The organism is Curtobacterium sp. MCLR17_040 (genome assembly GCF_003234735.1).
Taxonomy (GTDB): domain Bacteria; phylum Actinomycetota; class Actinomycetes; order Actinomycetales; family Microbacteriaceae; genus Curtobacterium; species Curtobacterium flaccumfaciens.
In genome coordinates this window covers 226,333-282,330 of sequence record NZ_QKTE01000001.1, presented here as the reverse complement: position 1 = coordinate 282,330, position 55,998 = coordinate 226,333, and the positions used below count along the sequence as shown (strand labels likewise).

The following is a 55,998-nucleotide window of genomic DNA, read 5'->3' as shown; positions in this document are numbered from 1 at the left end:
GGCTTCACCTCGACCCCGCGTCCGCTCGACGGTGTCCCGCCGTTCGTCTGGCACGGCTCGATCCGCACGCCGGAGATCGCCGAGCAGGCCGCGTACTACGGTGACGGCTTCTTCCACAACAACATCTTCTGGCCGATCCAGCACACCGAGCAGATGGTCGGCCTGTACCGCCAGCGCTTCGAGCACTACGGGCACGGCCGTGCCGACCAGGCGATCGTCGGGCTCGGTGGGCAGTTCTTCGCGCGGAAGAACTCGCAGGACGCGATCAACGAGTTCCGGCCCTACTTCGACAACGCCCCGGTCTACGGCCACGGCCCCTCGATGGAGGACTTCACCGCCCAGACCCCGCTCACCGTCGGTTCGCCGCAGCAGGTCATCGACCGGTACGCCGCGATGAAGGACCACGTCGGCCACTACCAGCGCCAGCTGTTCCTCATCGACCACGCCGGTCTGCCGCTCAAGACGGTGCTCGAGCAGATCGACATCCTGGCCACGGACATCGTGCCGGAGCTGCGCAAGCTGAACGACGAGGGTCGCCCCGCCGACGTCCCGTCGGACCCGCCGTCGCACGCCGCGCGTGCTGCTGCCGCGATGGCGGCCGGCACGGTCGGCAGCGACCACGTCGCCGCCGAGGACGAGTGGACGGGCGCGTCCGTCTGACGCGTGCCGTGAGCGCCACCACGAGCGGACGGGAGGCCCGGTGCCAGCTGGCACCGGGCCTCCCGTCCGTCTCGGCGCGCGTTCTCGGACCGCACTCGCCTCACGGGGTCAGCGACACCTCACGGGATCGCTGGTGCGTGAGCTGTCGCTCAGCGCGTGAGGTCGGCGACGGGGCGGGCCGGCACGAGCTTGAGGCCCACGACGCACCCGACGATGCCGGCGATGAACAGCAGGCGCAGGACGGTGACGGGCTCCGCGCCGGTGGCCATGCCCCAGAGCACGGTGAGGGCGGCGCCGGTCCCGGTCCACACCGCGTACGCCGTGCTGATCGGGATGTGCTTCAAGACGTAGCCGAAGGCGACCAGGCTGATCACGATCGTGACGGCGAACACGACCGTCGGGCGGAGCTCGGTGAAACCGTCGCTCTCGCCGAGTGCGGTCGCCCAGACGGTCTCGAGCGCGGCGCTGACGAACAGGACGATCCAGGCCACGTCAGCTCACCACCTTGAGGCCGATGACGCACGCCACCAGGCCGAAGACCAGGGCGAGGCGGGCGAAGGACGCGGCCTCCTGCCGACGGAGGATCGCGACGACCACGGTCAGGGACGCCCCGATGCCGACCCAGACGGCGTAGGCCGTGCCGACCGGGATGCTCTTCATCGCGAACGCCAGCCCCACCATGCTCAGCGCCATCCCGGCGACGAACACGATCGTGGGGACGACCTTCTTGAAGCCGTTCGAGGCGCTGAGGGCGGTGGCCCAGACGGCCTCGAGCACGCCGCTGAGCACGAGGATTGCCCATGCCATGACGATGTCCTTTCCTGCGGGAGTCGTTCGTTCTCGTTGTCGTACGACTGTGCGACAACGACCTCGACGGTAGCACGAGTTGGTACGACTGTGCGAGTATGGCGTCGTGGCCAGGAGCATGGACGTCGACGAACGGCGCCGCACCGTGTCCGAGGCGGCGTGCCGGGTCCTCGTGCGCGACGGGCTCGGAGCGTTGAGCGTGCGGAACGTCGCCGCCGAGGCCGGACTGCCGCCGAGCACGGTCCGCTACACGTTCCCGACCCAGGCGAGCGTCCGCGAGCACACCATCACGCTCGTGTTCGACCGGATCCGCGAGCGCATCGACGCCATCCCCGACGACCTCACGCCGGCCCGACGCGCACGCCGGATCGTGCTCGAGCTGCTGCCCCTCGACGAGGAGCGGGTCGTCGAGCTCGAGGTCTACCTGGCACTCGGCAACGCCGCGCTCACCGACGTCGGGCTCCGGCCGACGCTCGACCGGACCGTCGCGGCGATGCGGACGTGGTGCGAGGAGGTCCTCGGGTTGCTCGGGGTACCGGCGGACGACCGGGAGTACGAGGCCTGCCGGCTCCACGCGCTCCTGGACGGACTCGCGATGCAGGTCGTCCGGCTGGCTCCGGGGGAGTCCGGCGACTGGGCGATCGACGTGCTCGACCGGCACCTCGACGGCGTCACCGCGGGTTGAGCCGCCCCGTGCGCAGCCCCGGGCAGGAGGCGTCACCTATCCTGTCCCGGTGACGACGACCACGCGGCCGCCGCAGCGCACCCGGAGCCTCACCGGCCCCGGCCTGGTGCTGCTCGCCGTCGTCGTCCTGCTGGGCATCCGGCTGTTCTCCCCGAGCATCGGGTCGACCGGGCTGCCGGACGTCGTGCAGGACTTCCTCACGCTGGCGATCAGCGTCGTCGTCGAGTCCCTGCCGTTCGTGGTGCTCGGCATCGTGCTGTCGATCGTCGTCGAGGTCTGGGTGCCGGTCGGCGCGCTCGAGAAGGTCCTGCCGCAGAACGCCTTCGGCCGTCGGGCCGTGATCTCCCTGATCGGCATGCTGTTCCCGGTGTGCGAGTGCGGCAACGTCCCGCTCGCCCGTGGCCTGATGATGCGCGGGTTCACACCGGCCGAGGCCGTCACGTTCCTGGTCGCGGCCCCGATCCTCAACCCGCTCGTCATCATCAGCACCGCGCAGGCGTTCGGCTGGTCCGGGTGGATCCTGCCGGTGCGCATCGTCGGCGGGTTCGTCATCGCGAACCTCGTCGGCTGGATCGTCGCCGCGCACCGCCGTCCGGCCGACCTGCTGCTCCCCGCCTTCGAGGCCCGGTGCCGTGCGGCCGTCGGAGCGCCCCGCGGCCTGCACCGCTGGCGGCAGAGCGCCGCGCAGTTCGGCGGCGAGACGGCGACGATGATGCCGGCACTGTTCGTCGGTGCCGGCCTGGCCGCGGCGATCCAGGTCGCCGTGCCCCGATCGACCCTGGTGGCCGTCGGCTCGAACCCGGTGCTGTCCGTCGCGGCGATGATGCTGCTGGCGATGACGGTGTCGCTCTGCTCGAACGTCGACGCCTTCTTCGCGCTGTCCTTCGCGTCGACGTTCCTGCCCGGGTCGATCACGGCCTTCCTGATCATCGGGCCGATCATCGACGTCAAGATGATCGCCCTGCTGCGCACGACGTTCCGGGTCCGCTTCCTGGTGCTGCTGTCCGTCGTGTGCGTCCTGTTCGCCGGAGCCGTCGGGTTGGTGATGAATGTCCTCGTCTGATGCACGCAGCAACGCGGCCGCGTACCTGGGTCTCGGGTCGGTGCTGGCCGCCGCCCTCTGCACGCTGTGGCTCGCGCTGGTCGGGCACCTCGACCTGTACATCAACCCGCGCTACTCGGTGTTCACGGTCGTGCTCGCCGCCGTCGGGGTGCCCGCGTCGATCGCCGGACTGGTGGCCACCGCCCGCGGGTACGGCCACACGCACGGCGACGACGAGGACGACCTCGATCTGCACCAGCAGCAGCGGACGGGAGGCCGCCGTCGCGCCGTCCGCCTCGCCCTCGGCGGAGCCGCCGCCGTCGTCACGATCGGTGTCACCGTCGCGATGCTCGTCCTGCCGCCGACGACGCTGTCCGCCCGCACCGCCCAGCAGCGGAGCGTGGACTCCGCGACCCTGTCCAACGCCACCGGCTCGGAGTCCGCGGTGCAGCTGCTCGGCAGCGAGGGCGTCGACACCTCGGAGTACGGCGTCAAGGACTGGGCCGCGCTGATCCGGCAGACCACGGACACCACGGCCCTGGTCGGCAAGCAGGTCGAACTGACCGGCTTCGTGGTCCCCGGGGACGACGGGTCCTTCACCCTCACCCGCTTCGTGATCAGCTGCTGCGCCGTGGACGCACAACCGGTCGGCCTCGATGTCGTGACCGGCGACGGCGACGGCACCGGGACCGTCCCCGACGAGGGCCAGTGGGTCACCGTCCGCGGAGCCCTGGCCGCCAACCCGGACCAGTCCGCCCACGCCCGCATCGTCGTCAAGGCCGCGAAGATCACCGACATCGCCCAGCCCGAGGACCCGTATGAGTTCTGAGCGCCGCGGAGACCAGCACCACGGAGACCAGCGCCGCGAGCGCCGCCCCGTCGCACACCGCTTCCACCGCCGGTACGTCGCCGTCGTGGTGGTCCTCGCCGTGGTCGCCGCGCTCGCCGCGGTCGTCGGCTCGCAGCAGGGCCCGCGGCTCCGCGACGTTTCCTACGACGCGACCGGTCTCGTCACCCGGCCGGCCCAGCGGGTGATCCTCACGGCGAACCAGGCGCTGCAGAAGGTCGCCGCCGCCGACGTCCGGGTCAGCCCGGCTGCGGCGCACACCGTGACCTCGAGCGGCAACACCATCGCCGTCGAGTTCGCCGGACCCCTGGCCTACGACCGCGAGTACACCGTGACGGTCGCGGGCGTGCGGGCACCCGGGCAGCGTGCCACGTCCGACCTGACGGCGGCGATCCGCACCGGCAGCACCGACGTGCTCGCGCTCGTGCCCGGGCAGGCCGGGGCGAAGGACCGCATCGTCCGGCGATCCCTCGACGCGGGCGGCGCCACCACCGTCTACGAGGGCACCGCGATCTCCGAGTACGCCCGGCTCGGCCGCTCCCTGGTGGTCGTGAGCGGCACGGACGCCAGCTCGTCCGTGGACATCGTGGCGCTGAGCGGTGGCGTGCAGGACGCCGACGCCCCCGTCGAACACCTCACCCTGCCGACCGCCGAGGGTCGCGTCACGGCGCTCCACGTCGCCGACGACGGTGCCTCGTTCGGGTTCGAGTACGCCGACACCTCGACCGGGCAGTCCCGGAACACCGGCCTGTACGTGGTCGACATGACGGGCACCCACATGCCCACGGCGATCGCGGCGAACGGCAAGCCGAAGACGGGCGCCGTGCCGATGACGGTCGGGCAGTGGGCCTACGTGCCGCGGACCGAGAGCGCGCTGGTCCGGACGGGCAGCGACGACCTGGTGCTCGTCGACATGAGCGGGCGTGCCGACCCGGTCCGGCTCGGCAGCGCCACCTACCTGCACGGCTTCGTCGGTACCGGCACCACGGCCGTCGTCGAGACGGGCACCGGCATCGAGCGGCTGGACCTGACCGACGGGTCGAAGTCGGCGCTGCAGGCGCCCGCCGCGAGCACCGATGCGGCCGTCCTCGGCCGCATCGCCCAGCTGTCCGACGACACGTACCTGCGGGTGCTGGGGGACGTGCGGTCCGACGGCACCATCGCGGCACGGATCGTGCGGGTGGACGGGGGACGGGCCTCCCGGCTGCCGGTGACGATCCCCGACGACGCGAGCGTCACCGCGGTCTGCCCGTCCCCGAACAGCCAGTTCGTCGCGGTCGCGACGAAGTCGGCGACCGGCGAGCTCGTGAGCATCGTCGACGCTGCCTCTGGTGCGCTCGAGGCGAGCATCGACGCGGGCTCCGTCGACTGGTGCGGCGCGCTGCCGTCCGGTGACGAGGTCGGCTGACGGCACCGAGACGACAGACTGGAGGCCCGGTACCAGCTGGTACCGGGCCTCCAGTCGTTCAGGTGGTGGCGACTACGCCAGCGTGGCCGCGTCGATCACGAAGCGGTAGCGGACGTCCGAGGACAGCACGCGCTCGTAGGCCTCGTTGATCTGGTCGGCGCTGATGAGCTCGGTCTCCGGGAGGATCCCGTGCTCGGCGCAGAAGTCGAGCATCTCCTGGGTCTCCTGGATGCCGCCGATGGCGGAACCCGCCCAGCTGAGCCGACGCGGGATGAGCGCGAAGGCCGGCACCTCGAGCGGCTCGGACGGAGCGCCCACGTTGACGAGCGTGCCGTCGACCTTGAGCAGGCCCAGGTAGGCGCCCATCGGGATCTTCGCCGAGACGGTGTTGATGATCAGCTCGAAGGAGTTCGCGAGCTTCTCGAACGTCTCCGGGTCCTTCGTCGCGTAGTGGGCCTTCGCGCCGTAGCGGAGCGAGTCCTCCTGCTTCGAGGTGGTCTGCGACAGGACGGTGACCTCGGCGCCGAGCGCCACGGCGATCTTGACGGCCATGTGGCCGAGCCCGCCCATGCCGACGACGGCGACCTTGGTGCCGGGACCGGCGTTCCAGTGGTGCAGCGGCGAGTAGGTGGTGATGCCGGCGCAGAGCAGCGGCGCGACCTTCTCGATGTCGAGCGACTCGGGGACACGGAGGACGAAGTCCTCGTTCACCACGACGGCCTGCGAGTAGCCGCCCTGGGTGATCGAGCCGTCGGCCGGGTCGACGCTGGCGTAGGTGCCGATGTTGCCCTTGAGGCAGTACTGCTCCTGGCCGGCGACGCAGTTCTCGCACTCGCCGCACGAGTTCACCATGCAGCCGACGCCGACGCGGTCGCCGACCTTGTGCTTGGTGACGTTCTCGCCGACCTCGGTGACGTGGCCGACGATCTCGTGGCCGACGACCTGCGGGTACTGGATGGGGCCCCACTCACCGCGGACGGTGTGGATGTCCGAGTGGCAGATGCCGGCGTAGGCGATGTCGATCGCGACGTCGTCCGGGCCGACGTCCCGACGGGTGATGGTGGTCTTGACGAGCGGCTCGGTCGCTGACGGTGCCGCGTACGCGTTGACGGTGCGCAATGATCTCCTCGTGGGGGTGGTGCGTTGCAGGCCGGTTCCGGCCCGGAACCAGTGTGCGCGCAGCCGCGGCCGGGTGGGAGGTACAACCAGGACACCCCTGTGCCTGCGGACGGGCGCGTCGCGTCGTTCTGCTCGCTCAGGCGAGCCGGGCCAGCCGCTGCCCGGCGATCGTGGCGAAGCGCAGCGGGTCGGCGAGGGCGTCGTCGGGTTCGCCGGTGGTCTGCGTCGCGAGCACGGTGAGTGACGCCGCGGCCCCGTAGTCGTCGAGCGGGGCCTCGATCGCGCCGGCGACGAGCATCGAGCGGGCTCCGGGAGCATGCGCCGCGGTCAGGTCGCGGACCACCGAGGGCACCTTGCCGACGGCGCTCTGCCCGTCGAAGCGCCCTTCGCCGCTGATCACGACGTCGGCCCCGTTCGCTCCACCGGCCCCGTTCACGTCGGACCCCTCGAGCAGCCCCGGCAGCCCGAGGACCTCGGCGACGGCCGCGGCCCCACCGGCGAGCGTGGCGCCCCACACCAGCAGGCCGAACCCGACACCGCCAGCGGCTCCGGCGCCCGGGGTGTCCGGGTCGACGTCGGGGAACCGCGCGGCCCAGGTGGCGAGCCGGTCGTCGAAGGACGCCACACGGTCGGGCGTGATGCCCTTCTGCGGGCCGAAGACGGCGGCGGCACCGGTCGGACCGAGCAGCGGAGAGGTCACGTCGGTGAGCACGGTGACGCCGAGCGGAGGGAGTGCTCGGAGGCCGTCGGTGGCGGCTCCTTCGCTGTCGAGTCCGAGCGCCTCGAGCACCGGACGCCCGCCGTCGGTGGACGCGCTGCCCCCGATGCCGAGCACGAGCCCCGTGGCACCGGCGTCGAGCGCGGCGGCGATCGCCTCGCCGAACCCGCGGCTCGTCGCCGTCTCCGGCATCGGTGCGTCGAGCAGGGGGAGGCCGCTCGTCGCCGCGAGCTCCACCACTGCGCGGCCGTCGGGCAGCCGCAACCAGTGGGTGTCGACCGGCGTGCCGGCCGGCCCGGTGACGGTGACGGGGACCCGGACTGATGCGGGGACGGCGGTCTCGAAGGCGTCGAGCGTGCCCTCGCCGCCGTCGGCCATCGGGACGAGCACCACGTCGTCGTCGGGGCGCTCGGTCAGCCAGCCGGCACGAACGGCCGTAGCGATCGACGCCGCCGTCGCGGTGCCCTTGAACGAGTCCGGAGCCACGATGATGCGCACGGTTCCCACCGTAGCGGCCGGTTGCGAGACGCCGGCGTGTGCAGAACACGCCGGCGTGTGCGCGGGAGTGAGACGCCGATGTGTGCGCAGGACGCCGCGTCGTCCGCGAGACGCCTCCGGATTCGGCGGCGTCTCGACGACATGGCGGCGTCGAACGAACACGCCGGCGTCTCGCGAATGACCGCGCGCTCGCGTCAGGGCGCGGGCACCGGCTCCGGCAGGGAAAAGCGCGGGAGCGGCACGCCGCCCGTCGCGAGGTCCGCGAGCATCTCGCCGAGCAGCGGCGCGAACTTGAAGCCGTGCCCGGAGAACCCCGTCGCCACGGTCAGCGGCCCGACCCGGTCGATGACGAAGTCCTCGTCGGGGGAGTTGTCGTAAAGGCAGCTGATGAACGTCGGCTTCGTCCCGTCGACCCCCGGCACGTACCGCGCGACGTACGCCTGCAGTCGCTCGGCCTCGGCCGGCACGGGAGTGAAGTCCCGGTGGTCCGGGTCGACGACGGGCCCGGTGCCGTGGGACCCGACCTTGACGCCCTCGCCCGGCGTCAGCAGCCCGTACACGTCGTCGCCGTCGGCCCAGTGCACGAAGCTCGGCCAGGCCGCGTCCGGCAGATGGCTGGGGAAGTGGGCCGGCTGCTCCTGGGTCACGCGGATGGCCGGGAGGCCCGCCCCGCGTCCGGCGAGCAGCTCGCCGACCAGCGTGGGGGCCCACGAGCCCACCGCGGCCACCACGGACGCGGTGCGGACCGCGCTGCCGTCGGACAGCGTCACGGTGACGTCGTCACCGTGGTCCTCGAGCCCGGTGACCCGGGTGTCGAACCGCAGGTCGGCGAGACCGGTCGCTTCGGCCAGCGTGAGGAACACCTCGATCGTCCGGTCGGAGCGGATGCGCCCGGCCGACGGATGGGTCAGCACGTGCCCCTCGAACGCGATGCCGGGCCAACGTGCTGCCGCCTGGTCCGGCGTGAGCGACTCGTGCGGGATGTCCGCGTCGGCGAGGGCCGCGGCGATCGCGTCGACGACCTCGGGCCGGCCGTGGTCGACGGCACCCGTGCGGACGATGAGCTCTTCGCCGGCGGCGGCCTCGAGCGCTCCCCACAGTTCGAGCGCCCGGGTGGTCAGCGCGACGTACTCCGGGTCGGCGTAGCCCTGCCGGAAGATCCGGGTCGCACCGTGCGAGGACCCGAGGTGGTGGCCGCGGGCGTGCTGTTCCACGAGCAGGACGCGCTCGCCGCGGGCGGTGAGTGCGTACGCGGTCGCGGCGCCGACGACCCCGGCACCGATGACGACCACGGGGGCGGTGTGTTCGGGGGAACCGGGGGAGGAGGACATGCGGCGAGCGTACGTCCGACGGAGCGAGTGACGGGAATCGAACCCGCGCTACCAGCTTGGGAAGCTGGAGTTCTACCATTGAACTACACTCGCGCGCCCCGCAGAACGGGACTCGGCAAGCCTAGCGGATTCTCGCCTGGAAGCCAGCCGACCGCGCACCGTACGCCGTCTCGCGGGCGCGTGTCGCGCCTCCCGAGTCTCCGCTGTGAGGGTGGGCGCCTGACGGACAGGTGTCGCCCCCGTGTGTACCGTCCAGGGAGTTCCAGCCCCGAACCGAGGAGGACCCGGATGGTCAGGCATCCCCTCATCGACGACGTGGTCGGCTCGGCGATCGTGGTCGAGTCCGCCTCGCCCGTCGTGTGGCTGACGGACGCGCTCGCCTCGCTGCTCCGTCGGTCGGCGGACGCCGGACGGACGGTCGTGCTCCGCACCGGCCGGGCCGCGGCGATCACCCCGGCACTCCGGCACGCGCTCGGCGCGTACGGCGCCGCGTGGGCGGTGTCCGACTTCGACGGCACGCTGCGTGACGGCCGGACCGGCGTCGCCGCCTCCGACATCGAGGACTTCGTGCACCGCGGCCCCGAACTCGTGGGCACCCCGTCGCCAGAGCACCCCGTCTCGGCCGACTCGGTGCGACAGATCAGCATCGACCTGACCCTGCGCCACCACCCCGGCCGTGCGGTCGACATGGGCTCCGCGATCGAGGCGCTGTGCCACACGGTCGGCACCTGCCCGACCCGGTGGGGCACCGCCGAACCGCTCACCGTGCCGTGGGACCGCTGGGTCGTCACGCAGTACGCGAAGCACGAGGCACCCGGCATCTCGACCTCGTACGCCGTCGGCGAGGGGTTCTCCGCGACGATGACCGCGCACCTGGTCGGCGGGGTCGTCGTCGAGACGATGTCCGCCGTGCTCACCGTGCCCGAGGAGAACACCGACCCGGGCCTGGCGAACCGGATGTTCGACGCCGTGCAGCGGGTCGCCGACCAGGTCGTCCCCGTGTTCGGCGTGGTCATGCAGCGCCGCGGCGACGCGGACCACCTGGTCCGGGCCGTCTCGCACGGCGAGCCGTCGCCGCTCGCCGTCGTCGTGGGCCCCGAGGCCGCCGGCTTCCTGGACCGCGACGGCGTCTGGCCGCCACCGCGGACCACCACCGCAACCTTCGCAGCAGGCTCAGGCTCGGCCGCCCGTCCGGATGCCGACGCGGCTGACGACGGGGGCATGATCGTCCGCTTCGAGGACGGCTGGGAAGCGCTCGAGTCGTTCCTCGACCGCATCGACGAGGACCGCTTCCTGCAGCTGGTCGGTGGCGCACCGCTCGACCCCGCGCACGACGAGGGCACGCTCGACGGACACGTCCGCGACGACCGGATGGTGGGCGGTCAGGGTGCCGCGTGACGTCACCATCCTCTGCCGCCAGCCGGTGGAGACGCGCGAGGTGGCGGAGGCGCTCCTGCTGCACGACGAGACCTGGGGTGTCCGGGCGCTCGACGACGGCCCGATGATGCAGGTCTGCCGGGACGCCACGCACCCGGTGATCACCGTGCTCGGCGTGCGTCGGGTGGACTCCTTCGACGAGGTCGAGCGGATCCTGCCGGACGCCCCGACCCTGGCGACGCCGCTGTGGTGGGTCGACACCGTGACGCCCGCCGGCCCCGACGGGGAATCGGGGATCTCCGCCGCGCTCGAGGCCGCGATGGACCTCGACGCGGTCTGCATCGTCCACGGGGACTGACCGGAACCGCGCCCGCCGCGTGACCGGTGCTGCGGGTCAGTCCCGCTTGCTCATCGCCGCCAGGCGCTCGTTGTAGGCCTTCAGGTCGGCGTCACCGTCGCGGTCGGCCTTGCGGTCGAGGCGCTTCGCGTCGCGCTTGTCCGAGCGCATCCAGTTCCGGACGACGAGCAGGGCCACGAACACCATCGGGAGCTCCGAAGCGCCCCAGGCGATGCCGCCGCCGGTGTGCTGGTCGTCGAGCAGTGCGGCGTCGTTGGTCTGGCCCAGCGCGTGGAACCAGTCGATCGCGAACACCGACTGCGACGTCATGACCGCGACGCCGAAGAACGCGTGGAACGCCAGGGTGGCCAGCAGGGTGATGATGAGCATCGGGTACGGCGGGCGCTGGGGGCCCGGGTCGACGCCGACGAAGACCCAGAAGAACAGGTAGCCGCTCAGGACGAAGTGGATGATCATCGCGACGTGCCACTCGTGCGACTGCATCGCGGCCTGGTACGCCGGCGTGAAGTAGAACACCACGAGCGACCCGGCGAAGATGATCCCCGCGACGGCGGGCTTGCCGAGGAACTGCATCCAGCGGGAGTGCACGAAGAGCATGAGCCACTCGCGGGCGCCGCGTGAGCCGTCGTTCCGGACCGGCAGGGTGCGGAGCGCGAGCAGCACCGGACCGCCGAGCACGAGCGGCAGCGGGACGAACATCATCAGCAGCATGTGCTGGAGCATGTGCGACGAGAAGTGGATCATGCCGTAGACGGCAGGGCCGGCCGACGTGGTCCAGATGAACAGGGCGCAGCCGATCAGCCAGGCGATGGTGCGCCCGACGGGCCAGGCGTCGCCGCGCTTCCGGAGCTTGCGCACCGCCAGCAGGTACCAGACGGCCCCGACGACGGCCAGGCCGAGCCACACCCAGTCGAGGTGCCACTGGGTCAGGTAGGTCTGCGTGGTCTGTGCCGGCGGGAACGGGAACCCGATCAGGCCGGAGCGGGTGTCCTCGCCCGTCGCCGGGGTCTGCGGGATCGGCGGCTGCGAGCGGGACACGGCGACCGAGACACCGATGGCCACGGCCATGAACACGATCTCGGCCAGGGCGAACCGTGTGAACAGGCGGCGGTCGAGCGGCGCGCGGAGGAGCCCGGGCACGAGCTTCCGGCGCTGCACGATCCCCGCGACGCCGAGCAGTACGAGGATGAGCGCCTTGACGGTGATGAGCCAGCCGTACGTCGTCGTGAACAGGTCGAGCGGGCCGGTCAGGCGCAGCGACGCGTTGACGATGCCGGAGAACGCCACGGCCCCGAACGACCAGCCGGCGAGCGTCGAGTACCGGGCGATCACGCGTCCGGTCGCGCCCTTGGTGCGGGTGCGGAGCAGGACCACGGCGACCAGGCCACCGGCCCACACGCACACCCCGACCAGGTGGATCGCGAGCGAGTTCACCGCGTTCGCGTGCTCGAGCGACCCCGCGGCGTGGCCGGACAGGGCCAGGGGGAGCAGGGCGAACAGGCCGATCACGGTGGCGAACGCCAGGGTCGTCACCCGGGTGGCGAAGGCGGCGACCACCGTGGCGACGAGGATCGCGGCAGCCGACACCACGAGCGCCTGGCCGATCTCGACCTGGAACGCGAAGAGCATGAAGTTGCGGGCGAACACCGGGCTGGTGAGCGGGACACCGAGGGTGTTCGCGCCGGTCAGGACGATGCTCACCGCGGCGGCCAGGAACCAGACGGCGCCGGTCGCAGCAGCCCACCGGGTGGCACGGTGCTGCACGCTGGACAGGGCGCCGTGGTCCTTCTTCTGCGCGGGCAGCGCGAACGCCGCGACGATGAGGAGCCCGATGGTCAGTGCCGCCATCGTGTCGTGCACGACGCGGGCGATCGGCAGGCCGTACTCGACGACCTCGCCGGCGGACACCAGCTGCTGACTCGCGCTGAAGGCACCGGTGATCGTCAGCCCGAGGATCGAGCACGCGACGGCCAGCGGGATCGCGATGACGAGGACCGTCGCGACGGTGGACGAGCGCCCGGTGGTGGGGGCGGCGTCCGGCGCTGACCCCGTGGGCTGGGTTTCGGGTGACGTGACGGTCATGACCGTCCAATCGTAGGCGTGTCGGCTGGACGGCGGCCCCTCGGATGCGCGCTCAGACCCGCCGTTCCCAGATGCCCTCGCAGCCGACGCCGACGAACCCGACGGCCTCGTTCACGTCGAGCATGTGGCGGTTCTCCTCCGCGTTGAACGTGATGACCGAGGGACGCCCCGGGAACCGCCGCTCGAGCTCCTGGATCCCGACGACCTTGAGCAGCCAGCCGAGCCGGTGGCCGCGGTGCTCGCGGAGCACCAGGGTGTCCCACTGCTGTGCCGGCCGTGCGGGGTCGTCCGGCACGGACAGCTGCGTGAAACCGGCCAGGGTGGTCGTCGGCACGTGCTCGACGGACACGGTGAGCAGGGTGCGCGGTGCCCGGGCGAGCTCGTCCTCGTGCTCCCGGAGCCGTTCGGCGGTCCAGACGTCCTCGGGCTCCTCCATGTCCCCGGCGGGCGCGTCGGTGCTCATCCGGGTCTCGAGCAGGGCGATGCCGTCGAGCCACTGCTCCGGCGTGCGACCGGTCCAGGCGTGCACGCGGTACTCCGGCCCGGCGGCAGCAGACGCCCGCTCGTGCAGTCCGCGCACCACGGATGCGTCGGCGGGCAGCGGGAGCCGGCTGATCCGGTTCACCTGGCCGAAGTGCCAGCCGCGGGCGGTCAGGAACCGCACCCCCGCCTCGTCCTCCGGGACGGCGCCGAACCCCGTCGGGGCCTGCACGTACCCGGGACCGGACGCGGGCCCGACCTGCCGTGAGACGGCGTACGTCTTCCACTGCGTGCGGCCGTCGGCGCGGGCCATCGACTCCAGGTGGTCGGCGAGCAGCGTCCCGACACCGCGGCGCTGGTGCTCGGGGACGACGCCGACCGACAGCCAGCAGTTGGTGGTGCCGGGCTCCTGCTTCGTGTCGTACGAGCCCGCACCGACCACGGTGCCGCGGTCGTCGCGGGCGACGACGAGCCGGCTCGGGGCACCCGGCTCTCGGCACAGCGGCAGGTACTCCTCCGGCGTCCAGGCCAACTCGTGCAGCCCGTGCACGGCGGCTTCGGCGCCGTCGGACACCGCGAGCCACTCGGCGAAGGTCGCGACGGTCGCCGGGTCGTCGTCCATGGCGGCGGGCACCGTGATCTCGTCGACGGTGTACATGGTCATCACTGCTCCGAACGCCGCCCGCCCGGGTGGTGGGCAGCCTGGCAGCATACCGGCGCGACGCGCGCTGCCGCTAGGCTTCGTCCGTGCTGCTCTCCGACCGCGACATCACCGCCCAGCTCGCTGCAGGCCGGATCGGCCTCGACCCGTACGATGCCTCGCTCGTGCAGCCGTCGAGCATCGACGTCCGGCTCGACAAGTTCTTCCGGCTGTTCGACAACCACAAGTACCCGCACATCGACCCCGCGGTGGACCAGCCCGACCTGACCCGCCTGGTCGAGACCGACCCGGACGAGGCGTTCGTGCTGCACCCGGGCGAGTTCGTCCTCGGTTCCACGTTCGAGGTCGTGACGCTGCCCGACGACATCGCCGCTCGGCTCGAGGGCAAGAGCTCGCTCGGCCGCCTCGGCCTCCTGACCCACTCGACCGCGGGCTTCATCGACCCCGGGTTCTCCGGGCACGTGACGCTCGAGCTGTCGAACGTCGCGACGCTGCCCATCAAGCTGTGGCCGGGGATGAAGATCGGACAGCTGTGCTTCTTCCAGCTGTCGAGCCCGGCCGAGAAGCCCTACGGTTCCGCCGAGTACCAGTCCCGCTACCAGGGTCAGCGTGGCCCGACCGCGTCGCGCTCGGCGCAGAACTTCCACCGGGCGGACGTCTCCGACCCGCGCTGAGCGAGTGCCGCTCCGGCGGCGGACGAAATGTTGGATGCTGTGTATCGTTGCAGCATGTCCGCTGTCCCCCCACGGTCCGCCCCGCCACTGTCGGCCGCGGTGCTCATCCGCGACGCCCGTGAACGCGCCGAACTGACCCAGGTCCAGCTCGCCCAGCGCGCCGGCGTCACGCAGAGCGTCATCAGCACGTACGAGAACGGTCGGCGCGAACCGTCGCTCGCAGCCCTGCAGCGGATGCTCCGCGCGGCGGGCTTCACGACGACGATCGACCTGCAGCCGGTCGAGGAACCCCCGCCGCTCCTCGAGCGCGTGGTCGCGGCCCGGCAGGACCTCCTCGAGATCGTGCAGCGGTTCGGCGGGCGGAACCCCCGGATCTTCGGCAGTGTCGCCCGGGGTGAGGACGGCCCGGACAGTGACGTCGACCTGATGGTCGACGTCGACGCGGGGCTCGGCATCTTCGCGCTGATGCGCATCCAGGACGCCGCCGAACGGCTGCTCGGGGTCCGGGTCGACGTCGTCGACGCCGCGGGTATGCGCCCCGGGGTCGTCCGGACCGCGGTGCCGCTGTGAGTGGGCAGCCCGGCATCCGCCGTGCTGTGGCCGACCGCCTCGACGACGTCATCCGGGCATGCGAGGCGATCCGGCGCTACATCGACGACGAGCGGGTGCCCGAAGACCTGGTGCACGACGCGGTCCGGATGCGCCTGGTCGAGATCGGTGAGGCGGTCCGGGTGCTCCCCGCCGGGGTCACCGCGAGCGAGCCCGGCATCCCGTGGTCGCGCGTGTCCGACCTGGGGGAGCGGCTGACCCGGCGGTACTTCGACACGACGCGTGCGCTGGTGTTCGGCACCGCCCGCACCGACGTCCCGCACCTCGCCGACGCCGCGCGCCGGTTGCGCGCTGCCCACCCCTGACGGACGCGGGCACGGACCGGGCGCGGCCACGTGCCCTGGGCGGACCACACGGCGGACTGGAGGCACGGATCACGACGTGCACCGAGCCTCCCGTCCGCCGTGTGGCCGGCCCCCGGACGACGCAGGACGGCCCCGTCTCGCCGAGGCGAGACGGGGCCGTCCGTGGTGCTGGGGAGATCAGCCCTTCTTGGCGAGCTCCTCGAGGGTGTCGTTGCCCTTGTAGGCCTCGACGGCGTTGTCCTTGGTGACCAGGACCGGCGTGAGCTCGATCGCGGGGACCGTCTTCTTGCCGTTGTAGTTGTTCGTCTTGTCCATCTTCGTGTCGGGCTTGTCGCCCTTCGACAGCGTGGAGACGAGGTCGACGGCCGCCTGGGCCTCCTTCGACGTGTCCTTGAAGATCGTCGAGTACTGCGTGCCCTGCATGATGAGCGGGATGGACGCGGTCTCCGAGTCCTGGCCCGTCACGACGGGGTTGTCCTTGCCGGCGGCCTTGGTCGCGGTGAGGATCGCACGGGCGAGGGTGTCGTTCGGCGACAGGACGCCGTCGAGCTCGGTGTCACCCGTGTAGTACTGCGAGAGCAGGTCGGTCATGCGCGACTGGGCCTTCTGCGCGAGCCAGCCCTGCGTGACGACCTTCTGGAACGTGGTCTGACCGGAGACGACCTTGATCGTGCCGTCGTCGATCTTCGGCTGCAGGACGTCCATCGCACCGTTGAAGAACACGGTCGCGTTGGCGTCGTCCGGCGAACCGGCGAAGAGCTCGACGTTGTACGGCTTGTCGCCCTTCTTCTCCTCGAGGCCCTTGAGCAGCGCCTCGGCCTGGAGCTGGCCGACCTTGAAGTTGTTGAACGCCACGTAGTAGTCGACGTTCTTCGTGTTCAGGATGTTGCGGTCCCAGGCGATGACGACGGCGCCACGGTCCTTGGCGGACTTGACCTGCGCGGTCAGCTGCGAACCGTCGGCGGCACCGATGATGACGGCCTTGGCGCCCTTGGTGATCATGCCCGAGATCTGCGACTGCTGGTCGGGGACCGGGTTGCCGGCGTTGGCGTACTGGATGTCGGCCTTGAAGCCGGCGTCCTCGATCGACTTCTTGAACGCGGCGCCCGCGAGGACCCAGTTCTGCGAGGTCTTGGCCGGCAGGGCGACGCCGATGAGGTCGCCCTTCTTGATGGTGCTGGTGCTGCCGGCGTCGTCGGACGAGCCGCGTGCCGAGCAACCGCTGAGGGCGAGGCCCGCGATGAGCGCCAGGCTGAGGCCGGCGACGATCTTCTTGCGCATGTGATTGCTTTCTCTTCGTTGAGGAGGTGTGGGGCCGAGGCCCCGGTGTGGGGAGTTGGGACTAGGGGAGGGTGATCTTGTCCGGCTGGTCCTCGATGGACCGCGGCTGCTGGGCGGCCACCGTGTTCTGCTCGGTGTCCTTCCGCTGGAACTGCCGCATCATGCCGCCGATCAGCGACGGGCGTCCCTGCGACTTCGAGTAGACGTCGAAGGCGACGGCGACGAGCAGGACCAGGCCGCGGATGATCTGCACCTGGTTCGACTCGAGGCCCATGAGCTGCAGACCGTTCGACAGCAGCGCCATCACGAGACCACCGATGATCGAGCCGGAGATCGTGCCGACACCACCGGCGACCGCCGCGCCACCGACGAACACGGCGGCGATCGCGTCGAGCTCCCAGCCGGTGCCGTCCGCGGGGCCCGAGGCGCCGGAGTAGGCGACGAACACCATGCCGGCGATCGCGGCGAGGACCGACATGTTCATCATGACGAAGAAGTTGACCTTCTTCGCGGAGACACCGGACAGGACGGCGGCGTTCGCGTTGCCACCGACGGCGTAGACCTGGCGACCGAAGATCGTGTTCTTCGTGACGAAGCCGTAGACGATGGTCAGGACACCGAGGATGATCGCGACGATCGGGACCGAGGTGCCGACCGGGCCGGCACCGAACAGGTACGTCGCGACGAGCGTGACGGCGACCAGGATGCCGGTGCGGACGATCGAGACCCACAGCGGCGGGACCTCTGCCTGCATCTTCCGGCGGCGGGCGCGGCCGCGGGCCTCGATGATGATGAGTGCGAGGATCGTGACGAGCCCGATGAGCAGCGTGCCGTTGCTGTAGCCGAAGTCGGGGCCGAAGTCACCGAGGAAGCCGGCGCCGATCGGGGTGAAGCCGTTCGGCACGGGGACGGACGTCGAGTTGCCGATGATCTGGTTCACGCCACGGAAGATGAGCTGACCGGCCAGCGTCACGATGAAGGCCGGGACCTTCACGAACGCGACCCAGAAGCCCTGCCACGCACCGATCAGGGCACCGCACGCGAGACCCAGGATGATGGCGGCCCACACCGGGAAGTCCCACACGGCCATGGACTGCGCCACGACGATGCCGACGACCGCTGCGACCGAACCCACCGACAGGTCGATGTGCCCCGCGATGATGACCATGACCATGCCGAGCGCCAGGATCAGGATGTAGGAGTACTGCAGGAACAGGTTGATGACGTTGGTCGGCTCGAGGATGAGCCCGTTCGTCGTGACCGAGAAGAAGATCAGCAGCACGATGAGGGCGATGATCATGCCGTACTGGCCGATGCTGTTGCCCTTGCCGAAGAGCAGTTTCAGGTTGTTCATGAGGCGGTGGCGCCCTTCCGCGCGGAGGTCATGCTGCGCATGAGCGATTCGGGATCGGCCTGGTCGGCCGGGAGGTCAGCGGTGATCTGGCCCTCGAAGATGGTGTAGATCCGGTCGGAGAGACCGAGGAGTTCGGGGAGCTCGGACGAGATGAGGATGATGCCCTTCCCCTCGGCCGCGAGCTGCTGGATGATCCCGTAGATCTCGAACTTGGCACCCACGTCGATGCCGCGGGTGGGCTCGTCGAGGATCAGGATGTCGGGGTCGGTGAACATCCACTTGGACAGGACGACCTTCTGCTGGTTGCCACCAGAGAGCTTGCCGACGTTGTCCTCGACGCTCGGCACCTTGGTGCGGAGCATCTTGCGGTACTTCTCGGCGACCGAGTACTCCTCGAGCGAGTCGACGACACCGGCCTTCGAGATCTTCTGCAGATCGGCGGCGACCGTCGAGCGCTTCACGGTGTCGAGCAGGTTCAGGCCGAGCGCCTTGCGGTCCTCGGAGACGTAGCCGATGCCGTTCTCGATCGCCTGCTGGACGTTCGTGACCTTGATCTCGCGGCCGTCCTTGATGATCTGGCCGTCGAGCCAGGTGCCGTAGGAGCGACCGAACAGGCTCATCGCCAGCTCGGTGCGTCCGGCGCCCATGAGGCCGGCGAAGCCGACGATCTCGCCCTTGCGGACGTGGAAGTTCGAGGCCTTGCAGACCAGGCGCGACGGGTCGATCGGGTGCTGCACGGTCCAGTTGCGGACCTCGAAGAAGGTCTCGCCGATCTTCGGGGTGCGGTCGGGGAAGCGCGACTCGAGCGATCGGCCGACCATGCCGCGGATGATGCGGTCCTCGTTGACGCCGTCTGCCTTGACGTTGAGCGTCTCGATGGCCTTGCCGTCGCGGATGATCGTGATCTCGTCCGCGATCTGCTCGATCTCGTTGAGCTTGTGGCTGATGATGATGCTCGCGATGCCCTTGGCCTTCAGTCCGACGATCAGGTCGAGCAGGTGCTGGGAGTCGTTCTCGTTGAGCGCGGCGGTCGGCTCGTCGAGGATCAGGAGCTTGACGTCCTTGTGCAGGGCCTTCGCGATCTCGACGAGCTGCTGCTTGCCGACACCGATGTTCTTGATCTGCGTGTCCGGGTCGTCGGCCAGGCCGACGCGGGCGAGCAGGTCCTGCGCACGGAGCTGCGCGGCGGTCCAGTTGATGACGCCAGCACGGCTCGGCTCGTTGCCCAGGAACAGGTTCTCGGTGATCGAGAGCTCCGGGACGAGCGCCAGCTCCTGGTGGATGATGACGATGCCGGCCTGCTCGGACTGCTTGATGTTCGAGAAGCGGACTTCTTCGCCCTCGTAGACGATCTCGCCGCTGTAGGTGCCGTACGGGTAGACGCCCGACAGGACCTTCATCAGGGTCGACTTGCCGGCGCCGTTCTCGCCGCAGATCGCGTGGATCTCGCCGGCGCGGACGCTGAGGGAGACGTCGGCCAGCGCCTTCACACCAGGGAACTCCTTGGTGATCGAGCGCATCTCGAGGATCGTCTCGGGTGCGGTGATCGACCGGGTCTCGAGGCCGGTGTCGATCGGGGTTGACGCCACAGTGCATCTCCTTCTGCCGCTTCGGTGCGGCAGTGTGTTCGGGTGGTTCTGCTGCGGCAGCGAAAGCACAGGGGGCCTGTGTGGACTTCGTTGTCGCGTCCGGATCCGGCTCGGTGTGACGCTCATGTGAACGGTCACATCGGCTGGACGGAGGCAATTTACGCACAGCCTCGGTGCGGCTGTCAATTCGGATTGGTCGCGTTTTCGTAACGGCGTGCGTGATCCGGAGGGAACGTCCCCCGGGTTGGGGCCAGGGGGCTCCAGAACGGGCGTTTCGTTGCGCGAATCCGCATGCGCGGCCGGGAGGCTCGTGGCGGGCCGGCCACGGGCCTCCCGTCCGGTTCGTGGTCGCGTCCGGAGCCGCGCTCGCCTCGTCGGAGCGGGCTTGGCTGGTGCTTCCGGGCGTCCCTGGTCGGAAGTTCGTGGCAGGTACGCCCGTTCGTGGCAGCTACTCCGGGGTGGCCGGGTGGTTCCGGGCGTACCGAGACCTTTCGGGCGTACCCAGTCGTTCCGGGCGTACCTGGTCGTTCCGGGCGTCCCTGGTGTCTTCGGGCGTACCTGGTCGGAAGTTCGTGGCAGGTACGCCCGTTCCTGGCAGGTACTCCGGGTGGCCGGGTGGTTTCGGGTGTACCGAGACGTTTCGGGTGTACCCAGTCATTCCGGGCGTACCTGGTGTCTTCGGGCGTACCTGGTGTCTTCGGGCGTACCTGGTCGGAAGTTCGTGGCAGGTATGCCCGTTTGTGGCAGGTACTCCGCGGCGGCCGGGTGGTTCAGGGCGTACCGGGTCGTTTCGGGCGTACCGGGTGTCTCCGGGCGTCCCTGGGCAGAAGTTCGTGGCAGGTACTCCGGGGCGCCGAGGCCCGAGGTGCGTCAGCGCGTACGGGGCGCGCTGGTGGAGGCGCGCACGACCAGCTGCGGGACGATGTCGATGGGGCGGAGCAGTTCGCCCTCACTCGGCAGCAGCAGGTCCACGCAGCGCCGCCCGAGCTCGGCGAAGTCGACCTGCACCGTGGTGAGCGGTGGCCAGAAGTGCTTCGCCTCGGGGATGTCGTCGTAGCCGACCACGGACAGGTCACCCGGGACGTCGAGCCCGTACGAGCGCGCTGCGTGCATGACGCCGAGCGCCATCTGGTCGTTCGAGCAGAAGATCGCGGTGCAGTCCCGCCACCGCAGCAGCTCGCGGCCGGCGTGGTAGCCGAAGTCGGCGGTCCAGTCGCCCAGGATCGGCGGCGCGACGGCCATGTCGCGGTCGGACATCTCGCGCAGGAACCCCTGCATCCGGGCGTCGGCCTCGATCCAGTCCTGTGGTCCGGCGATGTGCCGTACGTACTCGTGGCCCAGGTCGAGCAGGTGCGCCGTCGCGAGTCGCGCGCCCTCCATCTGGTCCACCCACAGGGCCGTCGGGTCCTCGCCGACGCTGGCGCGCATGGTGACGTAGGGGGTGCGGATGCCGAGCTCCGCGATCAGGTCGAAGACCCGCTGCTGGGGCGCGATGACGACGATGCCCTCGACGTCGAGGTCGAGCAGGTGCCCGAGTCCCTCACGCACGGCGGCGTCGGTCGCCTCGGCGATGTTCGCCGTCGTGACCGAGTAGCCGCGGAGCATCGCGGCGTCCTCGATCGCCTGCAGCGCCACGGCGGGACCGTAGTGGGCGCGGCGGGCCGTCAGGACGCCGATCGTGTGGGTCCGGCTCGTGACCAGGGCGCGTGCGGCCCGGTTCGGCCGGTACTGCAGCTGCTCCATGGCCGCCAGGACCTTGTCGCGTGTCTCGGCCCGGATCGCGTCCGAGTTGTTCAGCACCCGCGAGACGGTCTGGTGCGAGACGCCCGCGATCCGTGCGACGTCACGGATGCTGGGCGAACGCGGTTGCTGTGTCCGCGATGACGCCATTGCTGCTCGTTTCCGCCCGGGTGTCGTGGCACATCGATGTGCACGTTCACATCCGGGCCAGATCATTATGCACGTCCGGCGGATCGACGCCACCTGTGCGCCGATCCGCCGTCCGCTCAGAGCCAGTTGCGCTTGCGGAAGATCGCCCAGAGCACGCCCATCAGCAGGAGCATGCCGAGGATCGCGACCGGGTAGCCGTAGTGCCAGTGCAGTTCGGGCATGTGGTCGAAGTTCATCCCGTAGACACCGGCGATCAGGCCGGGTGCGAACAGGATCGCCGCCCACGACGAGATCTTCTTGACCTCCTCGCCCTGGCGGTGTGCTGCCCGGGCGAGTTGCCGGCTCTCCTCACCCTGGGCCAGGCTCGCGCTGGTCATCCGGCGCATCGCCTCGTTCTGCTCCTGCGACACCAGGGTGGCGTGCAGGGTCAGGGCGTTCTCGAGCAGGGCGCGGAACGAGTCGACCCGCTCGGTGACACGGAGCGCGTGGTCGTGCACGTTGCGGAGCCGGTGCTGCACGTCGTCGTCCACGCCGTACTTGTCGGCACCGCGGAGCAGCCCCGTGACCATCGCCGGCACCGGGGTGGTGGCCCGCTGGAACGCGAGGACCTCGCTGAGCAGCTGGTAGATGCGCTTGGAGACCCCCGGGTCGACCTGCCCGGCGAACAGCTGGTCCTCGATGGCGTCGATCTGCTCCTGCAGCACCTGGACGACGGGGCCGTAGCCGTCCACGACCTCGTCGAGCACGGCCGCGGTCACGGCCTCGGACCCCTTCGCCAGGAACTCTGGGTCCGCCTCGACCTGTGCCCGCAGCACCGCCAGGTCGGGGCGGGCGGCGTGCCGGACACTCACGACGAAGTGGTCGCCGACGAACAGGTGCACCTCGCCGAACTCGACGGTGCCCTCGGACGGGTCGAACCAGGCCGGCCGGAGCACCAGGAACAGGGTGTCGCCGTAGCGCTCGAGCTTGGCGCGCTGGTGTCCCTTGCGGGCGTCCTCGACGGCGTTCTCGTGCAGGTCGAACTCGGTGGCGACGGCCTCGAGCTCGTGCGGGTCGGGCCGGAGCAGCCCGATCCACGTCAGGTCGCCACCAGCCGGGCGCGACAGGGTCGACGGAGACTCCACGCGGCGTCCCCGGACGTAGATCGCGTTGTCGATCAGTGCCATGTGCGTGCTCCTTCGGTGGGGAGCAGGCGGGCGCGATGGCGCCCCGGAGGCGATCCGGGGCGGGGCAGGGTCAGCGAGCGGGCGCGACGACCGACACGGGCGGCCGGCCCGATCGAGGATGGTCACCCGACATCGCGCCTCACCTGCCCTTCTCGTCTCGTCGTGGCGGCGCCCAGAGCGCTGCCGACGGTCGAGCGTACGCCTGCGGCGCGGGTCGGACAACCCGTCGCGGCAGGCGCAGGAGCGTCAGCGCGTGACGTGCAGCCCGGCGGTCTCGAGCTCGGCGAGCTGCCACCCGAGCCACGGGCTCCAGGCGAACGGCGCGCCGGCGACGGCCTGCCTGAGAGAGTCCTCGGACACCCATGCCCACTCGGCGACCTCGTCGTCCGCGGGAGCCGGAGTGTCGTCGGTCACGGCACGGAAGACGGGGCAGACCTCGTTCTCCACGATGCCCGAGGCGTCGACCGCGCGGTACCGGAACTCCGGCAGCACGACCTCGACGTCACGCACGGTGATGCCGAGCTCGCGAGAGGCACGACGGCCGATGGCGTCCTCGAAGGACTCGTCCGGACCGGGGTGTCCGCAGAAGGTGTTCGTCCACACCCCCGGCCAGGTCTTCTTCGACAGTGCTCGTCGGGTCACCAGGACGTCACCGTCGGCGTTCCGGACGTGGCACGAGAACGCCAGGTGCAGGGGCGTGTGGGCTGTGTGCACCGTGAACTTGTCCGCCGTGCCGATCGGGGTACGGTCGTCGGCCAGGAGCACCACGGATTCAGGGAAAGCGTTCATCTGTGTCGATAGGTTAGGCCAATGAGCGAGGAAGCGACCACCGTGCCGCACATCGACCTCGCGCTCGTCGACGACTGCCTCGAGCGCTTCTTCGCCGTGTCGTCGGCACGCGCCGAGCGCTACGGCCGACCGTCCGAAGAACTGTGGCGCGTGCTCCGCAAGGCGAGCATGGGCGGCAAGCGCTTCCGGCCCCGCATGGTCATGACCGCGTACGCCGGCATGGGCGGCACCGACGTGCACGCAGCCGCCAACGTCGCGGCGGCCTACGAACTCCTGCACACCGCACTCGTGGTGCACGACGACGTCATCGACCGCGACTGGTCGCGCCGCGGGCAGCCGAACGTCGCCGGGTCCTTCCGCGACAACGGGACGACGGGCGGCCTGCCGCTGCCGACGGCCGAGCACCGGGGGATGAGTGCCGCCGTGATCGCCGGTGACCTGGCCCTCGCCGGTGCGCCCCGCTTCATCGAGGCCGCTGGCGTCGACGGCACCCGCCGCGAGCGGCTGCTCGAACTGCTCGACGAGGCCGTGTTCGCCAGCGCCGCCGGCGAGATGACCGACGTCGACCTGGCACTCGGCGTGATGCCGACGGTGGACGAGGTCCTGGCCATGGAGCGGGCGAAGACGAGCGTGTACTCGTTCGAGGCCCCGCTGCAGTCCGGTGCCGTCCTGGCCGGCGCCGACGAGGAGATCGTCACCGCCCTCGGGGCCTTCGGTCGCGAGATCGGCATCGCCTACCAGATCGTCGACGACCTGCTCGGGGTCTTCGGCGACGAGACCATGACCGGCAAGACCGTGCTCGGCGACCTGCGCGAGGGCAAGCGCACCATGCTGATCGCGTACGCGGCGACCACGGACTGCTGGCCGGACCTCGAGCCGTACCTCGGCGACCCGGACCTGACCGAGGCCCGTGCGGACGAGGTCCGTGCGACCCTGGTCTCCTGCGGTGCACGCGGCGCCGCGGAAGCACGTGTCGCCGACCACACCGCACTCGCCCGGGCCGAGCTCGCCCGGCTGCCGTACGACCTCGCCGACCGCCTGGAGGCCCTCGTGACCGAACTCGTGGAGCGCGCCCGGTGACCCACAGCACCACCACGGCGACCGGGTCCCGTCCGGCTCGCCTCCAGCTCTACGACGCCACGGCCGAGGCCGCGTCGGGTGTCGTCATCGACCGGTACTCCACGTCGTTCGGCCTGGCGAGCCGCATGCTCGCCCGCGACACGCGCGAGCACATCCGGAACGTCTACGCGCTGGTCCGCGTCGCGGACGAGGTCGTCGACGGCCCCGCGACCGAGGCCGGGCTCGACCGCGAGCTCGCCCGCACGGTGCTCGACGAGCTCGAGGCCGACACCGAACGGGCCATCGCACTCGGCTTCTCGGTGAACCCGGTCGTCCACGCCTTCGCCCGCACGGCCCGCGCCACCGGCTTCGGCGCCGAGCTCACCGCCCCGTTCTTCGCCTCGATGCGCATGGACCTCGACCGCACCGAGCACGACGACGCCTCGTTCGACGCGTACGTGTACGGCTCGGCCGAGGTCGTCGGCCTGATGTGCCTGCGCGCGTTCGTGTACCGCGCCGGTCGGCCGACGTTCGACCAGGCCGAACTCGTCGCCGGTGCACGTGCGCTCGGCGCCGCGTTCCAGAAGGTGAACTTCCTGCGTGACCTGCACGCCGACTTCGAGGTGCTCGGTCGGTCGTACTTCCCGGGCGTCGACATCCGGTCGTTCGACGAAGCCACGAAGCACCGCCTGGTCGCCGACGTGCAGGCCGACCTCGACCACGCAGCACGCACGATCCGGCTGCTGCCGGCCGACGCCCGCAACGCCGTCGGACTCGCGCACGCGCTGTTCCAGGAACTCAACGACCGACTCGCGCGCACCCCGGCGAGCCGTCTCGTCACGACGCGCGTGCGCGTCCCCAACCCGGTGAAGGTGCGCCTCGCGGCGCAGGTCCTCGCCGGACGCGCACCGCTCCGGTCGCGCGTCACCACCCACCGGCCGGGAGGCTCCTCATGACCCCGCCCCGCGCCTCCCGACCGACGACGGTCGCCACCACCCCCCGGCGCAAGGTGCCCGCACGCCGCGCGGTCGTCATCGGCGGCGGCATCAGCGGCCTGGCGGCCGCCGCGCTGCTCGCCCGCGACGGCTTCTCGGTGACGGTGCTCGAGCAGCGCACGCAGCTCGGCGGCCGTGCCGGTTCGTGGGAGCAGGACGGGTTCCGGTTCGACACCGGGCCGTCGTGGTACCTCATGCCCGAGGTCTTCGACCACTTCTTCCAGCTGCTGGGAACGTCGGCCGAGGCCGAACTCGACCTGGTGAAGCTCGACCCCGGTTACCGCGTCTACAGCGAGGGCCACGACGAGCCGATCGACCTGCGCGCCGACGCCGAGGCGAACATCGCGCTGTTCGAGTCCATCGAGCCCGGTGCCGGCGAGCGGATGCGGAAGTACCTCGCGTCGGCCGAGGACACCTACACGATGGCCGTGCGCCGGTTCCTCTACACGAGCTTCCAGGACCTCACGAAGCTCGCCGCACCCGACGTCCTGCGTCGTCTGCCCAAGCTCGCGCGCCTGCTGCTCGAGCCGCTCTCCACCTTCGCCGAGACCGCGGTGCGCGATCGTCGCCTGTGGCAGATCCTCGGCTACCCGGCGGTGTTCCTCGGCACGAGCCCGTACGCGGCGCCGAGCATGTACCACCTGATGAGCCACCTGGACCTGGCCGACGGCGTCCTCTACCCGAAGGGCGGCATCACCGAGGTGATCTCCGCCGTCGAGCGGGTCGCCCGGGCCGAGGGCGCGAAGATCATCGCCGGTGCGAAGGTCGAGCGGATCGTCGTCGAGGACGGCGTCGCCACCGGGGTCGTCCACCGCGACCGCGACGGCGTGCAGCACACGGCCCCCGCCGACCTCGTGGTCAGCGCTGCCGACATGCAGCACACCGAGATGCAGCTGCTCGAGCGTGAGCACCGCACCCACGGCGCCGACCACTGGAAGAAGCGCGACCCGGGCCCGAGCGCGGTGCTCGTGTACCTCGGCATCGACGGTCCGACGCCGGGCCTGCTGCACCACACCCTGATGTTCACCGCGGACTGGAAGGCGAACTTCGGCGCCATCTTCGGGGACGACCGGCACGTGCCGGACCCCGCCTCGATCTACGTCTGCGCCCCGTCCGAGACCGACCCGAGCGTCTCCCCGCCCGGCACCAGCAACCTGTTCATCCTGGTGCCGCTGCCCGCCGACCTGTCGATCGGCAAGGGCGGCATCGACGGAGCCGGCGACTACCAGGTCGAGCAGATCGCCGACCGTGCCATCGACGTGCTGGCCGAGCGCGCCGGGGTGCCGGACCTGCGCGACCGCATCCGGGTCCGACGGACGATCGGCCCGCGCGACTTCGCCGACGACCTGAACGCCTGGAACGGCTCGATGCTCGGCCCGGCGCACACCCTGAAGCAGAGCGCGTTCTTCCGCGAGAAGAACGCGTCGAAGAAGGTCGAGGGGCTGTACTACGTCGGTGCCTCGACGATCCCGGGCATCGGTCTGCCGATGTGCCTGATCAGCGCCGAGGTCCTGCTCAAGCGCATCCACGGCGACCGGAGCACCGAGCCGCTGCCGACGCCCCTCGGGGCCCCGCGGGACCGGACCGAGACCGCCTGATGCCCGGGGTCTACCTCGCCGGCCTGGTGGTGTCCCTGGTCGGCATGACCGTGCTGGACGCCCGCTTCCGGCTGTTCTTCTGGCGGGCACCCTGGCGGGCGGCGGCCGTGATGGTCGTCGGCGTCGCGTTCTTCATGGTGTGGGACGTCGCCGGTGTCGCTGCCGGAATCTTCTTCATCGGGCCGCAGAACCTGCTCACCGGGGTGCTCCTGGCGCCCGAGGTCCCGCTCGAGGAACTCTTCTTCCTGCTGCTGCTCTGCTACTCGACGATGGACCTGGTCGGCTTCGTCCGGCCCCTGGTGCAGCGGGCGACCGATCGGCGACGCGCGTGAACGGCACCGGGGCGTACGCGCTCCTGGCCCTGCCGTTCTTCGGCGTCACGGCCGTCGTGGCAGTGGTCGCAGGCGTCGTCGCCGCCCGCCGGGCCCGTGCGGCGGGTCGACGGCCCGCCGTCGGGCGCCGGGTCGCGGTGCTCACGTCCGTGATCGCCGGCGTCGCGTTGCTGGTGATGACGATGGTGTTCGACAACGTCATCGTCACGCTGCGGATCGTCGCGTACGACCCCTCGCTCATCAGCGGTGCGAAGATCGGTGCGATCCCGGTCGAGGACCTCGCCTACGCGATGTCCGCCATCGTGCTGCTGCCCAGCCTGTGGGTCCTGTTCGACCGGACGGGCGCACGCGACCGGACGAACGCCAGCGACCGGACGAACGCCAGCGACCGGACCAGCGCGCGCCCCGCGCTCGGCCCGACCACAGCACCAGCAGAGGACAAGAAGTGAACGCCAGCACCGCCTCCAGGCCGTCGACCCTGCGCGCCCTGTTCGTGTCGTCGCGCCCGATCAGCTGGGTGAACACCGCCTACCCGTTCGGCGCCGCGTACCTGCTCGGCAGCGGGGTCGGCGTCGAGGGCGGCGGCGGGTTCTCGCTCGTCGCGTTCCTGGTCGGTGTCGTGTACTTCCTGGTGCCCTACAACCTGGCGATGTACGGCATCAACGACGTCTTCGACTACGAGTCCGACCTGCGCAACCCGCGCAAGGGCGGCGTCGAGGGCGCCCTGCTCGACAAGAGCGTCCACCGCACCACGCTGTGGGCCGTCGTCGTCACGAACGTCCCCTTCCTCGTCGCGCTCGTGGTGCTCGGTGCGGTCAGCGGCAACGGGCCGTGGTCGTGGCTCGTCCTGGCGATCAGCGTGTTCGCGGTCATCGCGTACTCGGCACCGGGGCTGCGGTTCAAGGAGAAGCCGTTCCTCGACTCGCTCACGTCGAGCACGCACTTCGTCTCGCCCGCGATCTACGGCCTCGCCCTGGCGGGCCCGCACTGGACCGGTGAGCTCGTCGCCGTGTGCATCGCGTTCTTCCTGTGGGGCGTGGCCTCGCACGCGTTCGGTGCCGTGCAGGACGTCCTGGCCGACCGCGCCGGCGGCATCGGCTCCGTCGCGACCGTCATCGGTGCACGGGCCACCGTCCGCCTGGCCTTCGTCGCCTACCTGGTCGCCGGCGTCGCGCTGCTGTTCTCGGCGTTCCCCGGGCCGATCGCCGCGATCGTCGTCATCCCGTACGCGCTCAACGTGCTGCCGTGGTGGAACATCACGGACCAGGGCGCCGAGGCCGCGAACGCCGGGTGGAAGCGCTTCCTCTGGATCAACTACCTGGCGGGCTTCATCGTCACGATGGCACTCATCGCGTACGCCTTCACGCACTGACAGACTGGACGCACGCACCGCGGCGTCCGTGGTGCGTCACCAGTCACGACGGCAGTCACGAAGGAGTGCGCGCATGAGCGTCCGGATCATCCACGTCGGTCTCGGAGGGTGGGGCGGCAACTGGGCCCGCACTGCCATCCCAGAGGTGTCGGAAGTCCAGGTGGTCGGGATCGTCGACCCGTCGGCGCCGACGCTCGAGGCCGTGCGGACCGACCTCGGGCTCCCGGCCTCCGCGGCGTTCGGGTCCCTGACCGAGGCGCTCGCCGCGGTGGAGGCCGACGCCGTCGTCATCACCGCCCCGGCCGTGACGCACGTGCCGCTCGCGCTCGAGGCCCTCGACGCCGGCAAGCACGTCCTGGTCGAGAAGCCGTTCGCCAACACCACCGACGAGGCCGTCACCGCGGTCCGTCGCGCCGAGGAGCTCGGCCTGGTGCTGCAGGTCAGCCAGAACTACCGCTGGTACCCGGCACCGCGGGTCGTGCAGGAGATGCTCGAGGCGGACGTCGTCGGCGAGGTCTCCGCGATCAACGTCGACTTCCGGCAGTGGGACAACGACCAGCCCGCCGAGACGTACCCGCACTACCGGTTCCCGCACGCGATGATCAACGACATGGCGATCCACCACTTCGACCTGCTCCGGATGATCACCGGGCAAGAGGCCGTCCGGGTCTTCGCCAAGGCCAGCTACCCCGCGTACAGCAAGTACCAGGACGAAGCGGTCGCCTCGATGATCATCGAGCTCGACGGCGGCACGGTCGTCAACTACCGCGGCAGCTGGCTGAGCCGCGGCCCGCGCACCGCCTGGGCCGGGGAGTGGAGCATCGAGGGCGAGGACGGCGAGCTCTGGTTCACGAGCCGCGATGGTGAACCGAACGCGGTCGACGGCGACCGGGTCACCGTCCGCCGCACGCAGGACGACGTCGCCGAGCCGGTCGAGCTGCCCGTGCTCGCGCACACCGACCGCCAGGGCGGGCTGCAGGCGTTCGCCCGATCGGTGCAGGGCGGCCCCGCCCCCGAGACGAGCGGTCGTGACAACCTGCGGAGCCTCGCGCTGATGGAGGCCGCCGGCCGCTCCGCGGCGTCCGGTCTGCCCGAGGACGTCGTCGTCCCGTCCTGACCGCGACCACCCTCGGCCTGGAGGCGCGGGGCGGGCCCGCACCGTGCCTCCAGGTCGGCTCTGGTCGCGCCCACCGCGTCGGTGACGTTTCGCGCTCACCGACAGTCCACGCGTCGCGCCGCGCGTGAGGTGTCGCTGAGCCCGTGGACTCGCGAGCAGCTCGCGCGTCAGGCGGCGCCGGCCACCCGCCGCGCCTGCGCGACGGCCCGCCGCACGCCGAGCGACCAGCCCGGACCGTGGCCGGGCAGCACGTGCTTCGCCTCGGTGTCCGCGAGCCGGTCGAGCGACGCGACAGCCGTGTCCACGTCGGAGGTCGCCGCGGGTGCGACGATCCGCGGTCCGATCCCGCCCGTGTACGGGTCGAAGGTGACGAGCGCGTCGCCGACGATCACGGCGTCGCGGTCGGCGAAGTGCAGCGCCACGTGGCCGTCGGTGTGCCCCGGGGTCTCGATGATCCACGGGTTGCCCGGCACGTCGGCGCGGCTCTCCAGCAGCTCGGTGTCCGCGATGCCGTCGACCGTGACCGCACCGGCGAGCAGCATCCGGCCCAGGGGGCGCAGACCACCCGGGTGGAGCGCCACGAACCCGAAGCGGTTCGTCTGCGGCCGGTACGAGTACGGGTGCGCGGCGAGGTGCCGGTCGCCCGGGTGGACGAACACGGGCGTACCCCAGTCGCGTTGCATCCGTGCTGCGGTGCCGACGTGGTCGAAGTGCCCGTGCGTGAGCAGGAGCCCCTCGACCTGGTCGGGCGTGTAGCCCAGGTCGTGCACGGCGAGCTGCAGGTGCGGCCACGCGGCGGGCAACCCCGCGTCGACGACGAGCAACCGATCGCCGGTCTCGACGAGGTACGTGTTGGTGTGTGCGATCTCGAGGCGGTGGATCCCCTCGGCGGCGTCCCGTAAGAGCATGTGCGGCACGGTAGACGCGGCCTGCTGGGCACGATCCCGGGTGGGACGTGTACGAAATGGGGAATGGCCAAGGACAGTCTGCCCGAGCTCGAACTCGCCAACGTGCGCACCCGCGAGGGCATCACGGACACCGTGACGGAGCTGAAGCGACGCGCGGACCTGCCCGCCCGGACGCGGCTCGCGGTCGCCAAGACGAAGCAGCGGTGGCACCGCGACCCCACGCCGCTGGTGGCGATGGGCATCACCGGGCTGACCGGTGTCGCGGCGATCGTCCTCGGCATCGCGCTCCGGAACAAGCCCGCTGGGCACCTGGCTCAGCCGCCGGCGAACTCGGCCTTCACCGCGCTGCTGCCGTTCGGCGCGCGTGGCGACGCCCCCTCGGCGAAGGAGCAGGCGCAGGCAGGTCGCAAGGGCCGGAAGGCGCGGGCCAAGGCGGCCGAGGAAGCCCTCGAGCGTGACCCGGCACACCGCGGCCGTGTGAAGCAGCAGGTCGGCATCGCAGCGGTGCAGCGACGGGCGAACAAGAACCGCAAGCAGGCGGTCAAGCGGTCGAAGCAGGCCGTGAAGGCGAGAGGCTAGTCCCATGGCGCACGAAGAGCAGAAGCCGGACCCGGACGACTCCCGGAAGCCCGACAACCCCACCGACCTCAAGAAGCCGACGCTCGTCTACACGCTGAAGAAGACGCTGCGCGAGTTCACGAGCGACCAGTGCACCGACCTGGCGGCGAGCCTGACGTACTACTCCGTGCTCGCGCTGTTCCCCGGGCTGCTGGCGGTCGTGTCGATCCTGGGCCTGGTGTCGGACCCGGCGAAGACCATCGAGACCCTGCTCCAGGTGATCCGCAACGTCGGCGGCGGTGACGTCGCGAGCCTGCTGAAGGAGCCGGTGAACGGCCTGGTCCGCTCGCCCGCTGCGCCGGTGACGTTCATCGTCGGTCTGCTCGGCGCCCTCTGGTCGGCCTCCGGGTACGTCGGCGCCTTCGGCCGTGCCATGAACCGGATCTACAACGTCCGCGAGGGCCGCCCGATCTGGAAGCTCCGCCCGACCATGCTCGGCGTGACCGTCACCACCGTCGTCCTGCTCGTGGTCGGTCTGCTGGTCCTGGTGAGCGCGCCGCTCGCCCGCAGCTTCGGCGACGTCATCGGTCTCGGCGACGTGGCCGTCACCGTCCTGTCGATCGTGCAGTGGCCGATCCTGCTCGTCATCGCGATCATCGTCGTCGCGGTGCTCTACTACTGGTCGCCGAACGTCAAGCAGCCGAAGTTCACCTGGGTCAGCGGCGGCTCGATCCTGGCGCTCCTCATCTGGATCATCGCGAGCGTCGGCTTCGGGTTCTACGTCGGGAACTTCTCGAACTACAACGCCACGTACGGCTCCCTCGGTGGGGTCATCGTGTTCCTGCTGTGGATCTGGATCACGAACAACGCCCTGCTCTTCGGTGCCGAGTTCGACGCCGAGATCGAGCGGGGTCGCGAACTGCAGGCCGGCATCCGCGCGGAGGAGGACATCCAGCTCCCCGAGCGTGACACCCGCCAGATCGAGAAGCAGGACGAGAAGCGGGCGCAGGACGTGCTCGAGGGCATCCGCATCCGCCAGGGCGTCGACAACGACTGACCGCGGTTCGTCCGACCACCGCTGACGGGCGCTCTCCGGGTCGGGGCGCTACGGTGCGAGCGTGCCGTCCTTCCTCGAGGGGCTCCCGTTCCGGTGGCTCGTCCTCGCGCTCTTCGTGATCGTGTTCTGCCGTGCGCAGGCCACGTACTGGGTCGCGCGGCTCGCGGTGACGGGTGCGTCCCGATCGCGGTGGGGCGGCTGGCTGCGGTCACCGGCGGTCCGCCGCGGGTCGGCGCTGCTGGATCGCTGGGGGTTGCCGATCGTGACGGTGAGCTTCGTCGTGGTCGGCCTGCAGACGGTGATGAACGCCGCAGCGGGGCTGGCACGGGTCGCCTGGTGGCGGTACACGATCGCGATGGTGCCGGGGTGTGTGGCATGGGCGTTCCTGTACGCGACGGTCGGGCTCGCCGTGTTCTGGGCGGTCGTCGCGGCGCTCGCCGGCTCGCCGTGGGGCATCGCGGCGCTCGTGGGCCTGGTGGTCGTCGCCGGTGTCGCGCTGACGGTCCTGCGCCGTCGTCGCGACCGCACAGGAGGCCCGGCCCGGCTTCCGTAGGCTTGCCTCCGTGACGACAGACCAGCTCCAGAACCGTCCGGTCGCCCTGGTGACCGGAGCCACCCGCGGCATCGGCCGCGCGATCGCCGCCGACCTCGGCCGCACCCACCACGTGCTCGTCGGCGGCCGGTCCGCCGACGCCGTGGACGCCCTCGTCCAGGAGCTGCCGAGCGCGGCGCCGTTCGTCGGTGACCTGGGCGCGGGCGAGGTCCCCGCGCTGCCGGATCGGCTCGACGTCCTCGTGCACTCGGCCGGTGTCGAGCAGGGCACCACCGTCGCCGACACCCCGCGCGCGGTGTGGGAGCAGGTCTTCGCGACGAACGTGTTCGCGGTCGCCGAGCTCACCCGGCTGGCGCTGCCGGCACTGCGGGCGGCCCGGGGCATCGTCGTACCGATCAACAGCGGCTCCGGGTTCCACTCGGGCCCCGCCGGTGGCGTGTACGCGGCGTCGAAGTTCGCGCTGCGGGCCTTCGCCGACGCCCTGCGCGAAGAGGAGCGGGCGAACGGCGTGCGGGTGTCGAGCGTGCACCCGGGCCGGACCGACTCGGACATGCAGCGGCAGCTCGTGGCGAAGCTCGGAGAGTCCTACGACACCGACTACTACCTGGCGCCGGAGGACGTGGCCGCCGCGGTCCGCACCGTCGTCGACCTGCCTGAGCGCGGCACCGTCGAGTCCCTCGCGATCCGGCCGACCCGACGGCGCTGATGTTCGGACGGCGCTGACGCGCTGACGGCGACGACTACCGACTACCGCAGCTCGATCCGTTCGTCGAGCTCGAGCCGTTCCAGGAACGTCTCGTCGTGGCTCACCACGACGAGTGCTCCCCGGTAGGCCCGCAGCGCGTTGACGAGCTGGTCGACGCTCGTCAGGTCGAGGTCGTTCGTCGGCTCGTCGAGCACGAGCAGCTGCGGCGGCGGGTCGGCGAGCACCAGGGCCGCCAGCGCCACCCGGAACCGCTCGCCGCCGGACAGGTCCCCGGCCGGGCGGTCGACGGTGTCCCCGCGCACCAGGAACTTCGCCAGCCGGTTGCGGACCTCGGCGACGGGCACGTGCGGGGCGTCCCGGCGCACGTTGTCGAGCACCGTGGCGGTGTCGTCCAGGCTGTCCTTCCGCTGCGGCAGGTACGCGATCCGGTCGACGTGGGCGACGGCCGCGGTCTCGGGCAGCGGGTGCTCCCGGGCCGCGGGGTCGCCGACGAGCTGCTCGAGCAGGGTGGACTTGCCGACGCCGTTGTCCCCGGTGACGGCGATCCGTTCCGGCCCCTGCACGATGACGTCCCGTCCGCGGACGGTCACGGTGGCGATCCGACGCGAGGCCGGCACGTCCGGGTCGGGCAGGGTGACGTGGATCGACTCGTCGTCGCGCAGGCGGAGCTCAGCCTCGCGCTTGGTGGCGAGTGCGGCGGCTTCGTCGTCCGCGTACCCGACGCGCAGTCGACCGGCGGTCTCCTGCGCCTTCTTCCGCTGCTCGTTCGCCAGGATCTTCGGCATCGAGCGGCCCGCTTTCTCGCCGGCCTTCGCCCGTCGGGCGATCTTCGTCTCCGCCTCGATGCGCTGTCGCTTCTCGGTGCGGTGCCGCTGATCGGCGACGCGGACCTCGCGCTCGACGGCCGCCTGTTGCACGGCGAGGTGCTCCTCGAACGCGCTGAACGTCCCACCGAACACCGTCATCGCCCCGGCGCGGAGCTCCACGGTCTCGTCGACGTGCTCGAGGAGTTCCCGGTCGTGGCTGACGAGCACCAGGGTGCCGCGCCAGTCGTCGACCAGGTCGAGGAGCAGCCCGCGGGCCCGGCGGTCCAGGTTGTTCGTCGGCTCGTCCAGGAACACGATCGGCCGGGCGCGCAACCGCACCCCGGCGACGGCCACGAGCACCGACTGCCCGCCGGACAGCGTCGACACCGGCCGGTCGAGGTCGGTGCCGTCGAGCCCGACCCGGTCGAGCACCGCGGCGGCCCGTTCCTCCAGGTCCCAGTCGTCGCCGACTGCCTCGAGCTGTGCTGGCGTGGCGTCGCCGGCCAGGACGGCCCGGAGCGCGGTGAGGGTGGGCCGGATGCCGAGCAGGTCGGCGACGGTGTCGTCCTCGCCTGCGTGGGCCCACGCCGCCGGTTCCTGATCGACGCGCCAGCGGTGATCAGGCCGTGCCGGTGGGGAGAGGCGTTGCGGCAGGTGGTCGACGGGACCCGACGTCGTGATGCTGCCCGACGTGGGGTGGAGCCGGCCGGTCGCGAGCCGGACCAGCGTGGACTTGCCGGCCCCATTCCTCCCGACCAGGCCGGTCCGGCCACGTCCGAAGGCGGCGGTGAGGTGGTCGAGCGCGACGGTGCCGTCGGGCCAGGCGAAGGTGACGTCGTGCAGGACGACGGACGGACTGGTGGGCATGGGGGTGTCTCCCGGTGTCGATGCTGGGCGCACGACACCGAGGCCACCGCGGTGCGGTGGAGCGCCCGACGGGGCGCGCGATCACGGTGTCAGCGCGTGGGCTGAGCGGTACCGGTGATCGACAGCAATCCGTCTGCTTCCGTCGGGGGACCCCCGTGTCCGCCATCCGTTCCGCCGGTCGGTCTCCCGCCCCGGCGGCCCCGCGATGACGACGAGGTGACCTCCACGGTAATCCCGCGACACGGGCAGCCGCAAGGGATGACAGGCTGGGGGCATGCCGGAGAACCTGTTGCCGACCCCGTCGTCGAACCCCGAGACCCTGCTGCCCGCCGAGCCGGAGGTGACCGCCGCGATCGAGGCGGAGGCCCCCGTCGCCAGCGTGGTGGTGTCCTACCCGTCGTCGAGCCTGGCGTGGGCGTTGCTCGCCGACGAGGCGTGGGCGCGCGGCGCGACCCTCGAGTCCTACGCGTACGCCCGTGTCGGGTACCACCGTGGGCTCGATGCCCTGCGCAAGGCCGGCTGGCGCGGTGTCGGCCCGGTGCCGTGGTCACACGAGCCCAACCGTGGCGTGCTGCGGGCGCTGTTCGCCCTGCGGCGTGCGGCCGAGGCGATCGAGGAGCCGGGCGAGGCCGAGCGCCTGACCGACTTCCTGAACGCGAGCGACCCCGAAGCCCTGCGCGCCCTGTCCGCCGGCGCGTAGGCGTCGCGCTCCGCACAACCAGAGTCACCTCGAACCGCGGGAACCCGTGGTTCGAGGTGACTCTGGTTGGGCACGGGCACGGGCACGAGGCGCCAGGCGGGACGGCTGCGCCGGTCAGCGGTCGTCGCTTGCGGCGTCCGACCGCCGAGCGGCTCGACTCGCGACGACGCCGCTCACGATCAGGAAACCGAGCGCGAGTGCCATCCCGATGGGCAGCGCGACCTCGACGATGCGCGTCGATGCCACGGCGCTCAGCACTCCCGACCCGAACAACGCCGCAGCCCCTGTGTGCAGCCACGCTCGCGCAGCGCGGTGGCCGACCGTCCACGCTGTCTTCGATCGCATCACGGAAGCAATGCGGATCCCGGCACCGCCGTTCGGGCCGAGGACGCCGCGCGCCGTCAGCTCGGCGACGGCGGAGACGACCAAGCCGCTCGCCATGAGCATCACCGCCGACAAGAGCATCCACCCATTGAAACGTAAGATTCTGGCTGCGTCAAGCGTCATCTCTGCACGCAAAACACCGGTGTTCGCACTGCACGCCGCGGGATGCGGGTGTGCAACGTGCGAACACCGGTGTTTTGCGCGTGACCGCCTAGCCCAGCAGCACGCTCCAACTGAACGCCTGCGGCCAGAGCTGGTGCTCCGGCAGCACGTCGAGCCCGCACGCCCGACTGCCGAGCCCGTGCTGCGCGGCGTCGAGGTACAGGTACAGGTGGTCGGACGTCGGCAGCTCGTACGGGTGCTCGGCGCGGTCGATCTGCTGTGCGGTCCACGGCGACAGGGTGAACCCCGCACGGTGCGACCCGACCGTCGACACCGTGAACGGCCCGACGGACAGCTCCCGCAGGTCGGGCCGGTGCCCGGTCTCCTGCGGCCGCGAGTACTCCACCCCGAGCGAGCGCACCGGCGCGGTGAACCGGCCGACACGGGCAGCGTGCGAGGAATCGGCGTACGACTCCAGCGGTCCGGTCCCGAACCAGGACGCGTCCCCATCCGCCAGCGATGCCGGCAGGTCGAACCGCACCCCGATCCGCGGCCACGTGACGTCCCAAGCGCCGAACGGCACGGCGTCGGTCTGCAGCACGAGCCCGCCGGACGTCAGGGTCCAGCGGTGCGTGACCTCGAGGCCCCACCCGCTGTTCGCCGCCGCCACGCGGACGCGCTGCTCCAGACCGGAGTCGGTGCGCGACACCGACACCAGCCGGTGCGTCAGCCGGTCCAGCCCTCGGTCGCGCCAGCGCGTCGCAGACGGGGGAGCGGTCGGGTCACCGGCCCCGTGCGTGAGCACCGGGTCCGCGGTCTCGTAGCCGCCCTGTGACGCCAGACTGTCGTTGTCCGTCGGTGCACGCCAGAGCTCCAGGCGGGGCCCGGCGACCTCGTGGCCCTTCCACGACACCAGGTCGCCACGGGCGTTGAACGTGCCGTCACCCAGGTGGTCGCCGTCCCACCCCTGCCGGGAGGCCCGTGGTGCGTCCGCCGCGCGCGCCGCGACGAGCCGCTGGGTGCGTGCGACGACGTGGCCGGTGTCCGCCCACGCGGTCGGCCCCGCCAGTTCCACGGTCAGGTCGAACCAGAGCTCGTCGCCGGGTGCGAGTTCGGACGTGGCTGCGTCGAGCACCTCGGAGGGCACCGGGACCGTCGCCGACTCACGTGCTGCGACGATGCCCGTGGACAGGCGCCCCGAGGCCTCGACGACGCCGTTCCGCGACAGGGTCCAGCACAGCCGGAGCCCGGCGGTCGAGGCCGAGTGGTACCGGTTCTCGACCAGCACCGTGGTGTCCGAGACCGCGAGCCGGATCGGGGCCACGACGGCGGCGAACTCGGCGAGCCCCGGTGTCGGGGTGTCGTCGGGCAGCACCAGGCCGTCCATCACGAAGTTGCCGTCGTGCACGACCTCGCCGAAGTCCCCGCCGTACGCGTAGTAGTCCTCGCCCGTGGGCGTCTTCGCGAGCAGGCCGTGGTCCCGCCACTCCCACACGAACCCGCCGTGCAGCCGCGGGTACCGGTCGACCAGGGCCTCGTACTCGGCGATCTGCCCGGGGCCGTTGCCCATCGCGTGCACGTACTCGCAGTGGATGAAGGGCTTCGACCGCTGCCGTGCGGCCTCGGCCGGGCCGCAGCCGAGCAGGGGCGTCGGGGTGCCGCCGCCGATCGACTCGGTCTCCTGCAGCGTCGGGTACATCCGCGAGTAGACGTCGGTGTACTCGCCCGTGTAGTCGCCCTCGTAGTGCACGGGGCGCTCGGCGTCGCGGTCGTGCACCCACTGCGACATCGCCGCGAGGTTCCGGCCGGTGCCCGACTCGTTGCCGAGCGACCACATCACGATCGACGCGTGGTTCTTGTCGCGCTCGACGGTGCGGGCGATGCGGTCGAGGTAGGCCTCGGCCCACGCCGGGTCGTCGGAGGGGTTGCCGACCCAGTCGGTGAACAGGAACCCGTGGGTCTCCAGGTCGCACTCCAGGATCACCCAGAACCCGAGCTCGTCGGCCAGGTCGAGCACGCGGGGGTGCGGCGGGTAGTGCGAGGTGCGGATGGCGTTGACGTTGTTCCGCTTCATCAGCGCCATGTCGGCGCGGGCGTGCTCCTCGTCGAACACCCGGCCGCGCACGGGGTGGGTCTCGTGCCGGTTCACGCCGTGGAACACCACGCGCTCGCCGTTCACCAGGAACCGGTCGCCGACGATGGACACGGTGCGGAACCCGAGCCGGAGCGACACCGTCTCACCACCGGCGCCACCGCCCGAGCCGCCCCCCGCGGAACCGGTCGACAGCGTCGCGTCGTACAGCTTCGGCAGCTCGGCACTCCACGGCTCGACACCCTCGACCTCGATCGGCGCGACGTCGTCCGCCGTGGCCCAGGTCACGTCGACGCCCAGGTCGGGCACCGTGAACCGCACCGGGAACACCGCGTCGAGCGTCGGGAACGTGATCGTGCCGGTCCCCGTCTCCGGCCGTCCCGACGCCGCGGTGCCCGCCGAGGCGGCCGTGCCGAGCGTCGCCCGCCAACCGGCTTGGACGAACACGTCGTCGATCGGTGCCGTGGGCCGGGCGAGCACGGTGACGTCACGGAAGATGCCCGGTAGCCACCACTGGTCCTGGTCCTCCAGGTAGGACGCCGCCGACCACTGGTGCACCCGGACCGCGAGCTCGTTCGCCCCCGGGTGCACCAGTTCGGTGACGTCGAACTCGGTCGCCAGGCGCGAGCCCGTCGACCACCCCACGAGCGTCCCGTTCAGCCACACCCGGAAGTGTGACTCGACCCCGTCGAACCGCAGCAGCACCCGGCCGGCGCCGTCGAACGACGACGGCAGCTCGAAGGTGCGGCGGTGGTCACCGGTCGGGTTCTCCTCCGGCGGGTGCGGCGGGTCGATCGGGAACGGGTACTGCAGGTTCGTGTAGCTCGGTGCGCCGCGCCCGTGCAGCACCCAGTGCGACGGCACCGGGAGCTCGCCCCAGGCCGGGTCGTCGTCCTCCCCACCCTCGGTCGCGAAGTCCTCGGAGACCGAGGCGACGGGCGACCACCGGAACCGCCAGTCCCCGTTCAGCGACAGGGACGGGGCGTCGGTGTGCAGCCAGGCACGGGGTGCCAGCCGCGAGTCGGAGCCGGGTGCGGTGGACGAGAGTGCGGAGTGGGTCAACCCTTGACCGATCCTTCCGTGAGGCCTCCACGCCAGAAGCGCTGGAGGACGATGATGGCGATGACGAGCGGGATGACCGAGACGAGCACCCCGCCGGTGGTGAGCTGGTAGAACTCCGGCAGGCGGTCGACCTGCGAGCGCCAGTTGTTCAGACCCAGTGTTATCGGGTACAGCTTCTGGTCTGCCAGCATGATGAGCGGCAGGAAGAAGTTGTTCCAGATCCCGACCACCTGGAACAGGAACACGGTGACGAGCGCCGGGGTCATCTGCCGGAGCACCACGGTGTGGAAGATCCGCAGCTCACCGGCCCCGTCGATGCGTGCCTGTTCGAGCAGGGTGGTGTCCACCGACGCGGCGGCGTACACCCGGCACAGGAACAGCCCGAACGGTGACACCAGGCTCGGGATGAGCACGCTCCAGTACGTGTCGGTCAGGCCCATCGACGAGAACAGCAGGAACAGCGGCAGTGCGGTCGCGGTCCCCGGCACGAGCACGCCGCCGAGGATCGTGCCGAACACGAACTGTCGTCCCCGGAAGTCGTACTTCGCCAGCGCGTACCCGCCGGCAGCGGCGAAGTAGGTCGCCAGGACGGCACCGACGCCGGAGTACAGGATGCTGTTCGCGATCCACCGGACGAAGATGCCGCCGTCGTAGGTGAACACCTGCTGCAGGTTGCTCCAGAGCGCGAACTCGCCGCCGAACCAGAACCCGTTGGTCGAGAACAGCGCGCCCGTGGTCTTCGTCGCGGCGATGACGACCCAGTACAGCGGGACGATGAAGTACAGCGCGACGACGACGAGGATCCCCGTCACGACGATCTGCGAGCGCGGCGACCGGTCGAGCTTCCGTCGCTGGTGCGCCGAGATCGACGTGGTGTCGACCGGGACGGCGGTCTTCGCCGTGGCCGGCGCTTCGATGGCTTCGCTGGTCATCGGTCAGTCCCTTCGGTGGTCGCGACGCGACCGGCCTGGAGGCCTGGGTCGGCTTGGGTGGTGACCGTGCTGCCCGTCGCAGCGCGCGTCTGGAGCGCGGTGCGGGCCTCCCGGCCGTCGCGCCGTGCGCGCTTGCGTCGGTCGCGTTCGTCCTTGGGTGGTCGGTTCGTCAGCGCGAGGAACGTGAACGACAGGATGAACGCGGCCAGCGCGATGATGACCGCCTGCGCACTCGCGACGCCGTACTCGTTGAACGCGAACGCGTTCGTGTAGGCGGCGTAGTTCGGCGTGTACTCGGTGTCGATCGCCGGGGCGACCGTCGACAGGATCTGCGGCTCCGCGAAGAGCTGCAGGGTGCCGATGATCGAGAACACCGTCGTGAGCACCAGGGCCGGTGCGATGAGCGGGATCTGGATCCGCCACGCGACCTGGAACGCGTTCGCGCCGTCGACCTTGGCGGCCTCGTAGACCTCGCCGGGGATGGACTTCAGCTGCGCCACGATGATGAGCATGTTGTAGCCGGTGTACGTCCACGTGACGATGTTCGCGATCGACCAGAGCACGCTGTTGGCGCCGAGGAAGTCCGGCTGCAGCCCCATCGACTGCAGCAGCGACACGATCGGCGACAGACCGGGCACGTACAGGAACGACCACAGGATCGTGGCGATGACGCCCGGGACGCCGTAGGGCATGAAGTAGATCGCCCGGAAGAAGCCCGGCCAGCGGGCGCTCGCCGACTCGAGCAGCAGCGCGAGGATCGTGCAGGCGATGATCATCACCGGGACCTGGACGATGCCGAACAGCAGCATGCGGCCGATCGAGGCGACGAACCCGCTGTCCTGCAGGGCGATCGCGTAGTTGTCGAACCCGGCGAACCGGCCGACGACGCCGTCCTCGCCGAACAGGCCCTCGCGGTCGACGGTGGTGAACGACTGGAACAGGGCGCTGATGATCGGGATGACGAACGTCAGCAGGAACAGGGCAAGGAACGGGGCGAGCAGGATCCACGGGGCACGCTTCTGCGCGCTCGTGGCCTTCGTGCTCGTGCGGAACGCGGGCGTGCCGCCGGCCGGTCGGCCGGTGGACCGTGGGGTGGTGGTCTGCTGGGTCATCGTGCCGTCCTGACGCTGAGGCCCTTGTCCTTGAAGGACTGGACGATCTCCCGCTGTGCGAGCTCCACGGCGTCACTGAGCTTCAGGCCCGAGGTGAGCTTGCGGCGGAACTGGTTCTGCAGGCTGGTGAAGGCCGACTGGGTCACCGGGGACCACGACCAGTCGATGTTCTGCTCCTTCGAGGCCGGCACGAAGACGTCCTCGTTGTAGTTCTGGCCGGAGAACCACTTCGACGGCTTCTCGCGCTGCGCCCCGATGTAGTCGACGGCGGGCGACCAGCCGATGCCGCAGTGCTTGATCATCGCGTCGATGCCTTCCTTCGAGGTGGTCATCCACGTGATGAACTCGAGCGCCTCCTTCGGGTGCTTCGCGTTCGCCAGCACCGCGGCCGTCGAACCGCCGATGGCGCTCGAGCCGAAGCCGTCGGCGCCCCACTTCTGCATCGGGGCGACCTTCCACTTGCCCTCGCCGCCCTGCACCGACTCGATCAGGGCGTCACCCCAGCTCGCGCTCGTGACCGCGGCGATCTTGCCGCTCGCGGCCGCGGCGTACCACCCGGGGGAGTACGCGCCGGCACTCGTGTCGACGAGCTCGTCGTCGATCACGCCGTCGAAGAAGTCCGCGACCATCAGGGTCTTGTCGTCGGTCATGTCGACGACCCACTCGTCGCCGTCGACCTTGAACCAGCGCGCGCCGGCCTGCTGCGCGTACGCGGCGAACGGTGAGGCGTCGGCGACCGGGAACACCTCGAGGTAGTTCTGCTTCCCGGTGCTCCGGACCTTGTCGGCCAGGTCACGCCACTCGTCCCACGTCGTCGGGGGTTCGCCGCCGGCCTGCTCGAGGATCGCGGTCTGGTAGTAGAACCCCATCGGGCCGGTGTCCTGCGGGATGCCGTAGATGCCGTCGACGAACGACACCTGCGCCCACGCGGCCTCGTCGTACTTCGACTCGAAGTCCTTCGCGCCGTACCGGGCCAGGTCGACCAGGCCGTTCGCGAGCATGAACTCGGGGATCTGCCGGAGCTCGACCTGCCCGATGTCCGGGCCGCCGCCGGCCGCGAGCGCGGAGTACATCTTCTGGTACCCGCCGCTGTTGCCGCCGGGGATCCAGTTCGCCGACACCTGGATGTCCGGATGTGTCCTGTTCCAGACGTCGCAGACCTTCTGCAGGTCCTTGAGCCAGGCCCAGTAGGTGAGCTGGACGGTCTCACCCGAGGCCGCGGCGGGCACGAGGGCCGCCTTGTTGACGTTGGTCGAGCCCGGGACCGCACAGCCGGCGAGGAGTCCCGCCGCCGCGGTGCCGAGGCCGAAGCCCAACAGGTGTCGTCTCGTGATGGGTCGTGGTCGTGGCGCCATTGCCGCACTCCGTTCGTCGTTGATCGGGGTTGTCGACACCCAATCACAGAACCGAACGCCGTTGTGGTTTCGTGACCGTACCGACACTGCGCGTTCCCGGCGCACCTTGGAACGGCCCCAGGCCCGGGCGCGGACCGTGGGGTCACAGAGCAGACACCGACGCCCCGGACGGCGAAGGCCGCCGGTGGCACGACCGGGAGGACAAGCGATGACCGAACGCGGGAACACCACCCATCGCCCCGAACTCGACGAGCAGCTCGCGCACGAGGCGCAGAGCATCGTCCAGGGGCACGGCAGCAACGCCCACGTCGAGGAGTTCCGGCAGTCCGAGCCGGTCCCCGACGACACCGACGGCCCGGAGACCCTCGCGGCGTCGGGCTACGACGGCGAGCTCGAGGGCGAGCTGCAGGACGACACCACCGACGTGCTCCCCGAGGACGACGCCGACCGTGCCGACCCGCTGCCGACCGGCGAGGGCGACGGAGCCGACGCGACCGTGTACCGCACCGAGACCGGGGAGGGCAGCACCGATGGCTCTGACGCAGAATGACGCGCCGCACCTGCAGTCCGGCATCGCCGAACGCCTGAAGCGCGGGGGCACGTGGACGTGGGCCTACGTCGACGCGTCCGGTGACCGTGAGGACCCGCAGCACCTCGCCGCCCTGCAGCGTCGGAAGGCCGAGGACGTGCTGCGGTCGGCCGGGGCGGACGCCGAGGTCATCGACACCGTGATGGCCGAACTCGAGGAGACGCCCGGGGTGCCGGCGCCGGTCAGCCGGTACGTGCTCGTGCACGACGGCGAACTCGTGCTCAGCGAGGTCCTGCCCGGGGCGATGCACGCCCCGACGTCGATCGGCCACGACCCCGTGCCCGACCTGCTGCCGCTCCTGGCACACCGGCCGCTCGACCTGCCGTTCCTGATCGTCGAGGTCGGTCGCGAAGGTGGTGGCTACCGCGCCTACCGCCTGGGCCACCCCGACGTGCCGGACCGTCGCGACGAGCAGCGCGTGCAGGGCCGCACCGACACGCTCCACAAGTTCCAGGGCGGCGGCTGGTCGCACCTGCGGTGGCAGCACCACACCGAGGAGATCTGGCGCGACAACCAGAACGAGGTCGCCACGTCCGTCGACGAGGCCTTCCGACGGCTGCAGCCGAAGCTCATCGTGGTCGCGGGGGACATCCGCGCACGGGGGCTCCTGCTCGACCAGTTGTCCACAGAGGCTCGAGCCGTCGTCTCCGAGGTCCCGGTCGACACCCGGGCTTCGGACGCGTCCGAGACCGCGCTCGTCGAGCACGTCGACATCGCGCTCGCCCGGGTCATCGCGACCCGCCGGCACGACTTCGAGGACCTGCTCCGCACCCACGTCGGCCGCGGGGACAACCAGACGGTCAACGGCCTCGGTTCCGTCGTCGAGGCGCTGCAGCAGGCGCAGGCGTCGGTCGTCGCGATCGACGCCGCCGCGATCGGCGACCGCACCCTGCTCGCGCTGGGAGCGGTGCCGTGGATCGCCACGGCACCCGAGCAGGCGGCGGGTGCACCGGTCATCGGACCGGTCCCGGCCGTGTGCGCGATCGTCCGGGCGGTCGCCCTCACCGACGCGGAGCTGCTGCTCGTGAACGCCGCGTCGCTGCCGAACGGCGCGCCCGCCGCGGCGTTGCTGCGGTGGCCGGTGGGACCGGCGGTGCCGGCCGCCTGAGCGGTGACCGGACGACGGACGGGAGGCCCGGTACCAGCTGGTACCGGGCCTCCCGTCCGTCTCGGCGCGATCCTGCGGGCCGCCACGACGGCCGCGTATAGCGTCCCGGCCATGACCGACGACCGCCGACGTGAGCTCGGCACCAGCGACGCACCCGTGGAGGACGAACTCGCGGAGTCCTTCGACGCGACCATCGAGGAGGGCGCGGAGCGGCTGCAACGGACGACCCGGGCCGTCCTCGTCACGGGGTTCTTCGGCGGCCTCGAGGTCGGTCTCGGGGTGATGGCGTACCTCGCGGTGCTCACCGAGACCGACAGCCACCTGCTCGCCGGGCTGGCCTTCGGCATCGGCTTCATCGCGCTGCACCTGGCGCACAGCGAACTCTTCACCGAGAACTTCCTGATGCCGGTCGCGGCCGTGGTCGCCCGCGAGGGGACCGTGCTGCAGCTCGTGCGACTGTGGGGCGGCACCCTCGTGGCGAACCTGGCCGGGGGATGGGTGTTCATGTGGCTCGTCGTCCAGGCGTTCCCGCAGTGGCACGCCACGCTCTCGGAATCGGCGCACCACTACGTCGACGCACCGTTCGGACTGCAGAGCATCGTGCTGGCGGTCCTGGGCGGCAGCACCATCACCCTGATGACGCGGATGCAGCAGGGCACCGACTCAGACCCCGCGAAGCTCGTCGCCGCCGTCGCCGGAGGCTTCCTGCTCGCCGGGCTGCAGCTCTTCCACTCGATCCTCGACTCGCTGCTCGTCTTCGGGGCGATCCAGTCGGGCGCGGACATCACCTCCGGGCAGTGGCTCGGCTGGTTCGGGTACACGCTGCTGTTCAACGTCCTCGGCGGGCTGGTGCTCGTGACGGCGCTGCGGTTGCTCCGGACGAAGGAGCTCATGCAGGACCGCCGCCGGGACTCCCAGGACGACCCCGAGCGTGCGGACCACGAACAGGGGTGACGAGCGCGACGGGCGGAGCCGACCGACGGGGTCGATCGCGTTGCGTCGTGCGGACGGTCAGTCGTGCGAGCGGTCGCGTCGGGGCACCAGCGGGACCGCGAGCAGCGGGAGCACCGCCACGATGCCGAAGGACGCCGCGAACCCGAGCGCACCGACCAGCGCCCCGATGCCCGGACCGACGGCGCTCGCCGCGATGAACTGCCCGGTGTTCTGCGCCCCGAGCGCCCGGCCGGACCAGAACGGCCCCGCCGCCTCGGCGACCGACGTGTACGCCAGCCCGTTGTCGGCGACCGTCACGCTCGTCGCGAGCACCAGGAACACCGCAGCCCCGGCCAGGTGCGTCGCGTCGACGACCGCGAGCACCGCCATCACCACCGCGGCGCTCACCGCGACGATGCGCAGGGGGCCGACGCGCGATCCGGCCCGGTCGCTCCAGCCACCGACCAGGATCCGGCCGATCGCCCCGACGAACTGCGCGGCGCCGACGAGCAGCCCGGCCGCCGGTGTCGACCAGCCGAGGCCGACGAGCCAGACGAGCCCGTACGTCGACAGGGTGAACTGCGGCACCACGAGCAGGACCGACACCGCGTGCACCCGCCACAGGAAGCCGTTCGACCGGTAGGGGTTCGCGGTCGCCGTCGTCGCCACCGTGGCCCGGGCAGGGCGTGGCGGGTCGGCGATCCCGATCGCGCAGCAGACGGCGAGCACCGCGCACAGCACGATCGGCAGGACCAGGGCCGCGCGGATCCCGGAGCCCTCGGCGAGCTGCGGCACCGTGACCGCCGCGAGCGTCACCCCGAGCGGCTGCGACATCTGCCGGATGCCCATCGCGAGCCCCCGGCGCTCCTTCGGGAACCACCCCACCACGACCCGACCGCTCGCGGCGTTCGTCGAGGCACTCGTCATCCCGCCGGCCAGGAACGCCAACCCGAGCAGCACCGGGTCGCCCGCAGCGAGCCAGGCGCCGACCACGGCCAGCGTGGTGAGCACGAGCCCGCCGGCGATGACGACGCGCTCGCCGAACCGGTCGGTGATCGCGCCCCAGGCGATGAGCGTCAGGACCATGCCGAAGGTCGGGGCGGCCGCGAGGACCCCGGCGGCCGGCAGGGACGTGCCGCGACTGAGCAGGTGGGGGATGAGGAGCGCCGGCGCGGACACGACGAGTGTCCCCGCCGCCTGGGCCGCGACCCCGAGGGCGAGCATCGTCCAGGCGCGGGCGGAGACCGGCGGCGTCGTGGTGGATCGCTGCGGGGCGTCGGTCGTGGGCATGGGTGGTCTCGGCCGTTCGTCGTCGTTCCATCGCGGAACGGATTGGTATACCAGAACGGTATACCATTCCCGCCGTCACGCCGCTAGGCTTGTCCGCCGTGACCGACACGACCGACGCCGCGCCCGTGTCGCAGACGGCCCAGCTCTACGACAACCTGCGCGCGGCCATCCTGACCCTCGACATCGCACCGGGGGAGCGCATCTCGGAGCGCGGGCTCGAGGCACGGTTCCACGCCTCGCGCACGCCGGTCCGCGCCGCACTGTCGCGGCTCGAGCGCGAGGGACTCATCCTGCACGAGGGCCGCTCGTGGACGGTCACCCCGATCGACCTCGACGAGATCGCCTCGCTCGCCGAACTCCGCGGCATCCTCGAGCCCGCTGCCGTCCGGTTGGCCGTCCAGCGTGCCACCCCCGAGCAGCTGGCCGAGGTCCGCGGGCACCTCGACGCGCTCCAGCCCACCCCCGACCAGCAGGCCGGCATCCGCATGGGGTCGACGTTCCACCTCGACCTCGCCGCGCTCGGTGGCAACCGGTTCGTCACCGACGCCATCGCCGACGCCCTGACGCGGCTCGAGCGCACACGCTGGATCGAGGTCCGCACGCCCGAGGCGCGCGACGCCGCGTGGGACGAGCACAGCGCCATCATCGACGCCGTGCGCGATGGCGACGCGGACCGCGCAGCGGACCTCGTCGCCGCGCACGTCGCCGGCACGAACGACCGGCTCCTCAGCTGGATCGCGCAGGAGCGCCGACGCCTGCGCGGGGCAGGCATGACGATCGTGGGCGCGACCGAGCGCTGAGTGCCCGCGGACGTGAGCGGTCTGCGGGCGCTGCCCGGGCCTCCTGGCCGTGTCCGGGGGGAGGCCGGGCGCGAGCCGCTAGCGCAGGTCCGTCGTCTCCTGCGGTGCGTCGAGGTCGTCGAACGTGCGGATCGAATCCGTGCGTTCGAGCAGCGCGTCGCGCACCTCGGCCTCGTCGTGGCTCGCGCGGAGTGCGAGCTTGCTCCCGGAACGTGTCGACTGTGACATGTCGTGTCCTTCCCCTGTGTGTGGGCAACCTGATCGGTGCGGGCACGCGGCCCGCTGGTGCGCTTCCTCACGGGACGTACTGAGGTCGGAACAGTGTCGCGCGACCCCCGCTGTCCCGCAAGCGTTTCCGGCACCGTGTGGAGAACTCCCGGCACACGGCATGCCTAGGATGGTCCGGCCGCACAGCGCGAGGCGCGGCACCAGCGGACGTCGAAGGGGAGGCACGGGTTGGCCGACCAGCGCACCGCACCTCCCACGGTCTACGACGTCGCCTCTGCGGCCGGCGTCTCCATCGCCACCGTCTCGCGCGTGCTCCGCACGCCCGACGCCGTCCGCGAGGGCACGCGGGGCCGCGTGCAGGCGGCGATCCGGAGCCTCGGGTACGTCCCGTCCGGCAACGCCCGGGCCCTCGCAGGGAAGCGCACCGGCGTCGTCGGACTGCTGTTGCCCGGGTTCGACGTGGTGCCCGACGAGCGGCCGGACCTGGTCACCGACGGCGGCGTCCGCGTGGTCGACGACCGGCGCCACGTGACGCAGCCGTTCTCGTCCAACCTGTACTTCGACGAGGTCCTGCGCGGTGCCGAGACCGAGGCCTGGCAGCGGGGGCTCGCGCTCATGGTCGCCGCCGGGCGGGGCTCGTCGCGCGACGTCATCGTGAACGACGTCGCCGGCCGGGTCGACGGGCTCGCCGTGCTGGCGCAGACGGTGCCCGACGACCTGCTCGAGCACGTCGCCCGCCGCATCCCCGTCGTGGTGCTCGCCGACGACCGGCGCTCGCACGGGTTCGACTCGGTGAGCGTGGACAACGCCGCGGGCATGCGGACCCTGGCGTCGCACGTGATCGGGCGCCTGGGGATCCGGTCCCTCGCGTACGTGGCGGGGCCGATCGACTCGCCCGACGACATGGAGCGCTCGGCGGGGTTCCGCGCGGCGCTGGCCGACCACGGGGTGCCGGCCTCGGCGGTGCGCACCGTGCACGGCGACTTCGGGCGGGCCCGGGCGCGGGAGCTCGCGGTGTCGCTGCTGGCCGACGACGTCCCGCGCGCCGTGGTCTGCTCGAACGACCAGTCTGCGCTCGGGGTGCTCGACGCCGCCGCTGCCCGGGGGCTCCGGGTGCCCGAGGACCTCGTCGTGACCGGGTTCGACGGCATCGACGCCGGCCGGTTCTCGTCGCCGCGCCTGACGACGGTGCACCAGCCGATGGGCGCGCTCGGGCGCGCTGCCGTCCTGGCGATCGTTGACCGGCTCGAGCGTCGCGAGGGGCCGCCGCGCGCCGTGCGCCTGCCCGTCGAGGTGCTGCTGCGCGAGAGCTGCCCGCCCGCGCTGTAGCGTGCGTGTCATCGCGAGGTCGCACCGTGCGGCCTTCCGCATCCCGTGCGACCTTCCGCGCCCCGTTCGAGCCCGTAGCAGCGCACAGAGCGGGCAACCTCGCACCAGGCGGCGCACCTCGCACCGTGCGCCGCCCTCCCTCAGGACCGCAACCTCGCACCAGTCGGCGCACCTCGCACCGTGCCGCCCCGCGAAACAACACCCGCAGTTGCACGCCACGATGTAAGCGCATACATTGAGCACGTACCGAATCGACATGGAGGTCGACCGAGCAATGACGCTTCCCCCACAGCGCACGCGCGGCACGCGTGACCCAGGCCCCCGCCGTCGAGGCCGCCTCGTCGCGGCCATCGCCGGCCTCGCCGCAGTGGCCCTCGTGGCCACCGGCTGCAGCATCCAGGTCCGATCCGAACCCGATCCCACCATCGGCAAGGACACGATGCTCATCAACGCGGACCGCGGCAACCCGCTGTTCGACCGCAACTTCAACCCGTACATCGCGAACGCCCGCACGGCCTCCAAGTGGATGTACGAGCCCCTCATCGAGGTGAACCCCCTCGACGGCAAGCGCAACCCGTGGCTCGCCAGCGCGTGGAGCCAGCCCGACGCGAAGACGATCGACATGACGATCCGCTCGGGTGTCGAGTGGTCCGACGGGTCGCCGTTCAGCGCGAAGGACGTCGTCTTCACCTTCGACCTGCTCAAGAAGTTCCCCGCCATGGACGTCAAGGGCGCCTGGCAGCACATCAAGAGCATCGAGCAGGACGGCGACCACGTCGTCTTCCACCTCAAGAGCGAGGACGTCCCGAGCCTGACGATCATCGGGCAGACGTACATCCTCGGCGAGGACCACTGGGGCGGCGTGAAGGACCCGACGACCTGGCGCGACCCGAACCCGGTCGGCACCGGGCCGTTCGTCCTCGGCAACTACACCGACCAGCAGTACTCGATGAACAAGAACCCGAAGTACTGGCAGGCCGACAAGATCGCCATCAAGCACCTCATCCTGCCGGCGACGAACACGCAGCTCGACACCGTCACCCGCGGCTACGACTGGGCGTACTCGTTCATCTCCGACGTCAAGGGCACCTGGGGCGCCGCGTCGAAGACGAACGAGTGGTGGTTCCCGGCCGGCGGTGTGATCGGCCTCATCCCGAACCTCACGAAGGCGCCGTACAACGACGTCAACGTCCGACGGGGCATCTCGCTCGCGCTGGACCGTGACGCCATCGCCGAGACCGCGTCCGAGGGCAACCTGTCGGCGGCGGGCCAGACCGGCCTGATCCTGCCGAACCAGGAGCGCTACCTCAACCCGGACATCCCCGACAAGGGCATGATCACGCAGGACACGAAGGCGGCGCTCGCCAGCCTCGAGAAGTCCGGCTACACCGTGCAGGGCGGCAAGGTCGTCAAGGACGGCAAGCAGCTCGCCATCACGATCATGACCGCGAACGGCTACTCCGACTGGCTCCGCGCCGCGCAGGAGGTCCGCCGCGAACTGACGGCCATCGGCATCAAGGTGACGATCCAGGCGCCGCAGCCCGCCGGGTACCAGCAGAACATCAACAACGGCACGTTCGACATGGCGATGGGCGGCATGGGCAACGGTGACGTCTACCAGGCGTTCAACTCCCTGCTCAGCAGCGAGTTCTACCAGCCCGTCGGCAAGTCGACGGTCAACAACTACGAGCGGTACAAGAACGCCGACACCCAGAAGCTCCTCGACGAGTACAAGGCGACGACGGACACCGCGAAGCAGCAGGAGATCCTCGACCAGCTGCAGCAGACCGTCTACGACGAGCTCCCCGTCATCGGCATGTACTACGGCGGGCTCTGGGGCCTGTTCAACACCGGCAAGTTCGTCGGCTGGCCGAGCGCGAAGGACCCGTACATGGCACCGCAGAACTACGACTCGGCACCGCTGCTCATCTTCACGAAGCTCCGTCTGCGCGACAGCGCCGCCGGCAAGCAGATCCTGCAGGAGCAGGACGCCGCGCAGCAGGAGGACCAGAAGTGAAGTACATCCTCCAGAAACTCGTCCTCTTCGTCCTGACCCTCTGGGCCGCGGTCACGCTGAACTTCGTGCTCCCGCGCCTGATGCCCGGCAGCCCGGCCGACGCCGCACTCGCGAAGCTCAGCCAGAACGGCCCGGTCACCGACGCCACCAAGAAGGCGATCGAGGCCCAGCTCGGGGTGCCGACCGGCAACCTCTGGGACCAGTACGTCAGCTACCTGCACCAGGTCATCACCCTCGACTTCGGCACGAGCTACACGTTCTACCCTCAGCCCGTCGGTGACCTCGTGTCGAAGGCCCTGCCCTACACGCTGATCCTCGTCGGGGTCGTCACGATCCTGGCGTTCGTCCTCGGCACCCTGATCGGTGTCGCGGCGGCGTGGAAGCGCGGCACCTGGCTCGACTCACTGCCCACCCTGTCGGGCAGCTTCATGTCGACGTTCCCGTACTTCTGGACCGCCCTGCTGCTGCTGTTCTTCCTCGGCTACGTGCTGCACTGGTTCCCGACCACGGGCGCCTACTCGGCCACGACGACGCCGGGCCTGAACGGTGCCTTCTTCGGCGACGCACTGCAGCACGCAGTGCTGCCGGCGGTCACGATCCTGGTGACGAGCCTCGGCGGCTGGATCATCGGCATGCGCAACGCGATGATCAACACCCTCGGTGACGACTACGTGACCTTCGCCGAGGCCAACGGCCTGCGCGGACGCACCGTCGCCATCCGCTACGCGGCCCGCAACGCGATCCTGCCGAACCTGACCGGCTTCGGTCTGGCGCTCGGTGGCGTGGTCGGCGGTTCGGTCCTGGTCGAGCAGGTCTTCGGCTACCCGGGCATCGGCTACCTGCTGTTCAACGCCGTCATCGGGCAGGACTACCCGCTCATGCAGGCTCTCTTCCTGATGATCACCGTGTCGGTGCTCATCGCCAACTTCATCGTGGACGTCATGTACGGCGTTCTGGACCCGAGGACGCGTCGATGACCAACACCACCACCCCGGACGCCACAGTCGCAGTCCGCACGCAAGAAGAAGCAGCCCAGGCGCCGTCCAAGTGGCGCGCCGCCGCCCGCCAGTTCGGCGTCGTCTGGTCGAACAAGAAGGCCCGGATCGGCATCATCATCCTCGGCGTCTTCGTGTTCGTCGCGATCTTCGCCCCGCTCCTGGCCCCGTACGGCGCCAGCCAGAACGGCTTCGCCCGGTCCGCCGACGCGACGCCCGACCACTGGATGGGCACCACCGCCGCCGGCGAGGACGTCCTGTCCCAGATCATCTACGGCGCCCGCATCTCGGTCATGGTCGGCGCGGTCGCGGGCATCCTGTCCACGCTCGTCGCCGTCGCGATCGGCCTCAGCTGGGGTTACGTCCGCGGCTGGGTCGCCGAGGTCATCGGGTTCATCGTGAACCTGTTCCTCGTCATCCCGGGTCTGCCCCTGATGATCGTCATCGCCGCCTACCTGCAGAACGGCGGCATCGCGGTGATCATCGCGGTCATCGTCGTGACCGGTTGGGCGTGGGGCGCTCGCGTGCTCCGCTCGCAGACGCAGTCGCTGCGCGGCCGGGACTTCGTCACCGCCGCCCAGTTCTCCGGTGAGGGCGCGACCCGCATCGTCTTCCGCGAGATCCTGCCGAACATGACGAGCCTCATCGTCGGCAGCTTCTTCGGGGCCGCCACCAGCGCGATCCTCGCCGAGGCGGGCCTCGAGTTCCTCGGACTCGGCGACTCGTCGATCGTCAGCTGGGGCACGATCCTGTACTGGGCGCAGAACTCGAACGCGCTGCTCACCGGGCAGTGGATCCTGCTCTTCGCGCCGGGTCTCTGCATCGCGCTGCTCGCGATGAGCCTCACCCTGATCAACTTCGGCGTCGACGCCGTGTCCAACCCGCGGCTGCGCGACGGCGCACGGCCCCGTAAGGAGAAGCGCGCATGAGCGGCTTGCCAGAAACGCACCCGGCAGACGGCCTGGAGGCGCCCACCGGCGCCGCCACGGGCCTCCGGTCCGACGCCCGTCACGACCAGGGCGACGCCTCCGTCCTGCTCGACGTCCGCGACCTGTCGGTCGTCTACGAATCGGCCGGCCAGACGGCCGTCCAAGCCGTCGACCACGTGTCGTTCCAGCTGAAGAAGGGCGAGTTCGTCGGCCTGGTCGGCGAGTCCGGTTCCGGCAAGTCGACGCTCGGCTACGCGTTGACCCGGCTGCAGAAGCCGCCGGCGCGCACGAACGGCGGCAGCATCGTCTTCGCGGGCAAGGACATCCGCGACCTCGACGACGAAGCCCTGCGCCAGCAGCGGCAGGGCGGCTTCGCGATGGTGCTGCAGTCCGGCATGAACGCGCTCAACCCGGTGCGCACCATCCGGAACCACTTCATCGACGTCTTCAAGGCGCACGGTCACGTGTCGCGCGACCGCTGGGACGCCCGGATGAAGGAGCTCATCGAGAAGGTGAAGCTGCCGACGTCGATGCTCGCCCGGTTCCCCGGGGAGCTCTCCGGCGGCATGCGGCAGCGCGTCTCCATCGCCCTGGCACTCTCGCTCGAGCCGCAGCTCATGGTGTTCGACGAGCCGACGACGGCGCTCGACGTCCTCGTGCAGCACGCCGTGATGGACACGATCATCGAGCTCCAGCGCACCGAGGGCTTCACGGCGATCCTCATCAGCCACGACCTCGGCATCGTCCTCGAGGCCACCGAGCGCGTCCTCGTCATGCACGAGGGCCGGATCGTCGAGGACGGCGGCTCCCGCGAGATCCTCCGCGACCCGCAGGACGAGTACACGCAGATGCTCCTGTCGCACTACGCCGACCCCCGCGCCGAGGTGGTGTCGCTGCCGGGCTTCCCGGACCGCTCGCTCCGTGCCGAGGCCGGCGAGAAGCGGCAGGAGACGACCTCGTCGTTCAGCACCGTCGGGTCCCGCGAGCGCAGTGCCGCCCGAAACCCGATCGTCGTCGACCACATCGTGAAGACCTACCCGGCTCCCCGCCGCGGTGAGCAGCCGGTGCAGGCCGTGCGCGACGTGTCGTTCACCCTCGAGCCCGGGCAGTCGCTCGCCCTGGTCGGCCAGTCCGGTTCGGGCAAGTCGACCATCGCGAAGCTGCTCACCGGCGTCGAGAAGCCGACCACCGGCACGGTCCGGTTCGGGGACCTCGACGTCGCCCGCCTCGGCAAGCGCGGCCTGCGGGACCTCCGCTCCGAGGTCCAGATGGTGTTCCAGGACCCGTACTCGGCGCTCAACCCGCTGCACACGGTCGAGTACACGCTGTCCCGGCCGATCGCGAACTACACCGGGCTCACCGGCCGCGATGCCCGGCGCCGGGTGCTCGAGCTGCTCGAGACGGTCGGGCTCACCCCCGTCGAGCAGTTCGCGCAGAAGCTCCCGCACCAGCTCTCCGGCGGGCAGCGGCAGCGCGTGGTGATCGCCCGGGCGCTCGCGAGCGACCCGCAGGTGATCATCGCCGACGAGCCGGTCTCGATGCTCGACGTGACGCTGCGCGCCGGTGTGCTCGCACTGCTCGAGGACCTCCGCGAGCAGTGGGGCGTCTCGCTCCTCTACATCACGCACGACCTGCTCAGTGCGCGGCTCATCACGGACGACATCATGGTGCTCCACGAGGGCGCCGTCGTCGAGCGGGGTCACACGGCCCAGGTGCTGCAGGACCCGCAGGACCCGTACACGATCGCCCTCCTCGACGCCGTTCCCAACCCGCGGAGGACCCTGCGCGCATGACGAACCTGCACGACTTCCCGACGGTCCCGCCGTTCGGGCACCTGCCCACCCCGGACGGCGTCGACGTCGTCGGGATCGACGTCCCGGTCGGGCGGCTCACGGCCTACCGGATCGTGCCCGAGGGGGTGTCGAAGGGCACCGTGCTCATCGTCCCCGGGTACACCGGCTCGAAGGAGGACTGGCGGACCTTCCTGCCCGTCCTCCGCGACGCCGGCTGGACCGCGGTCGCGATCAGCCGGCGTGGTCAGGCCGACTCGGCAGCGCCGACCGAGCCGCGGGACTACTCCCTCGACGAAGAAGCCGCCGACGTCGTCCGGGTCGCGCGCCTGCTCGACGACGGTGCCCCCGTGCACTTGATCGGGCACTCGCTCGGCGGTGTGATCGTCCGGGCCGCCGCGCTCCAGGACCCGACGGCGTTCCGCGACGTCGTGCAGTTCTGCTCCGGGCCGCACGGGTGGCCGTACCGCAAGGTCGCCGAGCTGACGATCCTGCACGACACCGGCGGGAACCTCCGGCAGCTGTTCGACTCGACGAACCCGCTCTGGGCGTACCGGCCCGACGAGGAGCTGCCCGACGACGTCCGGATGGTC

The 55,998-nt window shown here is 70.9% G+C and carries 53 protein-coding genes, 1 tRNA gene and 1 pseudogene (2 of these 55 cut by a window edge); 32 read left to right on the top strand and 23 right to left on the bottom strand.

What is annotated here, in order from left to right; genetic code table 11:
• Nucleotides 1-660, top strand: the 3' portion of a protein-coding gene (locus tag DEJ01_RS01315) for a CE1758 family FMN-dependent luciferase-like monooxygenase (RefSeq protein WP_027464948.1). 480 nt of this gene lie to the left of the window's left edge; the window shows 660 of its 1,140 coding nt (coding positions 481-1,140); its start codon lies off the left edge, out of view; its stop codon occupies nt 658-660.
• 149 nt (nt 661-809) lie between these two features.
• Here DEJ01_RS01315 and DEJ01_RS01310 read toward each other — a convergent pair whose 3' ends face one another.
• Both DEJ01_RS01310 and DEJ01_RS01305 read right to left on the bottom strand, forming a co-directional pair.
• A complete protein-coding gene (locus DEJ01_RS01310) occupies nt 810-1,151 on the bottom strand; it encodes a multidrug efflux SMR transporter (RefSeq protein WP_111046227.1) in 342 nt (113 codons plus the stop codon).
• Nucleotide 1,152: 1 nt separating this feature from the next.
• On the bottom strand, nt 1,153-1,467 hold the full coding sequence (locus DEJ01_RS01305; protein ID WP_027464946.1) for a multidrug efflux SMR transporter: 315 nt from the start codon (nt 1,465-1,467) through the stop codon (nt 1,153-1,155).
• 106 nt (nt 1,468-1,573) lie between these two features.
• On the opposite strand from DEJ01_RS01305, the gene DEJ01_RS01300 reads away from it, so the two are divergent.
• Genes DEJ01_RS01300 through DEJ01_RS01285 form a run of 4 tightly spaced genes read left to right on the top strand, consistent with a single transcriptional unit; the run spans nt 1,574 to nt 5,449 of the window.
• Nucleotides 1,574-2,152, top strand: coding sequence for a TetR/AcrR family transcriptional regulator (locus DEJ01_RS01300; RefSeq protein WP_164941264.1), 579 nt, complete (start codon nt 1,574-1,576; stop codon nt 2,150-2,152).
• Between the two features lie 49 nt (nt 2,153-2,201).
• Entirely contained in the window at nt 2,202-3,215 is a 1,014-nt protein-coding gene (locus DEJ01_RS01295) for a permease (RefSeq protein ID WP_071246228.1), read from the top strand.
• Nucleotides 3,202-4,023, top strand: coding sequence for a TIGR03943 family putative permease subunit (locus DEJ01_RS01290; protein ID WP_111092004.1), 822 nt, complete (start codon nt 3,202-3,204; stop codon nt 4,021-4,023). Before DEJ01_RS01295 ends, DEJ01_RS01290 begins: the two co-directional genes overlap by 14 nt.
• Nucleotides 4,013-5,449, top strand: coding sequence for a hypothetical protein (locus DEJ01_RS01285; protein ID WP_111092003.1), 1,437 nt, complete (start codon nt 4,013-4,015; stop codon nt 5,447-5,449). The genes DEJ01_RS01290 and DEJ01_RS01285 overlap by 11 nt, the downstream gene beginning before the upstream one ends.
• A gap of 72 nt (nt 5,450-5,521) precedes the next feature.
• Here the strand turns inward: DEJ01_RS01285 and DEJ01_RS01280 are convergent, their stop codons facing one another.
• The 4 genes from DEJ01_RS01280 to DEJ01_RS01265 all read right to left on the bottom strand — a co-directional run bounded on the left by DEJ01_RS01280 (nt 5,522) and on the right by DEJ01_RS01265 (nt 9,208).
• Nucleotides 5,522-6,568, bottom strand: coding sequence for an NAD(P)-dependent alcohol dehydrogenase (locus tag DEJ01_RS01280; protein WP_071404920.1), 1,047 nt, complete (start codon nt 6,566-6,568; stop codon nt 5,522-5,524).
• Between the two features lie 136 nt (nt 6,569-6,704).
• Nucleotides 6,705-7,784, bottom strand: a complete 1,080-nt coding sequence (locus tag DEJ01_RS01275) for a glycerate kinase (RefSeq protein ID WP_111092002.1) — start codon at nt 7,782-7,784, stop codon at nt 6,705-6,707.
• A gap of 194 nt (nt 7,785-7,978) precedes the next feature.
• Nucleotides 7,979-9,115 (bottom strand): FAD-dependent oxidoreductase, encoded by a 1,137-nt coding sequence (locus DEJ01_RS01270; RefSeq protein ID WP_111092001.1) that lies wholly within the window; start codon nt 9,113-9,115, stop codon nt 7,979-7,981.
• A 22-nt stretch (nt 9,116-9,137) separates the two neighbouring features.
• A tRNA-Gly gene (locus DEJ01_RS01265) sits at nt 9,138-9,208 on the bottom strand.
• A gap of 195 nt (nt 9,209-9,403) precedes the next feature.
• On the opposite strand from DEJ01_RS01265, the gene DEJ01_RS01260 reads away from it, so the two are divergent.
• Together DEJ01_RS01260 and DEJ01_RS01255 are read left to right on the top strand one after the other, a co-directional pair.
• On the top strand, nt 9,404-10,513 hold the full coding sequence (locus DEJ01_RS01260; protein WP_071404923.1) for a DUF6177 family protein: 1,110 nt from the start codon (nt 9,404-9,406) through the stop codon (nt 10,511-10,513).
• Nucleotides 10,503-10,850: a hypothetical protein gene (locus DEJ01_RS01255; RefSeq protein WP_027464937.1), complete on the top strand. Its 348-nt coding sequence runs from the start codon at nt 10,503-10,505 to the stop codon at nt 10,848-10,850. The genes DEJ01_RS01260 and DEJ01_RS01255 overlap by 11 nt, the downstream gene beginning before the upstream one ends.
• A 36-nt stretch (nt 10,851-10,886) precedes the next feature.
• Here DEJ01_RS01255 and DEJ01_RS01250 read toward each other — a convergent pair whose 3' ends face one another.
• Entirely contained in the window at nt 10,887-12,932 is a 2,046-nt protein-coding gene (locus DEJ01_RS01250) for a cytochrome c oxidase assembly protein (protein WP_111092000.1), read from the bottom strand.
• A 52-nt stretch (nt 12,933-12,984) separates the two neighbouring features.
• Nucleotides 12,985-14,076 (bottom strand): GNAT family N-acetyltransferase, encoded by a 1,092-nt coding sequence (locus DEJ01_RS01245; protein WP_181438326.1) that lies wholly within the window; start codon nt 14,074-14,076, stop codon nt 12,985-12,987.
• Nucleotides 14,077-14,159: 83 nt separating this feature from the next.
• Here DEJ01_RS01245 and dcd point away from each other — a divergent pair, with 83 nt between their 5' ends.
• From dcd to DEJ01_RS01230, 3 genes are read left to right on the top strand one after another with little or no spacing between them, the layout of a single operon-like run.
• Nucleotides 14,160-14,747 (top strand): dCTP deaminase, encoded by a 588-nt coding sequence (gene dcd / locus DEJ01_RS01240; protein WP_071404926.1) that lies wholly within the window; start codon nt 14,160-14,162, stop codon nt 14,745-14,747.
• A 54-nt stretch (nt 14,748-14,801) separates the two neighbouring features.
• Entirely contained in the window at nt 14,802-15,317 is a 516-nt protein-coding gene (locus DEJ01_RS01235; protein WP_111029679.1) for a helix-turn-helix domain-containing protein, read from the top strand.
• Nucleotides 15,314-15,661 (top strand): DUF86 domain-containing protein, encoded by a 348-nt coding sequence (locus DEJ01_RS01230; RefSeq protein WP_084740843.1) that lies wholly within the window; start codon nt 15,314-15,316, stop codon nt 15,659-15,661. Before DEJ01_RS01235 ends, DEJ01_RS01230 begins: the two co-directional genes overlap by 4 nt.
• Nucleotides 15,662-15,838: 177 nt before the next feature.
• On the opposite strand, the gene DEJ01_RS01225 is transcribed toward DEJ01_RS01230, so the two are convergent.
• The 6 genes from DEJ01_RS01225 to idi form a co-directional block, all read right to left on the bottom strand.
• Nucleotides 15,839-16,942, bottom strand: coding sequence for a sugar-binding protein (locus tag DEJ01_RS01225; RefSeq protein WP_110864942.1), 1,104 nt, complete (start codon nt 16,940-16,942; stop codon nt 15,839-15,841).
• 61 nt (nt 16,943-17,003) lie between these two features.
• Complete coding sequence (gene mmsB, locus DEJ01_RS01220) at nt 17,004-18,296, bottom strand: multiple monosaccharide ABC transporter permease (protein WP_111046218.1); 1,293 nt, start codon at nt 18,294-18,296, stop codon at nt 17,004-17,006.
• Nucleotides 18,293-19,816, bottom strand: a complete 1,524-nt coding sequence (gene mmsA, locus DEJ01_RS01215) for a multiple monosaccharide ABC transporter ATP-binding protein (RefSeq protein WP_042538695.1) — start codon at nt 19,814-19,816, stop codon at nt 18,293-18,295. Before mmsA ends, mmsB begins: the two co-directional genes overlap by 4 nt.
• A 939-nt stretch (nt 19,817-20,755) precedes the next feature.
• Nucleotides 20,756-21,775 (bottom strand): LacI family DNA-binding transcriptional regulator, encoded by a 1,020-nt coding sequence (locus tag DEJ01_RS01210; RefSeq protein WP_017886425.1) that lies wholly within the window; start codon nt 21,773-21,775, stop codon nt 20,756-20,758.
• A gap of 116 nt (nt 21,776-21,891) precedes the next feature.
• Nucleotides 21,892-22,941, bottom strand: a complete 1,050-nt coding sequence (locus tag DEJ01_RS01205) for a magnesium and cobalt transport protein CorA (protein ID WP_111091998.1) — start codon at nt 22,939-22,941, stop codon at nt 21,892-21,894.
• 246 nt (nt 22,942-23,187) lie between these two features.
• Entirely contained in the window at nt 23,188-23,730 is a 543-nt protein-coding gene (gene idi / locus DEJ01_RS01200; protein WP_111091997.1) for an isopentenyl-diphosphate Delta-isomerase, read from the bottom strand.
• Between the two features lie 21 nt (nt 23,731-23,751).
• Between idi and DEJ01_RS01195 the strand changes: the two genes are divergently transcribed.
• From DEJ01_RS01195 to DEJ01_RS01165, 7 genes are all read left to right on the top strand, one after another.
• Nucleotides 23,752-24,810 carry a polyprenyl synthetase family protein gene (locus tag DEJ01_RS01195; protein WP_071404931.1) on the top strand — a complete coding sequence of 353 codons (1,059 nt, stop codon included), beginning with the start codon at nt 23,752-23,754 and terminating at the stop codon, nt 24,808-24,810.
• Nucleotides 24,807-25,745 (top strand): squalene/phytoene synthase family protein, encoded by a 939-nt coding sequence (locus tag DEJ01_RS01190; protein WP_111039393.1) that lies wholly within the window; start codon nt 24,807-24,809, stop codon nt 25,743-25,745. The genes DEJ01_RS01195 and DEJ01_RS01190 overlap by 4 nt, the downstream gene beginning before the upstream one ends.
• Nucleotides 25,742-27,382 carry a phytoene desaturase family protein gene (gene crtI / locus DEJ01_RS01185; protein ID WP_111091996.1) on the top strand — a complete coding sequence of 547 codons (1,641 nt, stop codon included), beginning with the start codon at nt 25,742-25,744 and terminating at the stop codon, nt 27,380-27,382. The genes DEJ01_RS01190 and crtI overlap by 4 nt, the downstream gene beginning before the upstream one ends.
• Nucleotides 27,382-27,714 (top strand): lycopene cyclase domain-containing protein, encoded by a 333-nt coding sequence (locus DEJ01_RS01180; RefSeq protein ID WP_027464925.1) that lies wholly within the window; start codon nt 27,382-27,384, stop codon nt 27,712-27,714. Before crtI ends, DEJ01_RS01180 begins: the two co-directional genes overlap by 1 nt.
• On the top strand, nt 27,711-28,163 hold the full coding sequence (locus DEJ01_RS01175) for a lycopene cyclase domain-containing protein (protein WP_181438325.1): 453 nt from the start codon (nt 27,711-27,713) through the stop codon (nt 28,161-28,163). The genes DEJ01_RS01180 and DEJ01_RS01175 overlap by 4 nt, the downstream gene beginning before the upstream one ends.
• The gene (locus DEJ01_RS01170) at nt 28,160-29,086 is read left to right on the top strand and encodes a prenyltransferase (RefSeq protein ID WP_071404934.1); all 927 of its coding nucleotides are present in this window, start codon (nt 28,160-28,162) and stop codon (nt 29,084-29,086) included. Before DEJ01_RS01175 ends, DEJ01_RS01170 begins: the two co-directional genes overlap by 4 nt.
• A gap of 73 nt (nt 29,087-29,159) precedes the next feature.
• Complete coding sequence (locus DEJ01_RS01165; RefSeq protein ID WP_027464923.1) at nt 29,160-30,203, top strand: Gfo/Idh/MocA family protein; 1,044 nt, start codon at nt 29,160-29,162, stop codon at nt 30,201-30,203.
• Nucleotides 30,204-30,370: 167 nt separating this feature from the next.
• Here the strand turns inward: DEJ01_RS01165 and DEJ01_RS01160 are convergent, their stop codons facing one another.
• Entirely contained in the window at nt 30,371-31,111 is a 741-nt protein-coding gene (locus DEJ01_RS01160) for an MBL fold metallo-hydrolase (protein WP_111091994.1), read from the bottom strand.
• 63 nt (nt 31,112-31,174) lie between these two features.
• On the opposite strand from DEJ01_RS01160, the gene DEJ01_RS01155 reads away from it, so the two are divergent.
• The 4 genes from DEJ01_RS01155 (at nt 31,175) to DEJ01_RS01140 (ending at nt 33,985) form a co-directional block, all read left to right on the top strand.
• Entirely contained in the window at nt 31,175-31,690 is a 516-nt protein-coding gene (locus DEJ01_RS01155; protein ID WP_111046213.1) for a hypothetical protein, read from the top strand.
• 4 nt (nt 31,691-31,694) lie between these two features.
• Nucleotides 31,695-32,726, top strand: coding sequence for a YihY/virulence factor BrkB family protein (locus tag DEJ01_RS01150; RefSeq protein ID WP_111091993.1), 1,032 nt, complete (start codon nt 31,695-31,697; stop codon nt 32,724-32,726).
• Nucleotides 32,727-32,787: 61 nt separating this feature from the next.
• Nucleotides 32,788-33,279, top strand: coding sequence for a DedA family protein (locus DEJ01_RS01145; RefSeq protein ID WP_111091992.1), 492 nt, complete (start codon nt 32,788-32,790; stop codon nt 33,277-33,279).
• Between the two features lie 10 nt (nt 33,280-33,289).
• Entirely contained in the window at nt 33,290-33,985 is a 696-nt protein-coding gene (locus tag DEJ01_RS01140; RefSeq protein ID WP_111091991.1) for an SDR family oxidoreductase, read from the top strand.
• Between the two features lie 41 nt (nt 33,986-34,026).
• On the opposite strand, the gene DEJ01_RS01135 is transcribed toward DEJ01_RS01140, so the two are convergent.
• Nucleotides 34,027-35,658 carry an ABC-F family ATP-binding cassette domain-containing protein gene (locus DEJ01_RS01135; RefSeq protein ID WP_111091990.1) on the bottom strand — a complete coding sequence of 544 codons (1,632 nt, stop codon included), beginning with the start codon at nt 35,656-35,658 and terminating at the stop codon, nt 34,027-34,029.
• 274 nt (nt 35,659-35,932) lie between these two features.
• Here DEJ01_RS01135 and DEJ01_RS01130 point away from each other — a divergent pair, with 274 nt between their 5' ends.
• A complete protein-coding gene (locus DEJ01_RS01130; protein ID WP_111039402.1) occupies nt 35,933-36,358 on the top strand; it encodes a DUF3151 domain-containing protein in 426 nt (141 codons plus the stop codon).
• Between the two features lie 114 nt (nt 36,359-36,472).
• Here the strand turns inward: DEJ01_RS01130 and DEJ01_RS01125 are convergent, their stop codons facing one another.
• From DEJ01_RS01125 to DEJ01_RS01105, 5 genes and pseudogenes are all read right to left on the bottom strand, one after another.
• Nucleotides 36,473-36,823 carry an SdpI family protein gene (locus tag DEJ01_RS01125; RefSeq protein ID WP_181438324.1) on the bottom strand — a complete coding sequence of 117 codons (351 nt, stop codon included), beginning with the start codon at nt 36,821-36,823 and terminating at the stop codon, nt 36,473-36,475.
• A gap of 130 nt (nt 36,824-36,953) precedes the next feature.
• Nucleotides 36,954-39,998: a glycoside hydrolase family 2 TIM barrel-domain containing protein gene (locus DEJ01_RS01120; protein ID WP_111091988.1), complete on the bottom strand. Its 3,045-nt coding sequence runs from the start codon at nt 39,996-39,998 to the stop codon at nt 36,954-36,956.
• On the bottom strand, nt 39,995-40,930 hold the full coding sequence (locus tag DEJ01_RS01115) for a carbohydrate ABC transporter permease (RefSeq protein ID WP_027464914.1): 936 nt from the start codon (nt 40,928-40,930) through the stop codon (nt 39,995-39,997). Before DEJ01_RS01115 ends, DEJ01_RS01120 begins: the two co-directional genes overlap by 4 nt.
• Before the next feature lie 152 nt (nt 40,931-41,082).
• A pseudogene (locus DEJ01_RS01110) lies at nt 41,083-42,042 on the bottom strand (carbohydrate ABC transporter permease); the annotation flags it as partial.
• A complete protein-coding gene (locus tag DEJ01_RS01105) occupies nt 42,039-43,397 on the bottom strand; it encodes an extracellular solute-binding protein (protein WP_111029697.1) in 1,359 nt (452 codons plus the stop codon). The pseudogene DEJ01_RS01110 and the gene DEJ01_RS01105, both read right to left, overlap by 4 nt.
• 208 nt (nt 43,398-43,605) lie before the next feature.
• On the opposite strand from DEJ01_RS01105, the gene DEJ01_RS01100 reads away from it, so the two are divergent.
• From DEJ01_RS01100 to DEJ01_RS01090, 3 genes are all read left to right on the top strand, one after another.
• On the top strand, nt 43,606-43,947 hold the full coding sequence (locus DEJ01_RS01100) for a hypothetical protein (protein WP_111091986.1): 342 nt from the start codon (nt 43,606-43,608) through the stop codon (nt 43,945-43,947).
• Entirely contained in the window at nt 43,928-45,094 is a 1,167-nt protein-coding gene (locus DEJ01_RS01095; protein WP_111091985.1) for a Vms1/Ankzf1 family peptidyl-tRNA hydrolase, read from the top strand. Before DEJ01_RS01100 ends, DEJ01_RS01095 begins: the two co-directional genes overlap by 20 nt.
• A gap of 111 nt (nt 45,095-45,205) precedes the next feature.
• Nucleotides 45,206-46,048 (top strand): formate/nitrite transporter family protein, encoded by an 843-nt coding sequence (locus DEJ01_RS01090; RefSeq protein WP_111046203.1) that lies wholly within the window; start codon nt 45,206-45,208, stop codon nt 46,046-46,048.
• A 57-nt stretch (nt 46,049-46,105) separates the two neighbouring features.
• Here DEJ01_RS01090 and DEJ01_RS01085 read toward each other — a convergent pair whose 3' ends face one another.
• On the bottom strand, nt 46,106-47,317 hold the full coding sequence (locus DEJ01_RS01085; RefSeq protein ID WP_111091984.1) for an MFS transporter: 1,212 nt from the start codon (nt 47,315-47,317) through the stop codon (nt 46,106-46,108).
• Nucleotides 47,318-47,415: 98 nt separating this feature from the next.
• Here DEJ01_RS01085 and DEJ01_RS01080 point away from each other — a divergent pair, with 98 nt between their 5' ends.
• Nucleotides 47,416-48,117: a GntR family transcriptional regulator gene (locus tag DEJ01_RS01080; RefSeq protein WP_239001395.1), complete on the top strand. Its 702-nt coding sequence runs from the start codon at nt 47,416-47,418 to the stop codon at nt 48,115-48,117.
• Between the two features lie 78 nt (nt 48,118-48,195).
• On the opposite strand, the gene DEJ01_RS18010 is transcribed toward DEJ01_RS01080, so the two are convergent.
• The gene (locus tag DEJ01_RS18010; RefSeq protein ID WP_155896754.1) at nt 48,196-48,345 is read right to left on the bottom strand and encodes a hypothetical protein; all 150 of its coding nucleotides are present in this window, start codon (nt 48,343-48,345) and stop codon (nt 48,196-48,198) included.
• A gap of 228 nt (nt 48,346-48,573) precedes the next feature.
• On the opposite strand from DEJ01_RS18010, the gene DEJ01_RS01075 reads away from it, so the two are divergent.
• The 6 genes from DEJ01_RS01075 to DEJ01_RS01050 all read left to right on the top strand — a co-directional run.
• Nucleotides 48,574-49,674 carry a LacI family DNA-binding transcriptional regulator gene (locus DEJ01_RS01075; RefSeq protein WP_111091983.1) on the top strand — a complete coding sequence of 367 codons (1,101 nt, stop codon included), beginning with the start codon at nt 48,574-48,576 and terminating at the stop codon, nt 49,672-49,674.
• Between the two features lie 256 nt (nt 49,675-49,930).
• Nucleotides 49,931-51,691: an ABC transporter substrate-binding protein gene (locus DEJ01_RS01070; protein WP_258366988.1), complete on the top strand. Its 1,761-nt coding sequence runs from the start codon at nt 49,931-49,933 to the stop codon at nt 51,689-51,691.
• Nucleotides 51,688-52,668, top strand: coding sequence for an ABC transporter permease (locus tag DEJ01_RS01065; protein WP_017886395.1), 981 nt, complete (start codon nt 51,688-51,690; stop codon nt 52,666-52,668). The genes DEJ01_RS01070 and DEJ01_RS01065 overlap by 4 nt, the downstream gene beginning before the upstream one ends.
• Nucleotides 52,665-53,615 carry an ABC transporter permease gene (locus DEJ01_RS01060; RefSeq protein ID WP_111091982.1) on the top strand — a complete coding sequence of 317 codons (951 nt, stop codon included), beginning with the start codon at nt 52,665-52,667 and terminating at the stop codon, nt 53,613-53,615. Before DEJ01_RS01065 ends, DEJ01_RS01060 begins: the two co-directional genes overlap by 4 nt.
• Nucleotides 53,612-55,408 (top strand): ABC transporter ATP-binding protein, encoded by a 1,797-nt coding sequence (locus DEJ01_RS01055; RefSeq protein ID WP_111022714.1) that lies wholly within the window; start codon nt 53,612-53,614, stop codon nt 55,406-55,408. Before DEJ01_RS01060 ends, DEJ01_RS01055 begins: the two co-directional genes overlap by 4 nt.
• On the top strand, nt 55,405-55,998 hold the 5' portion of the coding sequence (locus DEJ01_RS01050; protein WP_111029705.1) for an alpha/beta fold hydrolase. It continues 279 nt past the right edge of the window; the window shows 594 of its 873 coding nt (coding positions 1-594); the start codon lies at nt 55,405-55,407; the stop codon falls past the right edge of the window. Before DEJ01_RS01055 ends, DEJ01_RS01050 begins: the two co-directional genes overlap by 4 nt.

What these genes read in the sequence shown, in the direction of transcription:
- DEJ01_RS01305 (WP_027464946.1), bottom strand. Translation starts at nt 1,467, where the DNA reads ATGGCATGGGCAATCCTCGTGCTCAGCGGCGTGCTCGAGGCCGTCTGG.
- DEJ01_RS01290 (WP_111092004.1), top strand. Translation starts at nt 3,202, where the DNA reads ATGTCCTCGTCTGATGCACGCAGCAACGCGGCCGCGTACCTGGGTCTC.
- DEJ01_RS01285 (WP_111092003.1), top strand. Translation starts at nt 4,013, where the DNA reads ATGAGTTCTGAGCGCCGCGGAGACCAGCACCACGGAGACCAGCGCCGC.
- DEJ01_RS01270 (WP_111092001.1), bottom strand. Translation starts at nt 9,115, where the DNA reads ATGTCCTCCTCCCCCGGTTCCCCCGAACACACCGCCCCCGTGGTCGTC.
- DEJ01_RS01260 (WP_071404923.1), top strand. Translation starts at nt 9,404, where the DNA reads ATGGTCAGGCATCCCCTCATCGACGACGTGGTCGGCTCGGCGATCGTG.
- DEJ01_RS01250 (WP_111092000.1), bottom strand. Translation starts at nt 12,932, where the DNA reads ATGACCGTCACGTCACCCGAAACCCAGCCCACGGGGTCAGCGCCGGAC.
- DEJ01_RS01245 (WP_181438326.1), bottom strand. Translation starts at nt 14,076, where the DNA reads ATGACCATGTACACCGTCGACGAGATCACGGTGCCCGCCGCCATGGAC.
- DEJ01_RS01235 (WP_111029679.1), top strand. Translation starts at nt 14,802, where the DNA reads ATGTCCGCTGTCCCCCCACGGTCCGCCCCGCCACTGTCGGCCGCGGTG.
- DEJ01_RS01225 (WP_110864942.1), bottom strand. Translation starts at nt 16,942, where the DNA reads ATGCGCAAGAAGATCGTCGCCGGCCTCAGCCTGGCGCTCATCGCGGGC.
- mmsB (WP_111046218.1), bottom strand. Translation starts at nt 18,296, where the DNA reads ATGAACAACCTGAAACTGCTCTTCGGCAAGGGCAACAGCATCGGCCAG.
- mmsA (WP_042538695.1), bottom strand. Translation starts at nt 19,816, where the DNA reads ATGCGCTCGATCACCAAGGAGTTCCCTGGTGTGAAGGCGCTGGCCGAC.
- DEJ01_RS01210 (WP_017886425.1), bottom strand. Translation starts at nt 21,775, where the DNA reads ATGGCGTCATCGCGGACACAGCAACCGCGTTCGCCCAGCATCCGTGAC.
- DEJ01_RS01205 (WP_111091998.1), bottom strand. Translation starts at nt 22,941, where the DNA reads ATGGCACTGATCGACAACGCGATCTACGTCCGGGGACGCCGCGTGGAG.
- idi (WP_111091997.1), bottom strand. Translation starts at nt 23,730, where the DNA reads ATGAACGCTTTCCCTGAATCCGTGGTGCTCCTGGCCGACGACCGTACC.
- DEJ01_RS01195 (WP_071404931.1), top strand. Translation starts at nt 23,752, where the DNA reads ATGAGCGAGGAAGCGACCACCGTGCCGCACATCGACCTCGCGCTCGTC.
- crtI (WP_111091996.1), top strand. Translation starts at nt 25,742, where the DNA reads ATGACCCCGCCCCGCGCCTCCCGACCGACGACGGTCGCCACCACCCCC.
- DEJ01_RS01180 (WP_027464925.1), top strand. Translation starts at nt 27,382, where the DNA reads ATGCCCGGGGTCTACCTCGCCGGCCTGGTGGTGTCCCTGGTCGGCATG.
- DEJ01_RS01165 (WP_027464923.1), top strand. Translation starts at nt 29,160, where the DNA reads ATGAGCGTCCGGATCATCCACGTCGGTCTCGGAGGGTGGGGCGGCAAC.
- DEJ01_RS01160 (WP_111091994.1), bottom strand. Translation starts at nt 31,111, where the DNA reads ATGCTCTTACGGGACGCCGCCGAGGGGATCCACCGCCTCGAGATCGCA.
- DEJ01_RS01155 (WP_111046213.1), top strand. Translation starts at nt 31,175, where the DNA reads ATGGCCAAGGACAGTCTGCCCGAGCTCGAACTCGCCAACGTGCGCACC.
- DEJ01_RS01150 (WP_111091993.1), top strand. Translation starts at nt 31,695, where the DNA reads ATGGCGCACGAAGAGCAGAAGCCGGACCCGGACGACTCCCGGAAGCCC.
- DEJ01_RS01135 (WP_111091990.1), bottom strand. Translation starts at nt 35,658, where the DNA reads ATGCCCACCAGTCCGTCCGTCGTCCTGCACGACGTCACCTTCGCCTGG.
- DEJ01_RS01130 (WP_111039402.1), top strand. Translation starts at nt 35,933, where the DNA reads ATGCCGGAGAACCTGTTGCCGACCCCGTCGTCGAACCCCGAGACCCTG.
- DEJ01_RS01125 (WP_181438324.1), bottom strand. Translation starts at nt 36,823, where the DNA reads ATGCTCTTGTCGGCGGTGATGCTCATGGCGAGCGGCTTGGTCGTCTCC.
- DEJ01_RS01115 (WP_027464914.1), bottom strand. Translation starts at nt 40,930, where the DNA reads ATGACCAGCGAAGCCATCGAAGCGCCGGCCACGGCGAAGACCGCCGTC.
- DEJ01_RS01105 (WP_111029697.1), bottom strand. Translation starts at nt 43,397, where the DNA reads ATGGCGCCACGACCACGACCCATCACGAGACGACACCTGTTGGGCTTC.
- DEJ01_RS01100 (WP_111091986.1), top strand. Translation starts at nt 43,606, where the DNA reads ATGACCGAACGCGGGAACACCACCCATCGCCCCGAACTCGACGAGCAG.
- DEJ01_RS01095 (WP_111091985.1), top strand. Translation starts at nt 43,928, where the DNA reads ATGGCTCTGACGCAGAATGACGCGCCGCACCTGCAGTCCGGCATCGCC.
- DEJ01_RS01090 (WP_111046203.1), top strand. Translation starts at nt 45,206, where the DNA reads ATGACCGACGACCGCCGACGTGAGCTCGGCACCAGCGACGCACCCGTG.
- DEJ01_RS01085 (WP_111091984.1), bottom strand. Translation starts at nt 47,317, where the DNA reads ATGCCCACGACCGACGCCCCGCAGCGATCCACCACGACGCCGCCGGTC.
- DEJ01_RS18010 (WP_155896754.1), bottom strand. Translation starts at nt 48,345, where the DNA reads ATGTCACAGTCGACACGTTCCGGGAGCAAGCTCGCACTCCGCGCGAGC.
- DEJ01_RS01070 (WP_258366988.1), top strand. Translation starts at nt 49,931, where the DNA reads ATGGAGGTCGACCGAGCAATGACGCTTCCCCCACAGCGCACGCGCGGC.
- DEJ01_RS01060 (WP_111091982.1), top strand. Translation starts at nt 52,665, where the DNA reads ATGACCAACACCACCACCCCGGACGCCACAGTCGCAGTCCGCACGCAA.
- DEJ01_RS01055 (WP_111022714.1), top strand. Translation starts at nt 53,612, where the DNA reads ATGAGCGGCTTGCCAGAAACGCACCCGGCAGACGGCCTGGAGGCGCCC.